The 55,915-nt window shown below is 61.2% G+C and carries 55 protein-coding genes and 1 pseudogene (2 of these 56 cut by a window edge); 24 read left to right on the top strand and 32 right to left on the bottom strand.

What is annotated here, in order from left to right; genetic code table 11:
- Both NR164_RS19625 and NR164_RS19620 read right to left on the bottom strand, forming a co-directional pair.
- Positions 1-1,956 carry the 5' portion of a DEAD/DEAH box helicase gene (locus tag NR164_RS19625; protein WP_256823139.1) on the bottom strand. Its footprint begins 228 nt before the window's first position, so 1,956 of the gene's 2,184 nt are visible here — the first part of the coding sequence; the start codon lies at positions 1,954-1,956; its stop codon lies off the left edge, out of view.
- Positions 1,953-3,569 (bottom strand): dsDNA nuclease domain-containing protein, encoded by a 1,617-nt coding sequence (locus NR164_RS19620; RefSeq protein ID WP_090202306.1) that lies wholly within the window; start codon positions 3,567-3,569, stop codon positions 1,953-1,955. Before NR164_RS19620 ends, NR164_RS19625 begins: the two co-directional genes overlap by 4 nt.
- 175 nt (positions 3,570-3,744) lie before the next feature.
- Between NR164_RS19620 and NR164_RS19615 the strand changes: the two genes are divergently transcribed.
- Positions 3,745-5,178 (top strand): alpha/beta hydrolase, encoded by a 1,434-nt coding sequence (locus tag NR164_RS19615; RefSeq protein ID WP_256823138.1) that lies wholly within the window; start codon positions 3,745-3,747, stop codon positions 5,176-5,178.
- A gap of 135 nt (positions 5,179-5,313) precedes the next feature.
- Here the strand turns inward: NR164_RS19615 and NR164_RS19610 are convergent, their stop codons facing one another.
- Both NR164_RS19610 and NR164_RS19605 read right to left on the bottom strand, forming a co-directional pair.
- On the bottom strand, positions 5,314-6,453 hold the full coding sequence (locus NR164_RS19610) for a hypothetical protein (protein ID WP_256823137.1): 1,140 nt from the start codon (positions 6,451-6,453) through the stop codon (positions 5,314-5,316).
- Between the two features lie 401 nt (positions 6,454-6,854).
- Positions 6,855-7,235 (bottom strand): annotated as a pseudogene (locus tag NR164_RS19605) (DEAD/DEAH box helicase); the annotation flags it as partial.
- 183 nt (positions 7,236-7,418) lie between these two features.
- Between NR164_RS19605 and NR164_RS19600 the strand changes: the two are divergent.
- Together NR164_RS19600 and NR164_RS19595 are read left to right on the top strand one after the other, a co-directional pair.
- A complete protein-coding gene (locus NR164_RS19600) occupies positions 7,419-7,838 on the top strand; it encodes a hypothetical protein (RefSeq protein WP_017848313.1) in 420 nt (139 codons plus the stop codon).
- 15 nt (positions 7,839-7,853) lie between these two features.
- The gene (locus tag NR164_RS19595) at positions 7,854-8,747 is read left to right on the top strand and encodes a cation diffusion facilitator family transporter (RefSeq protein ID WP_017848314.1); all 894 of its coding nucleotides are present in this window, start codon (positions 7,854-7,856) and stop codon (positions 8,745-8,747) included.
- Here the strand turns inward: NR164_RS19595 and NR164_RS19590 are convergent.
- Positions 8,744-9,805 (bottom strand): DUF6515 family protein, encoded by a 1,062-nt coding sequence (locus tag NR164_RS19590; RefSeq protein WP_108525535.1) that lies wholly within the window; start codon positions 9,803-9,805, stop codon positions 8,744-8,746. The genes NR164_RS19595 and NR164_RS19590 overlap by 4 nt on opposite strands.
- A gap of 415 nt (positions 9,806-10,220) precedes the next feature.
- Here NR164_RS19590 and NR164_RS19585 point away from each other — a divergent pair, with 415 nt between their 5' ends.
- On the top strand, positions 10,221-10,700 hold the full coding sequence (locus NR164_RS19585; protein ID WP_003194418.1) for an Lrp/AsnC family transcriptional regulator: 480 nt from the start codon (positions 10,221-10,223) through the stop codon (positions 10,698-10,700).
- Positions 10,701-10,865: 165 nt separating this feature from the next.
- Complete coding sequence (locus tag NR164_RS19580; protein WP_026140189.1) at positions 10,866-11,075, top strand: DUF2788 domain-containing protein; 210 nt, start codon at positions 10,866-10,868, stop codon at positions 11,073-11,075.
- Here NR164_RS19580 and NR164_RS19575 read toward each other — a convergent pair.
- From NR164_RS19575 to NR164_RS19560, 4 genes are all read right to left on the bottom strand, one after another.
- Positions 11,070-11,705, bottom strand: a complete 636-nt coding sequence (locus NR164_RS19575; protein WP_104904386.1) for a pseudouridine synthase — start codon at positions 11,703-11,705, stop codon at positions 11,070-11,072. The two genes, NR164_RS19580 and NR164_RS19575, sit on opposite strands and share 6 nt — an antisense overlap.
- A 71-nt stretch (positions 11,706-11,776) precedes the next feature.
- Complete coding sequence (gene amn, locus NR164_RS19570) at positions 11,777-13,249, bottom strand: AMP nucleosidase (RefSeq protein WP_164886999.1); 1,473 nt, start codon at positions 13,247-13,249, stop codon at positions 11,777-11,779.
- A gap of 155 nt (positions 13,250-13,404) precedes the next feature.
- On the bottom strand, positions 13,405-15,057 hold the full coding sequence (locus tag NR164_RS19565; RefSeq protein WP_169883824.1) for an acyl-CoA dehydrogenase family protein: 1,653 nt from the start codon (positions 15,055-15,057) through the stop codon (positions 13,405-13,407).
- 69 nt (positions 15,058-15,126) lie between these two features.
- The gene (locus NR164_RS19560; RefSeq protein ID WP_256823136.1) at positions 15,127-17,520 is read right to left on the bottom strand and encodes a hybrid sensor histidine kinase/response regulator; all 2,394 of its coding nucleotides are present in this window, start codon (positions 17,518-17,520) and stop codon (positions 15,127-15,129) included.
- Between the two features lie 288 nt (positions 17,521-17,808).
- On the opposite strand from NR164_RS19560, the gene NR164_RS19555 reads away from it, so the two are divergent.
- The 4 genes from NR164_RS19555 to NR164_RS19540 all read left to right on the top strand — a co-directional run bounded on the left by NR164_RS19555 (position 17,809) and on the right by NR164_RS19540 (position 21,328).
- Positions 17,809-18,606 carry a hydroxymethylpyrimidine/phosphomethylpyrimidine kinase gene (locus tag NR164_RS19555; RefSeq protein WP_026140190.1) on the top strand — a complete coding sequence of 266 codons (798 nt, stop codon included), beginning with the start codon at positions 17,809-17,811 and terminating at the stop codon, positions 18,604-18,606.
- Positions 18,607-18,624: 18 nt separating this feature from the next.
- Positions 18,625-19,254: a thiamine phosphate synthase gene (gene thiE / locus NR164_RS19550; RefSeq protein ID WP_017848322.1), complete on the top strand. Its 630-nt coding sequence runs from the start codon at positions 18,625-18,627 to the stop codon at positions 19,252-19,254.
- Positions 19,255-19,265: 11 nt separating this feature from the next.
- The gene (gene hemL, locus NR164_RS19545; RefSeq protein ID WP_046381936.1) at positions 19,266-20,549 is read left to right on the top strand and encodes a glutamate-1-semialdehyde 2,1-aminomutase; all 1,284 of its coding nucleotides are present in this window, start codon (positions 19,266-19,268) and stop codon (positions 20,547-20,549) included.
- A 224-nt stretch (positions 20,550-20,773) separates the two neighbouring features.
- A complete protein-coding gene (locus tag NR164_RS19540) occupies positions 20,774-21,328 on the top strand; it encodes a tetratricopeptide repeat protein (protein WP_017848324.1) in 555 nt (184 codons plus the stop codon).
- Positions 21,329-21,370: 42 nt separating this feature from the next.
- On the opposite strand, the gene NR164_RS19535 is transcribed toward NR164_RS19540, so the two are convergent.
- Complete coding sequence (locus tag NR164_RS19535) at positions 21,371-21,697, bottom strand: DUF1820 family protein (RefSeq protein WP_003194436.1); 327 nt, start codon at positions 21,695-21,697, stop codon at positions 21,371-21,373.
- A 131-nt stretch (positions 21,698-21,828) separates the two neighbouring features.
- On the opposite strand from NR164_RS19535, the gene miaB reads away from it, so the two are divergent.
- The 5 genes from miaB to lnt all read left to right on the top strand — a co-directional run bounded on the left by miaB (position 21,829) and on the right by lnt (position 27,205).
- Positions 21,829-23,154 (top strand): tRNA (N6-isopentenyl adenosine(37)-C2)-methylthiotransferase MiaB, encoded by a 1,326-nt coding sequence (gene miaB / locus NR164_RS19530; protein WP_256823135.1) that lies wholly within the window; start codon positions 21,829-21,831, stop codon positions 23,152-23,154.
- A 184-nt stretch (positions 23,155-23,338) separates the two neighbouring features.
- A complete protein-coding gene (locus NR164_RS19525) occupies positions 23,339-24,340 on the top strand; it encodes a PhoH family protein (RefSeq protein ID WP_017848326.1) in 1,002 nt (333 codons plus the stop codon).
- Positions 24,333-24,791, top strand: a complete 459-nt coding sequence (ybeY, locus tag NR164_RS19520) for an rRNA maturation RNase YbeY (protein ID WP_079444779.1) — start codon at positions 24,333-24,335, stop codon at positions 24,789-24,791. Before NR164_RS19525 ends, ybeY begins: the two co-directional genes overlap by 8 nt.
- A gap of 42 nt (positions 24,792-24,833) precedes the next feature.
- On the top strand, positions 24,834-25,673 hold the full coding sequence (locus NR164_RS19515; protein ID WP_017848328.1) for an HlyC/CorC family transporter: 840 nt from the start codon (positions 24,834-24,836) through the stop codon (positions 25,671-25,673).
- Positions 25,674-25,681: 8 nt separating this feature from the next.
- On the top strand, positions 25,682-27,205 hold the full coding sequence (lnt, locus tag NR164_RS19510) for an apolipoprotein N-acyltransferase (RefSeq protein ID WP_017848329.1): 1,524 nt from the start codon (positions 25,682-25,684) through the stop codon (positions 27,203-27,205).
- 114 nt (positions 27,206-27,319) lie between these two features.
- On the opposite strand, the gene NR164_RS19505 is transcribed toward lnt, so the two are convergent.
- Both NR164_RS19505 and NR164_RS19500 read right to left on the bottom strand, forming a co-directional pair.
- Positions 27,320-28,081, bottom strand: coding sequence for a YdcF family protein (locus NR164_RS19505; RefSeq protein WP_046381935.1), 762 nt, complete (start codon positions 28,079-28,081; stop codon positions 27,320-27,322).
- Positions 28,082-28,188: 107 nt separating this feature from the next.
- Positions 28,189-28,506: a hypothetical protein gene (locus tag NR164_RS19500; RefSeq protein WP_046381934.1), complete on the bottom strand. Its 318-nt coding sequence runs from the start codon at positions 28,504-28,506 to the stop codon at positions 28,189-28,191.
- Between the two features lie 262 nt (positions 28,507-28,768).
- On the opposite strand from NR164_RS19500, the gene leuS reads away from it, so the two are divergent.
- From leuS to NR164_RS19475, 5 genes are all read left to right on the top strand, one after another.
- Positions 28,769-31,375 carry a leucine--tRNA ligase gene (gene leuS, locus NR164_RS19495; protein WP_046381933.1) on the top strand — a complete coding sequence of 869 codons (2,607 nt, stop codon included), beginning with the start codon at positions 28,769-28,771 and terminating at the stop codon, positions 31,373-31,375.
- An 89-nt stretch (positions 31,376-31,464) separates the two neighbouring features.
- Positions 31,465-32,070 carry an LPS assembly lipoprotein LptE gene (gene lptE, locus NR164_RS19490; protein ID WP_256823134.1) on the top strand — a complete coding sequence of 202 codons (606 nt, stop codon included), beginning with the start codon at positions 31,465-31,467 and terminating at the stop codon, positions 32,068-32,070.
- A gap of 39 nt (positions 32,071-32,109) precedes the next feature.
- The gene (gene holA / locus NR164_RS19485; RefSeq protein ID WP_046381932.1) at positions 32,110-33,147 is read left to right on the top strand and encodes a DNA polymerase III subunit delta; all 1,038 of its coding nucleotides are present in this window, start codon (positions 32,110-32,112) and stop codon (positions 33,145-33,147) included.
- 161 nt (positions 33,148-33,308) lie between these two features.
- Complete coding sequence (arfA, locus tag NR164_RS19480; RefSeq protein WP_003176285.1) at positions 33,309-33,473, top strand: alternative ribosome rescue factor ArfA; 165 nt, start codon at positions 33,309-33,311, stop codon at positions 33,471-33,473.
- 61 nt (positions 33,474-33,534) lie between these two features.
- Positions 33,535-34,860: a lytic murein transglycosylase gene (locus tag NR164_RS19475; protein WP_046381931.1), complete on the top strand. Its 1,326-nt coding sequence runs from the start codon at positions 33,535-33,537 to the stop codon at positions 34,858-34,860.
- Positions 34,861-34,989: 129 nt separating this feature from the next.
- Here the strand turns inward: NR164_RS19475 and NR164_RS19470 are convergent, their stop codons facing one another.
- The 13 genes from NR164_RS19470 to NR164_RS19410 form a co-directional block, all read right to left on the bottom strand.
- A complete protein-coding gene (locus NR164_RS19470; RefSeq protein ID WP_057005929.1) occupies positions 34,990-35,922 on the bottom strand; it encodes an LD-carboxypeptidase in 933 nt (310 codons plus the stop codon).
- A gap of 151 nt (positions 35,923-36,073) precedes the next feature.
- Positions 36,074-37,075, bottom strand: coding sequence for a lipoyl synthase (lipA, locus tag NR164_RS19465; RefSeq protein ID WP_162231495.1), 1,002 nt, complete (start codon positions 37,073-37,075; stop codon positions 36,074-36,076).
- A gap of 26 nt (positions 37,076-37,101) precedes the next feature.
- Positions 37,102-37,749 (bottom strand): lipoyl(octanoyl) transferase LipB, encoded by a 648-nt coding sequence (gene lipB, locus NR164_RS19460; protein ID WP_177032033.1) that lies wholly within the window; start codon positions 37,747-37,749, stop codon positions 37,102-37,104.
- Positions 37,749-38,024, bottom strand: a complete 276-nt coding sequence (locus NR164_RS19455) for a DUF493 domain-containing protein (RefSeq protein WP_017848340.1) — start codon at positions 38,022-38,024, stop codon at positions 37,749-37,751. The genes lipB and NR164_RS19455 overlap by 1 nt, the downstream gene beginning before the upstream one ends.
- Before the next feature lie 85 nt (positions 38,025-38,109).
- On the bottom strand, positions 38,110-39,267 hold the full coding sequence (locus tag NR164_RS19450) for a D-alanyl-D-alanine carboxypeptidase family protein (RefSeq protein WP_046381929.1): 1,158 nt from the start codon (positions 39,265-39,267) through the stop codon (positions 38,110-38,112).
- A 183-nt stretch (positions 39,268-39,450) separates the two neighbouring features.
- Positions 39,451-40,449 (bottom strand): septal ring lytic transglycosylase RlpA family protein, encoded by a 999-nt coding sequence (locus tag NR164_RS19445; protein WP_256823133.1) that lies wholly within the window; start codon positions 40,447-40,449, stop codon positions 39,451-39,453.
- Positions 40,449-41,459 (bottom strand): lytic murein transglycosylase B, encoded by a 1,011-nt coding sequence (mltB, locus tag NR164_RS19440; protein WP_046381928.1) that lies wholly within the window; start codon positions 41,457-41,459, stop codon positions 40,449-40,451. Before mltB ends, NR164_RS19445 begins: the two co-directional genes overlap by 1 nt.
- A gap of 17 nt (positions 41,460-41,476) precedes the next feature.
- Positions 41,477-42,580, bottom strand: coding sequence for a rod shape-determining protein RodA (gene rodA, locus NR164_RS19435; protein ID WP_017848344.1), 1,104 nt, complete (start codon positions 42,578-42,580; stop codon positions 41,477-41,479).
- 31 nt (positions 42,581-42,611) lie between these two features.
- A complete protein-coding gene (gene mrdA / locus NR164_RS19430) occupies positions 42,612-44,510 on the bottom strand; it encodes a penicillin-binding protein 2 (protein ID WP_046381927.1) in 1,899 nt (632 codons plus the stop codon).
- A gap of 15 nt (positions 44,511-44,525) precedes the next feature.
- Entirely contained in the window at positions 44,526-44,993 is a 468-nt protein-coding gene (rlmH, locus tag NR164_RS19425; RefSeq protein ID WP_003176297.1) for a 23S rRNA (pseudouridine(1915)-N(3))-methyltransferase RlmH, read from the bottom strand.
- A 9-nt stretch (positions 44,994-45,002) separates the two neighbouring features.
- Positions 45,003-45,497 carry a ribosome silencing factor gene (gene rsfS, locus NR164_RS19420; RefSeq protein WP_003176298.1) on the bottom strand — a complete coding sequence of 165 codons (495 nt, stop codon included), beginning with the start codon at positions 45,495-45,497 and terminating at the stop codon, positions 45,003-45,005.
- 69 nt (positions 45,498-45,566) lie between these two features.
- The gene (gene nadD, locus NR164_RS19415; RefSeq protein WP_017848346.1) at positions 45,567-46,211 is read right to left on the bottom strand and encodes a nicotinate-nucleotide adenylyltransferase; all 645 of its coding nucleotides are present in this window, start codon (positions 46,209-46,211) and stop codon (positions 45,567-45,569) included.
- Positions 46,211-47,476 carry a glutamate-5-semialdehyde dehydrogenase gene (locus tag NR164_RS19410; protein WP_256823132.1) on the bottom strand — a complete coding sequence of 422 codons (1,266 nt, stop codon included), beginning with the start codon at positions 47,474-47,476 and terminating at the stop codon, positions 46,211-46,213. Before NR164_RS19410 ends, nadD begins: the two co-directional genes overlap by 1 nt.
- Positions 47,477-47,650: 174 nt before the next feature.
- Between NR164_RS19410 and NR164_RS19405 the strand changes: the two genes are divergently transcribed.
- Positions 47,651-48,334, top strand: a complete 684-nt coding sequence (locus tag NR164_RS19405) for a DNA-3-methyladenine glycosylase (RefSeq protein WP_046381925.1) — start codon at positions 47,651-47,653, stop codon at positions 48,332-48,334.
- A gap of 25 nt (positions 48,335-48,359) precedes the next feature.
- Positions 48,360-49,676, top strand: coding sequence for a bifunctional DedA family/phosphatase PAP2 family protein (locus NR164_RS19400; RefSeq protein ID WP_256823131.1), 1,317 nt, complete (start codon positions 48,360-48,362; stop codon positions 49,674-49,676).
- Here NR164_RS19400 and NR164_RS19395 read toward each other — a convergent pair.
- The 4 genes from NR164_RS19395 to NR164_RS19380 all read right to left on the bottom strand — a co-directional run bounded on the left by NR164_RS19395 (position 49,670) and on the right by NR164_RS19380 (position 51,675).
- The gene (locus NR164_RS19395; RefSeq protein ID WP_026140195.1) at positions 49,670-49,885 is read right to left on the bottom strand and encodes a hypothetical protein; all 216 of its coding nucleotides are present in this window, start codon (positions 49,883-49,885) and stop codon (positions 49,670-49,672) included. The genes NR164_RS19400 and NR164_RS19395 overlap by 7 nt on opposite strands.
- A 102-nt stretch (positions 49,886-49,987) precedes the next feature.
- Positions 49,988-50,578, bottom strand: a complete 591-nt coding sequence (locus tag NR164_RS19390) for an LON peptidase substrate-binding domain-containing protein (RefSeq protein WP_017848351.1) — start codon at positions 50,576-50,578, stop codon at positions 49,988-49,990.
- Between the two features lie 21 nt (positions 50,579-50,599).
- Positions 50,600-51,316, bottom strand: coding sequence for an LrgB family protein (locus tag NR164_RS19385; RefSeq protein ID WP_017848352.1), 717 nt, complete (start codon positions 51,314-51,316; stop codon positions 50,600-50,602).
- Entirely contained in the window at positions 51,313-51,675 is a 363-nt protein-coding gene (locus tag NR164_RS19380; protein WP_017848353.1) for a CidA/LrgA family protein, read from the bottom strand. The genes NR164_RS19385 and NR164_RS19380 overlap by 4 nt, the downstream gene beginning before the upstream one ends.
- 159 nt (positions 51,676-51,834) lie before the next feature.
- Between NR164_RS19380 and NR164_RS19375 the strand changes: the two genes are divergently transcribed.
- The 3 genes from NR164_RS19375 to NR164_RS19365 all read left to right on the top strand — a co-directional run bounded on the left by NR164_RS19375 (position 51,835) and on the right by NR164_RS19365 (position 54,876).
- Positions 51,835-52,290 (top strand): MaoC family dehydratase, encoded by a 456-nt coding sequence (locus tag NR164_RS19375; protein WP_017848354.1) that lies wholly within the window; start codon positions 51,835-51,837, stop codon positions 52,288-52,290.
- Positions 52,291-52,485: 195 nt separating this feature from the next.
- On the top strand, positions 52,486-54,204 hold the full coding sequence (locus tag NR164_RS19370) for a C13 family peptidase (RefSeq protein WP_046381922.1): 1,719 nt from the start codon (positions 52,486-52,488) through the stop codon (positions 54,202-54,204).
- 30 nt (positions 54,205-54,234) lie between these two features.
- A complete protein-coding gene (locus NR164_RS19365) occupies positions 54,235-54,876 on the top strand; it encodes an oxidoreductase (protein WP_046381921.1) in 642 nt (213 codons plus the stop codon).
- A 58-nt stretch (positions 54,877-54,934) separates the two neighbouring features.
- Here NR164_RS19365 and NR164_RS19360 read toward each other — a convergent pair whose 3' ends face one another.
- The 3 genes in view from NR164_RS19360 to mpl are tightly spaced (each overlapping or abutting the next) and all read right to left on the bottom strand, a layout consistent with a single transcriptional unit that may run on beyond the window.
- Positions 54,935-55,219, bottom strand: coding sequence for a YceK/YidQ family lipoprotein (locus NR164_RS19360; RefSeq protein WP_017848357.1), 285 nt, complete (start codon positions 55,217-55,219; stop codon positions 54,935-54,937).
- Positions 55,212-55,841 (bottom strand): flavin prenyltransferase UbiX, encoded by a 630-nt coding sequence (gene ubiX, locus NR164_RS19355; protein ID WP_010206807.1) that lies wholly within the window; start codon positions 55,839-55,841, stop codon positions 55,212-55,214. Before ubiX ends, NR164_RS19360 begins: the two co-directional genes overlap by 8 nt.
- Positions 55,838-55,915, bottom strand: the 3' portion of a protein-coding gene (gene mpl, locus NR164_RS19350) for a UDP-N-acetylmuramate:L-alanyl-gamma-D-glutamyl-meso-diaminopimelate ligase (protein WP_017848358.1). 1,272 nt of this gene lie beyond the right edge of the window; 78 of the gene's 1,350 nt are visible here — the last part of the coding sequence; its start codon lies off the right edge, out of view; its stop codon occupies positions 55,838-55,840. Before mpl ends, ubiX begins: the two co-directional genes overlap by 4 nt.

Here is a 55,915-nt window from a genome sequence, read left to right as displayed (position 1 = left end):
GTGCGAGTAATCGACCTTGCTGTGGAAGCCACGCTTGAGCGCATGGTTTTTGACGACATCCTCCATAAGTGCGAGGAGCTTGGGCAAGGTAAACCCGTAAGTATTGGTGATGATCTTCAGGTCGTTGTTCAGTGCTTCGGAGAGTGTGCGCTTCGTCCCCTCGGTCACCCATTGCCGAGCGTATTCAATTTGGCTCTTCAGGTAATTCGAAAAACTGGTCGCGTTGACGTAGCCAGCCAGCTTGGCGATCAGAAGATCTGGCGGGTTGACGCTGACGCCGTTGCGGCTGAACGTATGAGGCACCAGCCTGGCAATGATTTTCGCGAATGTCTTGAGGAAATTGGTTGCTGGCCCCCAGTGGAACACGAGCGTAGCGAATTCCGTGTCGTCCATCATTTCGACCATGCTCTGCAGCTCTTCGAACTGCTCGAATCGGAAGTAGGAATGCTTTTTCACAAGGTCGAAGGAGACACGATCGCTAGCGAAGACCTCCTCGAAGCGATCTTGAGAAAGCTCAGACAGGTGATCCGGCTGAACGCTGGCGAGCAGATTAATCGGCGTCTCGACGTCCTGAGTACCAAGCGGAATTTCAACCTCCTGGTTGAGGTTGTCTTCCGGGATTTCCTCTAGGCAGTAAATCGTACCCACGAAATGCACGCCCATCCGCCCAGCGCGCCCTTTGATGTTGCCGTGGGTGAATTTGTCGATGCTGCGAGTGCCGTCACGGTTGTCGTAGATCACCACGTTCTTGGCAATGGTGTTTACGCCTTCGATGATGGTCGAGGTACAGATAAGAAAGCGCAGATTGCCAGCGTTGAACTGATCAGCGGTGTACTGCTGCAGCGCTCTGGGCAGTGCGCCGAAGTGCAAGCCGATACCGTTCTTCAATGCCACGGCGTAGTCCCACTCGGGATCGAATTCCTGGCTCACCCAATCGATATGTGGATTGCTGGTCAGGGTGCCATAGCCATACCGGATCAATTCACGCGCCACGGTGCCGGCGACCGTTGGCGACTTGCAGTAGATGATTGTCGCTTCGTCGCAGTGTTGGGCGATCGCTCCAAGCGCCTTGAGCTTGCTTCTTTGATCGTTGGGTTTGATGCCGAACGTATGGACGTCGAGTGCTACGGTGTTGAAGTCACTGGAGACGAAGGTATGTGGGTAGCCTAGGTTTTCCAGGCCGCGAATGCTGTTGATAAACGGCCCAGTGAGGTAGAACTGCTTGGAGACTTTAAGCAGTTTGCTCAACGCGATATTGAGCTCGATGACGCGCTCGTCCTTGTAGTCCGTTGTTCCGTTCTTGAGCTCCCGGAACGCCAGCTTGTAAAACTCATCGATTACGAATAGATCAATGTCGACGATGTCGTTTCGCTCATTCACGCGCTCCTGGGTGAGCACGTACACAGCCCGGTCGGAATGACATTCCTGCGAGCTGTGGTGAATGATCTGGTACCGCTCACCGAACCTGACCTGGAGTCGACGCCGTGTCTCGTCAGCAAGCGCCACGGTCGGCACCACCAGGACAAGCCGCTTCAGCTCACCTAGGCCCAGCAACGAGTCGACGATGGCACTCTTGCCCATGCTGGTAGGTGCGCTGAGCACCACATTGCGCCCTGCTTTGAGCAGATCAAAAATGTGGAACTGCATCGAGTGGAAAACAAAGCTGTCCGAGAAGGGGGTACGATACAGATCCAGCACCCTTAGCTCATCCGACGTCAGGTCGGAGAACTCCTTTTTCAGGTAAGGGAACAACCCAGACTTTCTCACCATATTTTTGAGCAAGGTGGTGTGCTCAGAGAAGCGTTCACGTGCATCGAGAGCTCGGACAATCAAGTCACGTCCCAGGTCATACGACACCGGGTTGGACAGCAGCTTATTGATCACAGCCAAGTATTTGAAAGACGAGAAGTCCTTGCTTTGAAGGCTGTGTTTCGCTTGCTCATATACCTGCGTCATACCACTTCCCTCACCTTGTCTTCGACCATCCTGACTAGCCGCTTGAGGCTTGGAGCGGGGTAAATGAAGATGTGGATGCCTAACTGCCCAAACGGCGAACCCTCTACAAGATCGGCGGCGAACTCTTCAAACAGAGCTGCCGTTTCCCGTTGTAGCTCGTCTTCATGCCCTGGGGTTTCAGGGTCGGTTACCAAGCAGGAGTCATAACCAACAAACAGTACGAACCTGAAGCGATCGAGGTGCGCGTCCAAAGGCCGACTGCCGTCCAGGATTTCGTCGATGTCATGTCGCAGCAGATACTCATCGTCCTTGACGTCCAGTATTTTGCTACGCGCCGAATCGAAGCATTCCTCGATGACCTCATAGAGCTCATTCCGGATTTCCGGCAACCGCACAGAGATGTCAGTTTCGGTCACCAGTTCGCTGAAGCCGATCCAAAGCTGATCACCTTCCGATGCACGACGAACAATGTGCACATTTTCGAGAATTCTCTCTTCCCCTGGGTTTTCAACGTGCAGCATGCAGGGTATTGGCTGGCTTTCGTGCTGTTGCCGAATGGTCGCGTGGAGCAGCACTCGACCCAGGAACTCTCGGACATCGTGAAGAGACTTGAAGACAGATGTACGCAGCCGCTCGCGTTTCTCCACGAGCGTGAGCTTGTGTATATCGGCAATCTCCCTGGGCCGGAGAAAGACCTCGTCGAGCCATCCGCACACGTTCTCGACAATATGTTTGTAGCGGTATTGGCTTAGAAAATATTCTTGGTGCAGTACCTGTGCTCGACGCTTGTCGCAGACCGAAGCCATCGGGGCTCTGAAGGGAGTGAGGATGTGAGGCAACTTACGTTTGACGTAGATTTTGCGGCCTGCCTTGGTCTGGTCATCCACCACCCGTTGGTTAAACCACTCAAAAAGGTCTGACCTGACATAGGACTTATCGTCAGCACTGTGGATACGGCGGGAACGCTCGCCCTTGCGGGTCACCGTATCGAGGATCAAACACCATATATCTTCAGCAGCAGCCTCAGAGCTGAGGGTCACCCCGTGCAGATCCTCGGACGACCTTCGAATGTTGGCTATCCCCAATAGCTCCAACTCGCGAATGGTGTGATACACCTCCCAGGTAGCCGCATCAACCCAATCAGCGACGGTAACGCCTGAGGCCGTCTGGTAGTCCTTGGTTCGCTCGTTGAGGTCGTCGATCAGCTCTTGCCTACCAGGCTTGCCATTCCGAGCCGAGGACTTGATCGTCAGATACTCCAGGGTCTTGTTGACCTTGTCTTCAGTGACGATCGAGTATCGCCGTGTCAGGTCTGGGTCTGGCTCGCATTGCATCGACTTGTGCAAGATCGAACTGCAAGGAATGGTTTTCTTGTCAGCGCCCTTCCCGTTTTTGACAATATCCGAAATGTTCCAACGGGTCTTCTCGGTACTTTTGACCTGTACAAAATCGACGTATCCGTCGGAGACGATATCGATATCGTCCGTGACCTCGCAGCGGACACTGCGGATGGTCTTGTCGCGGAGCATCCGGGTGACATGGAAAGCGGCAACGCAGTCCTGGAATAGGAAACCGTGCTTGGCGGCTACACCACCCGAATCATTAGAATCCATCTCGACGTCCGTGACATTTTGCCGAGAATCTAGGGGATTCTGCTGCCGGAGTCCATCAAATGATGGCACTTAGCTCTCAAGCAGCAGCGTAGCACCTCACCGCGTGGCAATAGCGTGCCTGTTGTCATGATGGCAAAGCGGCACTAGATTGAGCTTTTTTCAACAGAGCCCACATATGGAAATGCCTTTCCGGAGTCCGGACGACCTCAAGATCGCGCTCGCGATTCTCTACATCAACTTCGCCACCTATAACTCGCACAAGCGGATACTGAGTTCATCGCAGTTGCTCCTATGCTGGAGAAAGGCGCCGGCGGGTATGTTCATTGATGTCCTGCACGACAGGGTCACAGGCAGCAGGGCCAAGAAGGCCTTTACGCAGCTCATCCAACGAGCAGATGAGCTGAAGTTGCTGACGGACGTTGTGGAGGCTACACGGCTACTGAGCGATGGCTTCGCGTCGGCTTTATCTACGATCCGACAGCCGACCTTCAAGGCAGCGGTCAAGCGAATGATCAGCGTCCCTGAAGATATGGTGGAGTATGAAGAATGCATCGCCCAGCTAGAGGACAGCATTGGTGCATCGCTCGGCAGCGAACTCTACCCCATCCACTACAGCCGAGCTCCGGTCGATCAAAAATTCACGAAATACGCCGTCTACTTCGGAACGGATCGACTGTTGGAATCACCAAGGACTGTGAGGTTTGGCGGGTTCCGCAGTGATGACGTCGTGTCCTATGGCATCGCAGAGGTTTCCATCCCTCACATCCATAAGGAAGGCAAACTGGAACGGCCCGTGTTGTGGCCTTCTACCTCAAAGGGGAACCCCAACAAGCATATCGTCATCCACAACTCTGCTCTTTTTGAGCTGGAAGAGTGGTACGACAACGCCAAGACCTATCTCGCGAAGCTCAGCGAATCATCCACTAGCCGTGAAGGCTTGCTGTTCATCCACGGGTACAACGTGAGTTTCGACGCGGCAATGTGGCGGTCTGCCCAGCTGTGCCATGACCTCAAATTCCCAGGTCTAATGCTGTGTTTTTCGTGGGCATCACTGGGCAGCACGACTGGCTACCCTGCCGATGAGGCGACGGTAGACTGGTCAGCAGCCCATCTGAAGGAATATCTGACGAATGTTACAGAAAACCTGGGCCTGACGTCGTTGCACATTGTTGCCCACAGCATGGGTAATCGGGCGCTTCTCGCTGTACTGGAAAACTGGGAAAACAAGCCGGGCGCTACCCCGATCAGCCAGATCATCCTTGCTGCTCCTGACGTCGACGCTAAGCGCTTCAAGCAATTTGGACGGGTGTTCAACCTGTACGAGCAAGTAACGCTTTATGCGTCCCGCAACGATCGAGCGATCACTGCGTCTCAACTTGTGCACAGCAATCCAAGGGCGGGCGGCGCCAATCCACCTCTGGTCATGGATCACCTGTCGACTATCGATGTCTCCAGTGCTGGTAGGGACATGTTCGGCTTAGGCCACAGCTATGTAGCCGACGTGACGAAAGTGTTCCGGGATCTGTTCTACATTGTCCGGCATCGGCACAAACCTGACCAGCGCGCAGGTATCACGAAGAAAGATGAGGGTCACTGGGAGCTGAGCTAAGCCCATAAAATCATACCGAACATGGCGCAGGCCTATTCGCTCTCCGCTACCACTTGAAAGCCACCGCAAGGTGGCTTTTTTGTATCTGCTTGCCTTAGGGGGCATAAACCAAAGCTGGGTAAACCAAATCTTGACTTACTTAGAGTTGAAGCTAGTTTTGACTTGCTCCACGAATCCCAGCACGTGATCCTTTACTTCATCACGGAATATATCTGAGTAGTTTATTTGAGCAAATCCAGGTTCCACGCTGGCCGTGAATGCCTTATACAAAAAATACAAATCATTTTCGTATTTTTTGATAAAAGGTATAGTCATGGCGCCTTTCTCAGTCTTGTAATTTATCAGAAAGCAAAGGAAATGCCCCCTAAACCTCAACTCATCGACATCATCTTCAACCGTAGTCTCTTCATAGCGTGATACAGGCGCGATCGTGAATGTTCGATCATTAACAGGGACATATTCATCGAAGTCCTCGTCAAATTGCAATTCAACACTCCTGATTTTTAAGTCCTCCCCTTTATATTCGGACTTAATCAGACATTTTGGAAAGTCGACTTGCAACATCCCCTCAGCGTCAAGTTCTGCATCCGCAAAGGCATAAACGATATTAGATATCTTTTGAAACCGCCCATCATAAAATGCCACTACCTCGTAACCGCCTCCAAACAGACTCGCAATCGACTCCGACTTATACTTGTTCTCAAACTCACTCTTTAAATGGCTTGCAAATTGATCGAGAGCCATGCAGGTACCCTGCACCACAATATCTTCTTCAAGAACATCAAACGCATGTGGTAGGTAATTCTGATAATGCGCCTTTACATGACCCGCACCAGACCCACCAACCCAAAGCTCAAAATTTTCATTGCGATACCCGCAATCCGCATAAACATTAGATATGTGGATTTCATCCTCTTCAACACTTAGGGCGATAATTCTGATCTTTTCACTATCAATGGTATCTTCGTCAAATACTGCATCCGTAAAACGCTTCCCCGTCAATACGGGGTGCTCATCTACTAGCCTCTCGATAAGCCGTACAACCGCCTGAATCGATCGCACATCCCCGGCGAAAGCTACGGCGAAGTGATCGTTCACCACGAGAACTTTTTGACACAAACCAGCCACGGCGTGAGCACGCAATGCAGGGCTTCCGGCATCTGGCTTGAACGATGGAATCTGCGATGGACGCACCCTCTTATTTGAGCTGGTCAGCAGAATGTCAGCCTGAAGGAAACCACCTTCCTTCAACTTGTAGCCCGAAATCATCGTCATGTGCAGATCCTTATGCGCGTGTGAATGGCCAAGGTACAACGCCATCATAGTGACACCAAAGTCATTTCTGCGACTAAGAACTGCGAAATTGATCCATCACCTAGGACACCGTTTGGGTGTGCACCATGGGCCGAAGCTGTGGTGTCTGCTGATGAGTGTCTACACATACCAGTATGGGGTGGCGTTATTGAACTCGGGGTTGGTGTAAGACGTAATCGGATAATCCGGATTAGAGACCTTGGCACCTACCGGCGGTAGGATCGGGGATCTCACCTGGGTTGGTCAGGGAGGGACAAGCGATAACAAGGCTGGGGAGATGTCCTAGAGAGAGGTCAGTTGTGGCAGGAGAATGTCCTGTTCCTTGACAAGATTCCAGGGTATTTCAGTGAAAATGGCAAAACGTGGAATTCGTCGAAGATCAGCAGGCCCACGCCGTCCAGCGCCGGGTCGTCCTGCAGGCGGCGGGTGAGGATGCCTTCGGTGACCACTTCGATGCGCGTGTTGGGCCCCACTTTACTGTCGAGGCGGATGCGATAGCCGACGGTTTCACCGACCTTTTCCCCCAGCTCGCTGGCCAGGCGCTCGGCGGCGGCGCGCGCGGCCAGGCGTCGGGGTTCGAGCATCAGGATGGTCTGCCCGGCCAGCCAAGGCTCATTCAACAAGGCCAAGGGTACGCGGGTGGTTTTACCGGCGCCGGGCGGTGCTTCCAGCACGGCTTCATGGCGATTCGCCAAGGCGTCACGCAGGGCGGGTAAAACATCATCAATCGGCAACGAATTCATACTGGCTCCAAAGCAGAGCGGCGAGTATAACGGCGAACTGTCGGATACCGGTGGTGGTCTCCCGTAGGCGCGAGCCTGCTCGCGAAAAATCACAGAGCACCACGCACATTCAGGCAGCACGCGGTATCGTTAACGTCTTTCGCGAGCAAGCTCGCTCCTACAGTGACTGACAGGAGATTTTCCATGCGTATCGCTTCCCGTGTCATCGGCGGTGTCCTCGCCGTCACTCTGCTGAGCCAACTGACGGCCTGCGGTTCGATTTTCTATCCCGATCGCCGCGGCCAGATCGACGGCAAGATCGACCCGACGATTGCCGTGCTCGATGCCGTGGGCCTGCTGTTCTACGTGATCCCTGGCCTGATCGCCTTCGGCGTCGACTTCGCCACCGGCGCGATCTACTTCGAACCGGGCAAGACCGCACAAGTCGCCCCGGAGAAACTGCAGCAAGCCATCGGTGCCGACGGCAAGGTCGACACCGCCAAGCTGCAGACCATCATCCAGCAGGAAACCGGTCGCACGCTGCCGCTGGACGACCCGCGCATGATCCAGTTCAAGGGCAGCGTGCAACAACTGGCGGCCCTCGGCTTACAACCGTCCGCCTAAGGATCTGACCCGCTTATGACCAGCAGTCCCGAACACGCCCGGCTCTTGCGCCTGGCCACCCGCGCGTCGGTGGGCGTCGCCTCTGTGCTGATTGTGACCAAGGCCATCGCCTGGTGGCTCAGCGGCTCGGTGAGCATGCTCGCCGGGTTGACCGATTCGCTACTCGATGGTGTCACCTCGCTGCTCAATCTGCTGGCGGTGCATTACGCCCTGCGCCCGGCCGATGACGATCACCGTTACGGGCATGGCAAGGCCGAGTCGCTGGCCGGGATGGCGCAGGCGCTGTTTATCGCCGGCAGTGCGGTGCTGATTGCGTTGCAGGCATTCGAACGGATCAAGCATCCCGAGCCGGTGGGCGCGCCGTGGCTGAGCATTGGCGTGATTATCTTGTCCCTGGCGCTGACCGTGGCCCTGCTGGTCCTGCAACACCACGTGGTGCGGGAAACCGGCTCAAGCGCCGTGCGCGCCGACTCGCTGCACTACCGCTCGGACCTGCTGCTCAATGGCAGTATCTTGATTGCGCTGATCCTGGCCGGTTTCGGCTTCCATCAGATCGACGCCTGGTTTGGCCTGGGCATCGCGGCCTACATTCTGTGGAGCGCGATCCAGATCGCCCGGGAAAGCTTTGCCGTGCTGATGGACGAAGAACTGCCGCCGGACGTCAGCCAGCACATGCTGGAATTGGCGCGTGGTGTACCCGGCGTGCTGGGCGCACACGACTTGCGCACGCGGATTTCCGGCAACCACTGGTTTGTGCAGTTGCACCTGGAATTGCCGGGGGAATTGACGTTGTCTGTCGCCCACGGCATCAGCGACCAGGCCGCCGATGCCATTCACAAAGCCTACCCGCGGGCCGAAGTGCTGGTACACGCCGACCCGTTGGATGTGGTGAGTGGCGCCCAGGCCTAGTACTGCACCTGATAGCCGCGACTGCTCAGGCAGTTGCCCTGGGCCTGGCGGTAGGCTTGCACCACTGCCGGGGCCGGAGCGTAGGTGACCGCTTGCGGGTCAAAGCCACTTTGCTGCACGGCCCAGCGATAACAGTCGTAACCATCCTGCTGCACCTGCGCCGGTGACTGGCCGTTGGCGGGATAGGCCACCACGTCATAACCGTTACCCTGGGGCGCTGGCTGCGGTGCCGGTACGGCGGTCGGCGGTTCCACCACCACGTACTGCTGGGTACTGTTTTCGTAGGTGTAATAGGCACCCGCCGCGAGGAAAAACAGCGCACCGCCCACCCACACTTCGCGCGCGTAGTCCGGCAAGTAATGCACGCGGATGCCATACGGCGGCGCCACCACTACATAGCGCGGGCCTTGCGGGCGATACCAGTAGCCGCCGGAGAAGAAATAATCCTGGCCACGGTAAGGCACGCGGTAATTACGCTCGGGAAAACGATCCACCATATACCCTGGGCGATACTGCGGACCGGGGCCCCAGCCGTTGCCGTGCCCATCGGGGCGACCTGGCCAGCGATTATCACCGGGACGCTCATTGTGGTAACCGCCGTCGTTGCCTGGACGTGAACCGGGGCCACCGGCCTCCCAATGTTGATTGCCGTCGTTGCGGCGCGGGATATCGCGGTAGTAACCCTCACGCGGTTCCTGGGTCTGGCGCACCGTATCGGGCCGCCCCTGGATCGGCAGGCTGTTCGACGGTTGTGGCTGCGGTGCCGGGCGACCCGGCTCATTGCCCTGGGGCCGGCCTTGCCCCTGACCGCCGCCGTTCGGGCCGCCGCGATCAAAATGCGGGTTCTCCGGGCGTGGCTGATTGTTCTCAGGCCGAGGCGGCGCGATCTGCGGGCGCGGCTGATTATTCTCGGGCCGCCCGCCACCTTCAGGGCCGCGTTCATGCTGCCCGCCGCCCTGCGGCCGCTCGGGTGAATTATCGCGCTCGTCCGCTGTTACCTGCGCGCTGACGCTGACCACCAACAAACCAACACCTGCCATTCGCCAGATGCGCTTCATGCTCTTCCTCACTGCGGTTTAGGGCTTATCAATGAGACTGGAAAAGCCTCGCCCGGTTCTGGAACAGGTTATCAGTCACGAGAACTATTTTCTTAAGGCAAAAAGAAAGGGGCAGCCCGTCGGCCGCCCCTTGAGAACTTCGTCCTGGCTCAACGCTTATGACGTTGGCTCACCTCACGCCGTCTTGTGGACAGTGTGCAGCCTGGAGGCCGGCTCAACCCTGCTGGGGTGGCGGCCGCAGCGGGCCTGATTGGGCGAGCTGCAGTGGACTATGTCCAGGCGGTGATTCTGTTGGTAATCATAGGCGCAGCGCCCCGGCAGATGATTGCGAAGATTGCGTCAATAAACAGTGCTTGCGCAATTTTTAACCCTTAAGGGATAATTCACCGCAATAGTTACGACAAAGGCCAGCCCCATGAGCAAACTTGACCGATACGACCTGAGTATTTTGGCGGAATTGCAGCGCGACGCGAGGATCTCCAACCAGGAGTTGGCCGAGCGTATCGGGCTGTCGCCGTCGCCCTGCTCGCGCCGGGTCAAGCAATTGGAGGACGACGGCTACATCGCCCGCCAGGTCGCGCTGCTCGACCGCAAGATGCTCGGCCTGAGCCTCACCGCCTACGTGCTGATCGGCATGGACCGCCACACCCCCGAGCGCTTCGAGAACTTCGAAGCCGCCATCCGCACCCTGCCGCAGGTGCTGGAATGCAGCCTGGTGACCGGGATGGATGCCGACTATCAGTTGAAAGTGGTGGTGCCGGACATGGATCACTACCAGAAGCTGCTGCTGGGCCACCTCACTCGGATCGAAGGCGTGACCAGCGTGCGCTCGAGCTTTGTGCTGAACCAGGTATTGAACAGCACCGAGCTGCCGCTGACCCACCTGCGTACTTGAGATCGGTGACGGTCAAAGGTGGGAGTGGGCTTGCTCCCTCCCACATTCAGCCTGTGTTTCAACCGTGAAGTCTGCCTGCGACGCACCGACGCAGGTCAATGCCCAGCCCGAGCACTGCCGTATACTTCCCGCCTGCCCTGTCGGAAAAATTACCGAATGAACTCGATTGACCCCGCACTATTCGAAGAATGGATGATGACCGGCCTGGTCACGATTCTGATCATTTTCATGGGCTTCATCGTCTGGGACCTGGCGAAAAAATCCAAGGCCGGGCGTTTTGGCTCGTTCATTCTGTTTTTCGTGCTGGGCCTGGGCGTGGCCGCGTTCGTCATCAAGAGCGTGGTGATCGGCCTGATCGAGTCCGGCGCCTTATAAGCGCGCCGGCACGGCCTTCCATTGGCCCTGCTCCAGGCCGTCGATGGACCAATCGCCAATCCGCACGCGCACCAGGCGCAAGGTGGGCAACCCCACCGCCGCGGTCATGCGCCGCACCTGGCGGTTTCGCCCCTCACGAATCACCAACTCCAGCCAGTGGGTCGGCACGCTTTTGCGAAAACGCACCGGCGGGTTGCGTGGCCATAACTCAGGCTCGTCCAGTTGCCGGGCTTCGGCGGGCAAGGTCATGCCGTCGTTGAGCTCCACCCCGTCGCGCAGGCGTTGCAGTTGTTCTTCGGTGGGTTCGCCTTCCACCTGCACCCAGTAGGTTTTCGCCAGCTTGTGCTTGGGGTCGGCAATCCGCGCCTGCAATTGACCGTCGTTGGTCAACAGCAGCAGGCCTTCGCTGTCACGGTCCAGGCGGCCCGCCGGGTAGATGCCGGGGATGTCGATAAAATCCTTGAGGGTCGCCCGCCCGCCTTCGTCGCTGAACTGGGTCAGCACGTCGAACGGTTTATTGAACAGGATCAGCTTCGGCTCGGCCGGTGGCGCCTTGGCGACGCGACGGGTTGCGGAATACGGGGCTTTCACGCCAGGGCGACGCGAATCGGGACGGCTGGGACGGGACATGGCGAAAGAACATCTAACGGTCAGGACCGACAATGCTAGTGGCCTGACCGCTAAATGACCATCCCAACCGCTTAGCGGAACGGCGGCTCGTCGAAGCTGCGCAGTTTGCGCGAGTGCAGCGAGTTGAGCTCGGTGCGCAACAGGTCGACCGCCTCGATGCCGATCTTCAAGTGCTGGCTGACCGCCCGCTCATAGAACGCGTTGGCCGAGCCCGGCAGCTTGATCTCACTGTGCAACGGCTTGTCCGAGACACACAGCAACGTGCCGTAAGGCACGCGCAAACGGTAGCCTTGGGCGGCGATGGTGCCGCTCTCCATGTCCACCGCGACGGCGCGGGACAGGTTGATCAGCGGCCGTTCCTGGGCCCAGCGCAGTTCCCAGTTGCGGTCGTCGTAGGTCAGCACGGTGCCGGTGCGCAGGCGCTTTTTCAGCTCTTCGCCTTTTTCGCCGGTGACGTTGGCCGCCGCTTGCTGCAAGGCCATCTGCACTTCGGCCAGGGCCGGGATCGGGATGTTCGGCGGCACTACGCGGTCGAGAATGCCGTCACGGCGCATATAGGCGTGAGCCAGGACATAGTCGCCGATGGTCTGGGATTGGCGCAGGCCGCCGCAGTGGCCGATCATCAGCCAGCAATGCGGACGCAGCACGGCTAGGTGGTCGGTGATGTTCTTGGCGTTGGACGGGCCGACACCGATGTTGACCAGCGTCACCCCGTGGCCGTCAGTGGCCTGCAGGTGGTAGGCCGGCATCTGGTAACGGTGCCAGACCACGCCTGCGGCAATGGCGGACGCTTCGCCGTGGTCCATGCTCTTGTCGATGATCACGTTGCCCGGCAACACCATGCGGATAAAACGCGGGTCGCTGCGCAGTTGCTCCAGGCCATGCAGGATGAACTGGTCGACATAACGGTGGTAGTTGGTCAGCAGGATCCACGGCTGTACATGGCGCCAATCGCTGCCGGTGTAATGCACCAGGCGGCGCAGGGAAAAGTCCACGCGGGCCGCATCGAACAGGGCCAGGGGCAGCGGGTCGGTGTTTTCCCAGTCGTACAGGCCGTCGGCGATGCCATCGGTGGCGGCCGACAGGTCGGTGCTGGGAAACACCCGCGCCAGGGTCGCGGCGGTCACGCCGGAGCCGGCCAGTTCGTCGCCCTGCTCGACCACATACGGGTAAGGAATATTCTGCTGGCTGACGCCGACTTCCACCGTCACGGTGAAATCGTGCATCAGCGGCACCAATTGCTCCAGCAGGTATTTACGGAATGCCGACGGATGGGTGACGGTGACGCTGTAAGTCCCCGGCAGTTGGACCTTGGCATACGCCCGGGTGGTTTGTGGGACTTCGCCATGGCACTGGTAAGTCAGGCGCAGCTCCGGGTAACGAAACATCGCGCGTTGTTCGGCGTCGGGCTCGACGCGGTCCTTGAGGTATTGCTTGAGGGCCTGATTGAGCGCGCCGGTAGCACGCTCATGCAGAGCCGCCAGCCGGTCCACGGCTTCTTCGGCGGTTTGAACGACAACAAAAGCTTCGGTCACGGTAAGCATCCTGTGTGCTGACTTGCAGACCTTTATCTTGCCTGTATCCCTGTCAGACGCAAACTTTGAATTGGCATGCCTACTCAAGAAGAGCTCAGTCCCTGTGGGAGGCTGGCACACCGCGATCGCAGGCAAGCCAGCTCCCACATGTTGACCGCGTGTATTCAAAGGGCCTGTGGCGTGGACCGCGCGACAATCGCCTCAACATCCACACCGCGTGGCAAGGTGCCATACACGCGTCCCGACGACTGGCCCAAACGGCTGGCGATAAACCCATCGCTGACCGCCGCGTTCCCGGCCTCCAGCAACAACTTGGCCTGCAACGCTACGGCAATGTCCTCAGTTAGCTGCCGCGCGCGGTACTGGATATCCTGGGTGTCCATGAACGCCGATTTCAGTTGCTCGACATGCCGCGCCAACTGCCTGTCGCCATGCCCGTCGCCCAGTTCGACGAACAGCGCTTCCAGCACGCCCGGTTCTTTGGACAAGGCGCGCAGCACGTCCAGGCACTGCACATTGCCGGAACCTTCCCACGTCGAATTCACCGGTGCCTCACGATACAAGCGCGGCAGGATACTGTCCTCCACATAACCGGCACCGCCCATGCACTCGGCGGCTTCGTTGATCATCGCCGGCGCGCGCTTGCAGATCCAATACTTACCCACCGCCGTCACCAGCCGGGAGAACTTGGCTTCCTGCTCATCGCCCAAATGATCGAGGGCGCGGCCCATGCGCAGGCTCAAGGCCAGCGAGGCCTCGCTTTCCAGCGCCAGGTCGGCCAGCACGTTTTGCATCAGCGGCTGCTCGCTGAGTACGCGACCGCCGACCGAACGATGGGCGCAATGATGGCTGGCCTGGGTCAGCGCCTGGCGCATCAAGGCGCTGGAGCCGACCATGCAATCGAAGCGGGTCATGGCGACCATCTCGATGATGGTCGGCACGCCACGGCCTTCTTCGCCGACCATCCAGGCCAGGGCGCCGCGGAACTCGACTTCGCTGGACGCGTTGGAGCAATTGCCGAGTTTGTTTTTCAGACGCTGGATATAGAACTGGTTGCGCGTGTCGTCCGGACGGTGCCGAGGCAGTAGGAAGCAGGTGAGGCCCTTGTCGGTCTGGGCCAGGGTGAGGAACGCATCGCACATCGGCGCCGAGCAGAACCACTTGTGCCCCACCAGTTCATAGGCTTGGCCGGGACCGCCCGCGCCCACGGGGTAAGCACGGGTGGTGTTGGCGCGCACGTCGGTGCCGCCCTGTTTCTCGGTCATCGCCATGCCGATGGTGGCACCGGCCTTGTGGGCGATGCCGACGTTGCGCGGGTCGTAGTCGGTGCTGAGGATTTTCGGCAGCCAGGTCTGCGCCAGATCCGGTTGCAGGCGCAGGGCCGGGACGCAGGCGAAGGTCATGGTCAACGGGCAGCCGGTGCCGGCCTCGGCCTGGCTGTGCAGGTACGTCAGGGCAGCACGGGCCACATGGGCGCCGGATTGTGGATGAGCCCACGGCAGCGACGGCAGGCCATGCTCGACGGCGGTGTGCATCAGCTCATGGTAGGCCGGGTGAAACTCCACCAGGTCGACACGGTGACCATAGCGGTCATGGCTGCTGAACTGCGGCTTGTTCTGGTTCGCCAGGAACCCGGCCGCCATCAGCGGCCCACCGGCCAACGCGCCATAGGCATCGAAGCGCGGTGCTGCCCAGCCGGCGTCGAAGCGGCGCGACCAGTCTTGCAGCGGCACGTCGATGCGGTACAGGTTGATGCCGTCCAGGGAGGGCGGCTGGTTGGTGACGTCGTGGGTTTCGGCGAACTGGTGCAGGTTCATGACGGGCCTCCTGGAAAAAAGGCCACCTGGAGTTGCGGCCCGAATTTCAGTTAAGCACCGTCATCTCGCTTAAAAAAGTGGCATACGCGCCGAATGTCCGGCGCTTTCGCCCTCTGACGGACACAGCAGCCGACGTTCCAGCAGCGCTTGCAGCGCGTCGAAACGTACCGGCTTGACCAGGCGCTCGGTGATGCCGATGCCATGGCAGCGCTCGCGTTCGGACACATTCAACGTGGTGCTCAGGGCGATCACCGGTAACTCGCCGCAGCCGGGCAACGCGCGAATCTGACAGCACAACGAGAAACCGCCTTCCGGTATATCCAGCAACACTGCGTCGAAGGTTTCCCCCTGCAACGCCGCCAACGCCGCCGGCCCGCTGTCGACGGTTTTCACCCGATAACCGAGCTTGAGCAACATGCCGCGCACCACCAACTGGCCGACGCTGTTGTCGTCTACCAGCAACACCGCACACTGCGCAGGCGTGCGTGCGTGCGCGGGGCTTGCCGGGCGTGGCTCGGGCTGCAGCGGGGTGACCGCCAGTTCCAGCTGAAAACGACTGCCCTTGCGCGGTTCGGAATGATGGGTGAGACGCCCGCCGAGTAATTCGATCAGTTGCCGGCAGATTGCCAGACCAATCCCCAGGCCGCCGTATTCGCGGGTCGTCGAGCCATCGAGCTGGAAGAAACGCTGGTACAGGGTGGCCTCGTCGAGGAACGCAAAGCCGATGCCCGTGTCGGTGACGATAAAACTCAGGCGCACTGCACCATCGCTCAGGGGCACGCCGACCACCCGCAGACGCACGACGCCTTCGTGGGTGAACTTGAAGGCGTTGTCCAACAGGCAATCCAGGCACTGGCTGAGTTTGTCGGCATCGCCGCGCAGGCGATCGGGCAAGTCGTCGGCGACATCGATGGAAAAGGCCAGGCCTTTGCTCTGGGCGCTGGCGCTGAACTGCTGGCGCAAGGTGTCGAGCACGCCGCGCAGGCTGAACACCTTGGGCTGGGCACTCAGGCGCCCGGCCTGCAACTCGGTGAGGGTGAGGATGCCATTGACCATCCGCATCATGTCCCGCGCCGAGCCGGCGGCGGTTTGCTGGTAGTTCGCCAGGTCGTCGTCCAGGGGCACGGTCTGCATCAACTCCAGGGAGCCGATCACCCCATTCATCGGCGTGCGCAGTTCGTGGGTCAGGGTGGCGAGGAATTCGTCCTTGAGCCGGTTACTGCGGGCCAACTGCTGGTTGAGCACTTCGAGCTTCTGGCTCGCATCGTAGAGGATCTGCGCCTGTTGCTCGCGCATGGCGTTGATGCGGTCCGCCAGGGCCAGGGACAACAGCGCCACTTCGATCGCCGAGCCGATCTGGCTGGCGTACATGGTGAGGAACACATTCGGCAGGTAACCCAGCACCATCAAGGTGTTGACCACGCCGCCCAGCAGGAACGCCGACCAGGCGATGATGAAATAACGCGCCACCCGCTGGCCGCAGTACCAGGCCTTGATGGCGGCGACGAAGATAGTCACGGTGAACACCAGCGCCAGGCCGGTGGCCAGGCGCAGCGCGAGGGCGTAGCTGGTCATCAGTGAGAGCAGCATCACCACCGCGCCACAGGCCACCAGCGCCAGCAACAGGCGATTGATCCAGCGGCTGTGCTGGGCGGTGTGCAGGAAGCTGCGGGCGAACAAGCTGCCGAACAACGCCGCCGAGCCGATCATGAACGGCGTCGCGGCATTCGCCCACCAGGGGTTGTTCGGCCAGAAATACTCCACCGCCGCACCGTTCACCGACAGCTGGTACAGACCGAACGAGGCGATATAGAAGATGTAATAAAGGTAGCTGGTGTCGCGCACGCTGAGGTAGATGAACAGGTTGTACACCAGCATCCCCAGCAACACGCCATAGATCAGGCCCAATACATATAGGCGCAGCGGTTGTTGTTCCAGGTAGGCAGTGCTGGACCACAGCGTCAGCGGCGCCTGGATCGAACCTTCGCTTTGCAGGCGCAGGTAGACGGTCTTGGTTTCGCCCGGCGTGAAGTCGACCTTGAACAGGTAGTTGTTCTGGCGAATCTCGCGGCTGGAGAACGCCAAGGCGTCCCCGGTGCGACCGGCCAGGCGATAGTTGCCGGTGCTGTCGGGCAAGTACAGGTCAAGGTGGTCGAGGGGCGGATAGGCCAACTCCAGCAGCCAGGTGCGCTGGGTTTCAGGCGGCTTGGGCTGGTAACGCAGGTTGACCTTGAGCCAGAACACCGAGCGCGAATAGCCGGCGTTGAGGGTGTCTTTGTCGTGGGGCTTGAACTGTGTGGTGGCGGCGGGAGCGCTCACATCAGCAATGGTCAGGGTGTTGGTCGGGTCTTCGAGCACTTGCATGGCCCGGCCCAGCGGCAGGCTTCGAGTGTCTTGGGTGAACTCAATGGCGTCGGCGAGCAGCGGTAGCCCGCACAATAATAAAATCAGCAAATAACGCATAGAGCCCCAGCGTGACCTGTCCGGTCATGTCAAAAAGCCCCCCATTCCTTTTGAGAAGACGTATACCGGCGATACAGTAAGTTGTTTCGAATCACTTTAGCATAGCCGCTAAAGGCCATTAGACACCATTGATATAATTTTTCTAAAGGCTCTAGAACAAGGCTTTCAGCGGACTTCACAACTAAAATCCGATACTAGCAAACAGCCATAACTGCCCATGGATCCGGGCAAAATTCAGCCATCGCCAGACGGCCACGCCAAAAGCGTTTGGTGGTAAGCTCGCGCACCATGAATATCTACAGCTCTCGCCCCGTTGTCCTCTGTCTCTCCGGCCATGATCCCAGTGGTGGCGCCGGCTTGCAGGCAGATATCGAAGCCCTGCTCGCCCAGGGTTGCCATGCGGCCCCGGCCGTTACCGCGCTGACGGTGCAGAACACCGTCAACGTCAGTGATTTCCGCGTGCTCGACCGCGAGTGGGTGCTGGCCCAGGCCAACGCCGTGCTCAGCGATTCGCCAGTGGCGGCGGTCAAGCTGGGCATGCTCGGCTCCACCGCGATGGTCGACACCGTGGTCGAACTGCTGCAGGCGCACCCGCACCTGCCGGTGGTGTGCGACCCCGTGCTGCGCGCCGGCGGCGGCGGCAGCCTGGGCAAGGACGAAGTCGGCTACGCCATGCGCGAGCGGCTGTTGCCGTTGTCGCTGATCGCCACGCCCAACCTGCCTGAAGCACGCATCCTTGCCGAACTGCCTGAGGGCACGGCCGACGAATGCGCGGAAAAGCTGTTGCCGTTTATCAAGCACCTGCTGATTACCGGCGGCCATGGCGATGAGCACCAAGTCCACAACCGCCTGTACAGCCGCGACGGCACGCGCCAGACCTTTACCTGCCAGCGCCTGCCCGGCAGCTATCACGGTTCGGGGTGTACGCTGGCCAGCGCGCTGGCGGGCCGGATCGCCCAGGGTGAAGGCCTGGTCAGCGCCGTGCAATCGGCCCTCAACTACACTTGGCGCACCCTGCGTGACGCCGAACAACTCGGCCAGGGCCAGTTCGTGCCTCGCCGACTGCCGCTGGATTTCTGCTCGTAACACCAAGAGGCCTGCCCGATGAAACTACGTGGCCTTTATGCCATTACCGACAGCCAATTATTGGCCGGCAAATTCCTCGCCTACGTCGAAGCGGCGCTGGATGGCGGCGTGACCCTGCTGCAGTACCGTGACAAAAGCAGCGACGAGGCCCGGCGCCTGCGTGAAGCGGAAAAACTCCGCGAATTGTGCTCGCGCTACAAGACCCAACTGATCATCAACGATGACGCCGAACTGGCCGCGCGCCTGGGCGTCGGCGTTCACCTGGGCCAGACCGATGGTCCCCTGACCACGGCCCGTGCGTTGCTGGGCTCCAAGGCGATCATCGGCGCCACCTGCCACAGCCAGATCGAACTGGCCGAACAGGCCGCGAAAGAAGGCGCCAGCTACGTCGCCTTCGGCCGCTTCTTCAACTCCAGCACCAAGCCCGGCGCCCCCGCCGCCAGCCTCGAAATGCTGGCCCAGGCCCGCGCGCGCCTGCAGTTGCCGATCTGCGTGATCGGCGGCGTCACCCTGGAGAATGCCGAACCGCTGGTGGCCCACGGGGCCGACTTGCTCGCCGTGGTACACGGCCTGTTTGGTGCCGACAGCACCCAGGAAGTCACGCGCCGCGCCCGCGCTTTCAACGATCTTCTTAAATCTTCAGTTTAGAGAGCCCGATCATGTCCCGTTCCGAAACCCTGTTTGCCGATGCCCAGAAACACATCCCCGGCGGTGTGAACTCCCCCGTGCGTGCATTCAAGAGCGTCGGCGGCACGCCGCTGTTCTTCAAGCATGCCGAAGGCGCCTACGTCACCGACGAAGACGACAAGCGCTATGTGGACTACGTCGGATCCTGGGGCCCGATGATCCTCGGCCACAGCCACCCGGACGTACTCGACGCCGTGCGCCAGCAGCTGCAACACGGCCTGTCCTACGGCGCCCCGACCTCGATGGAAACCGAGATGGCCGACCTGGTCTGCTCGATCGTGCCGTCGATGGAGATGGTGCGGATGGTCAGCTCCGGCACCGAAGCCACCATGAGCGCGATTCGCCTGGCCCGCGGTTTCACCGGCCGCGACAGCATCATCAAGTTCGAAGGCTGCTACCACGGTCACTCCGACAGCCTGCTGGTCAAGGCCGGGTCCGGCGCGCTGACCCAGGGCGTGCCAAGCTCGGCCGGTGTGCCGGCAGACTTCGCCAAACACACCCTGACCCTGCCGTTCAACAACATCGCCGCCGTCGAGCAGATGCTCAATGAAGTGGGCCAGGAGGTGGCGTGCATCATCGTCGAGCCGGTCGCTGGCAACATGAACTGCGTACCGCCGGCCCCGGGCTTCCTCGAAGGCCTGCGCGCGCAGTGCGACAAGCATGGCGTGGTGCTGATTTTCGACGAAGTGATGACCGGCTTCCGCGTGGCCCTCGGTGGCGCCCAGGCGCATTACGGCGTAACGCCGGACCTGAGCACCTTCGGCAAGATCATCGGTGGCGGCATGCCGGTGGGCTGCTTCGGCGGCAAGCGCGAAATCATGCAATACATCGCGCCGCTGGGCCCGGTGTACCAGGCGGGCACCCTGTCCGGTAACCCGCTGGCCATGGCCGCCGGCCTGACCACCCTGCGCCTGATCAGCCGCCCGGGCTTCCATGCCGAGCTGACCGACTACACCTCCCGCCTGCTCGACGGCCTGCAACAGCGCGCCGATGCCGCCGGCATTCCGTTTGTCACCACGCAAGCAGGCGGCATGTTCGGCCTGTATTTCAGCGGCGCCGACGATATCGTCACCTTTGAGGACGTGATGGGCAGCGACGCCGGCCTGTTCAAGCGCTTCTTCCACCTGATGCTGGACGGCGGCGTTTACCTGGCACCGAGCGCCTTTGAAGCCGGCTTCACCTCGATCGCCCATGGCGACGCCGAGTTGAAACTGACCCTGGATGCTGCCGAGCGCGCCTTCGCCGCCCTGAAATAACCGGCACAGCATTCTGACGTCGCCCCCGGCGGCGTCAGATTTGCTACTTTGCTTACAGACTTTTCCTGGTTTTCTCGAGAAATCACCTGCAATCCGGCAGATAACTTGCCCAACCGGCAGAAAAACGAGTAAAGACTTTGTAAGCAGAGGTCTGCTTATTTCATAATGCGCGCTTATTGGACCCCCGAGGGTCCGCGTGCCCCGTCAGAGGTAAGTCGATTCCCATGAAACGCACCGGCCGCACCCTGGTCCTGGGCTGCCTGTTGCTCCTTCAGCCGCTGCTGGCACATGCACAAGCAGGCGGCAACTCGTTGTTAATCCCAGCGATGGGTCGTTGCACCCTCAATACCCAGCCAGACAGCCAGGCCGAGGCCCTGAGCGCGTGCCAGAAACAGGCCGACGGCGGGGATGCGCAGGCGCAATACGAGTTGGGCGAGTACTACCACGACGGCAAGAACCCCGCGCGCGACCTCAACAAAGCGTTGAACTACTTCGAAAAAGCCTCGCTGCAGGGCCACGCCCAGGCGCAATTCCAGCTGGGCACCATGTTCTTCAAAGGCGAAGGGGTGCCGGCCAATAACGTCCAGGCGTATATCGTGCTGAAAATGGCCGCGGTCAACGGCGCCGAAGACGCACTGGACACCGCCGACGAAGTTGCCGAACACATGCAGCGCGATGAGCTGGAACTGGCGACCCAGGTGCTGGGCCAGATCTTCCGCAATTATCTGCAGGAACTGCAGAGCGCGGATGGGCGCTCGCCGTTCTCGCCCCTGCCCTGATCGACCGGTGACGAGGGAGCCAGCGCCCTCGCTACAAACGCCCTACTTCTCAGGCATCGGCATCGGAAACGGCATGACATTGCTCGTGCCACGCGCTTCGCTGATCTTCGGCGTGCCCAGGCGCTCGACTTCATCGATACGCACGATCGAATGCATCGGCACAAAACTGCGCACCACGCCTTCGAACTGGGCCTTGAGTTTTTCCTCGCCCGGGTCGACGACCAGTTGTGTGCGCTCGCCAAAGACGAACTCTTCCACTTCCAGGAAGCCCCACAGATCACTTTGATAGATCTGCTTGGCGTACATTTCGAACACCTGGCCCTGGTTGAGGAAAATCACCTTATAGATTGGAGCTTCACGTTTGGTCATGGTGGGCGGGGAACACATCGGGGATATAAAAGAGGGCGCGAACTATAGCATGGCACCCGATGCACAGTGCTAGGAACCGATGGACATGACCCCTATAATGCGCGGTTCTTTACCACCAGTTGACGATTCCCATGGCCAAGAAGCTCTACATTGAAACCCACGGCTGCCAGATGAACGAGTACGACAGCTCGCGCATGGTCGATCTGCTGGGTGAACATCAGGCCCTGGAAGTCACCGCCCGCACCGAAGATGCCGACGTGATCCTGCTCAATACTTGCTCGATCCGCGAACGGGCACAGGACCGCGTGTATTCGCAGTTGGGCCGCTGGCGTGAATTGAAACTGGCCAACCCGGAGATGGTGATTGCCGTCGGCGGCTGCGTCGCTAGCCAGGAAGGCGCAGCCATCCGCGACCGCGCGCCCTACGTGGACGTGGTCTTCGGCCCGCAAACCTTGCACCGCCTGCCGGAAATGATCGACGCCGCACGCCTCACCAAGCTGCCTCAGGTCGACGTCTCGTTCCCGGAAATCGAAAAATTCGACCATCTGCCCGAGCCGCGCATCGATGGGCCGAGCGCCTACGTGTCGGTGATGGAAGGTTGCAGCAAGTACTGCACCTTCTGCGTGGTGCCCTACACCCGTGGTGAAGAAGTCAGCCGGCCGTTTGACGATGTAATGTCAGAAATCATCCACCTGGCCGAAAACGGCGTGCGTGAAGTGACCCTGCTGGGCCAGAACGTCAACGGCTATCGCGGCCAGACCCACGACGGGCGCCTGGCCGACCTCGCGGAGCTGATCCGGGTTGTCGCCGCGGTGGATGGCATCGAGCGCATTCGCTACACCACCTCGCACCCGCTGGAGTTCTCCGACAGCCTGATCCAGGCCCACGCCGAAGTGCCGGAGCTGGTCAAGCACCTGCACTTGCCGGTGCAATCGGGTTCGGACCGCATCCTGTCGGCGATGAAACGCAACCACACCGCCCTGGAATACAAATCCAAACTGCGCAAATTACGCGCGGCAGTGCCGGGCATCTGCATCAGTTCGGACTTTATCGTCGGCTTCCCCGGCGAGACCGAGAAAGACTTCCAGCAGACCATGAAGCTGATTGAAGACGTCGGTTTCGACTTTTCCTACTCGTTTGTCTACAGCCAGCGCCCCGGCACGCCTGCCGCCGACCTGCTGGACGAGACCCCGGAAGAGCTGAAAAAAGAGCGCCTGAACGCCCTGCAACATCGCCTGAACCAGCAGGGGTTCGAGATCAGTCGACAAATGGTCGGGTCCACCCAGCGCATCCTGGTCACCGACTACTCGAAAAAAGACCCGGGCGAACTGCAAGGGCGCACCGAGAACAACCGCATCGTCAACTTCCGTTGCGACAACCCGACCCTGATCGGCCAGTTCGCCGATGTCCACATCGATGCGGCGCAACCGCACTCGTTGCGCGGCTCTCTGGTGTAATAAATGTGCGAGGGGGCTTGCCCCCGATTGCGGTACATCAGCAGCACATGAGCTGCCTGACACTCCGCTATCGGGGGCAAGCCCCCTCCCACACTGGATCGGGTTGGATAAGTGCTTTCGCACACTGGCGCGTGGCGTTATCCTCTCTTTCACCTCAACAGCCAAAGGGCGGCTAAAAGCGACCTTGAACGCACCCATCGAACCCCATCGTTTTCTCCTCGAGCCGTTTGAGGCTCGCCGTTTCGCCAATTTGTGCGGACAGTTCGACGAGCACCTGCGCCTGATCGAACAACGCCTGAGCATCGAGATCCGCAACCGCGGCAATCAATTCGAGCTGATTGGTGAACCCCAGCACACCACGTCTGCAGAAAACCTGCTCCGCCGCCTCTACCGCGAAACCAAGGGTAGTGAGCTGTCGCCGGAAACGGTCCACCTGTACCTGCAGGAATCGGCCGTGGAAGACCTGGCCAACAACCCGGTGGCCGAAGCCAGCGTGGCCTTGCGCACCAAAAAGGGCATGATTCGCCCACGCGGCTTGAATCAGCAGCGCTACGTCAAAGAAATCCTCGGTAACGATATCAACTTCGGCATCGGCCCCGCCGGTACCGGCAAGACCTACCTGGCCGTGGCCTGTGCCGTCGACGCCCTGGAGCGCGAGCAAGTGCGCCGCATCCTGCTGGTGCGCCCGGCGGTCGAGGCCGGCGAAAAGCTCGGCTTCCTGCCCGGCGACCTGGCACAGAAAATCGACCCGTACCTGCGCCCGCTCTACGACGCACTCTACGAGATGCTCGGCTTTGAATACGTGGCCAAGCTCATCGAGCGCCAGGTGATCGAGATCGCCCCGCTGGCCTACATGCGCGGCCGGACGTTGAACAACAGCTTCATCATTCTCGACGAAAGCCAGAACACCACCGTCGAACAGATGAAAATGTTCCTCACCCGTATCGGTTTCGGCTCCACCGCCGTGATCACCGGCGACGTCACCCAGGTCGACCTGCCCAAGGGCACCAAGTCGGGCCTGGCCCAGGTGATCGAGGTGCTCAAAGACGTGCCGGGGATCAGCTTCACGCACTTCATGCCCAAGGACGTCGTCCGCCACCCGCTGGTCCAGCGCATTGTCGAAGCCTACGAGCGCTTCGAGCACCGCGACGACGCCCCGGCCAAGGACACCCGCCGCGATGCTTGAGCTTGACCTGCAACTGGCAACCGACGCGCACGCCCCCAGTGAAGAGCAGTTCCGTCAATGGTGCGCCCTGGCCCTGCGCCAGCGCACCGCCGACTCGGAGCTGACCATCCGCCTGGTGGACGAACCCGAAGGCCGCGAACTGAATCACACCTGGCGCCAGAAGGATTACGCGACCAACGTGCTGTCCTTCCCCGCCGACGTACCCGACGAACTGCTGGATATCCCGTTGCTGGGCGACCTGGTGATCTGCGTCGAAGTCGTCGAGCGTGAGGCGCAGGAACAAGGCAAGGCCCTTGAAGCCCATTGGGCTCATCTGGTCATCCACGGCTGCTTGCATCTGTTGGGTTACGACCATATAGACGATGACGAAGCCGAAGAAATGGAAGCACTGGAACGATCGTTGCTTGCAGAATTGGGTCACCCTGATCCGTATGCAGATGACGAAAACTGATCAACACTCAACTGAAACATCAAAGGATTTAGAGTAATCGCTATGAGCGAAGACCGATCGAGCAACGGGCAAAAGTCATGGCTGGGTAAACTGACCCAGGCTTTTGCCCACGAGCCGAAAAACCGCCAGGAGCTGCTGGAGCTGCTGCGCGAGGCCCATCAGAACAAGTTGCTGGACAGCGAAGCGCTGGCCATCGTCGAAGGCGCCATCCAGGTGGCTGACCTGCAAGTTCGGGACATCATGGTCCCGCGTTCGCAGATGATCAGCATCAAGGCGCCCCAGACCCCACGGGAATTCCTCCCGGCCGTGATCGACTCGGCGCACTCGCGCTACCCGGTGATCGGCGAAAGCCATGACGACGTCATGGGTGTCCTGTTGGCCAAGGACTTGCTGCCGCTGATCCTCAAGGAGAACGGCGACAGCTTCAACATCAAGGACCTGCTGCGTCCGGCCACCTTCGTCCCCGAATCCAAGCGCCTGAATGTGCTGCTGCGCGAGTTTCGCGCCAACCACAACCACATGGCCATCGTGATTGACGAATACGGCGGCGTCGCCGGCCTGGTGACCATCGAAGACGTGCTGGAACAGATCGTCGGCGATATCGAAGACGAGCACGACGTCGAAGAAGACAGCTACATCAAGCCGCTGCCGAGCGGTGATTTCCTGATCAAGGCGTTGACGCCGATCGAGAACTTCAACGAGTTCTTCGACAGCGAATTTTCCGACGACGAGTTCGACACCGTCGGCGGCCTGGTGATGAGTGCGTTCGGGCACCTGCCCAAGCGTAACGAGACCACCGAGATCGGCGCTTATCGCTTCCGCATCCTGAATGCCGATAGCCGCCGGATTCATCTGATTCGCCTGACACCTATTGCCCGTTAAGGACTGACATGCGCCGTTTCATCGCACCCGGCTGGCCCGGCAACTTGTTGGCCGTGGTGGCTGGCGCCATCACCACCCTGGCGCTGGCGCCATTCGATCTGTGGCCGCTTGCGCTGGTCGCGGCCGGATTGTTCTATATCGGGCTGCGCGAGCTGTCCCCACGCCAGGCCCTCGGCCGTGGCTGGTGTTTCGGTTTCGGCCTGTTTGGCGCCGGCACCAGCTGGATCTACTACAGTATCCACCACTTCGGCGGCGCGTCGGTGTTGCTGGCTGGCTTGCTGATGCTGGCGTTCACCGCCGCCATTGCCTTGTTCTTCGCCCTGCCCGCCTGGTTGTGGGCGCGCTGGCTGCGGCGCAATGAAGCGCCACTGGCCGATGCCCTGACGTTTGCGGCGCTGTGGGTCGGCCAGGAAGCGTTCCGGGGCTGGTTCCTGACCGGTTTTCCCTGGTTGTACTCCGGTTACAGCCAACTTGACGGCCCCCTCACCGGCCTCGCGCCGCTGGGTGGGATGTGGCTGATTTCCTTCGCCCTGGCCCTGACCGCCGCCCTGCTGTGCAACCTGCCGCGCCTGCTGGCGACCCAGCGCAACGCCTTCATCGGCGCTGGCCTGTTGCTGCTGGTGGCGCCCTGGGCCATCGGCCTGGCCCTCAAGCATCACGCCTGGACCTCACCGTCCGGCGACCCGCTGAGCGTGGCGGCGATCCAGGGTAACGTCGAACAAAGCATGAAGTGGGACCCCGAGCAGCTCAATGCACAACTGGCGCTGTACCGCGACATGAGCTTCAGCTCCAAGCGGGTCGACCTGCTGATATGGCCGGAAACGGCCGTGCCGGTGCTCAAGGAGTCCGTCGAGGGCTACCTCGGGATGATGGGCAAGTTCGCCGCCGAACGGCACACCGCGCTGATTACCGGCGTGCCGATTCGCCAGGAAGTGCATCACCAGAAGCGCTACTACAACGGCATCACCGTCGTGGGCGAAGGTGACGGCACCTACCTCAAACAGAAGCTGGTGCCCTTCGGCGAGTACGTGCCGCTGCAGGACATGCTGCGCGGCTTGATTGCCTTCTTCGACCTGCCCATGTCGGACTTCGCCCGCGGCCCGTCCGACCAGGCGATGCTACAGGCCAAGGGCTATCAGATTGCACCGTTCATTTGCTATGAAGTGGTCTACCCGGAATTCGCCGCCAGCCTCTCGGCCCAGAGCGACTTGCTGCTGACCATCAGCAACGACACCTGGTTCGGCACCTCCATCGGTCCCTTGCAGCACCTGCAAATGGCGCAGATGCGTGCGCTGGAAGCCGGCCGCTGGATGATCCGCGCCACCAACAACGGCGTGACCGGGCTGATCAACCCGTATGGGCAGATCACCGCGCAGATCCCGCAGTTCGAGCGCGGCATCCTCTATGGCGAAGTGGTGCCGATGCACAACCTCACGCCGTACCTGCAATGGCGTTCGTGGCCGCTGATCGTGGTGTGCCTGGTGTTGTTTGGTTGGGCGCTGCTGGCCGGCCGAATGTCCAAAACCGTCTAACAGAATCAAATGTGGGAGGGGGCTTGCCCCCGATAGCAGTGTGTCAGTCAGTAGATTTGATACTGATACACCGCAATCGGGGGCAAGCCCCCTCCCACATTTTGATTTGCGGTGCTATCGGTAGAACAACCGATACCCCACCTGCCCCACCGCCTCATTGAGCAACTGCCCGCTCTGCCACACCGACTTGAACTCCGGCATCCAGCCACCCAGCGGCCGCGCGTTATCCTCGCCGAGGAAGCCGACCGGCGCCGGCACCACGCTGAAACCGGCTTTTTCAAAGCTCCAGACCGCACGCGGCATATGCCAGGCCTGGGTCACCACCACGACGCGCTTGACCCCCTCGGGCAACAGAATCTCGGCACTCATCTGCGCATTTTCCCAGGTGGTGCGGCTGCGCTCTTCCTTCCAGCGCACCGCCACATCGAAGTCGTCCCGCATCGACACCGCCATCAACTCAGCTTCGCTGGGCGGTGTGCCGTAATGCAAACCGCCGCTGGTCAGCACCGGCAGCCCGGAGGCCTTGGCCAATCGCGCGGCGTAGCGCTGACGCTCCAGCCCGATGCCGGTCGGCTGGTCCGAACCCCAGGCCGGGTCGCCACGCTCGCGCCCCGAACCCAGCACCACAATGGCATCGGCGCGTCGGGCCAGGCTCGACCAGTCCTCCCGGGCCAACGGCGGCGCCGTCTCCAGGGCGCGCGCGCCCCACTCCACCATGATCGGCAGGCTCATCAGCCACATCCCGCCCAGGCCGAGGGCAAAGCAGCAGCCGGCCAGGCGCGGGCGGCTGCGGCGAAACCACCAGGCAAGGGCCAGCAACAGCAAGAGAATGCCGGGCGGCAACAGCAGTTGTTTGATGAAATAACGAATAGGCATCGAGCATCTCCATAGATGCCCGAAGCCTAAGGTGTAACGGGGTTTAGCGACAATCTTTACAAGAACGAAGCAGAGTCAGCGATGATCAGGAAACTAAGGGGCATGTATTACTTGAACCGCACGGACCGATGTTTTTCCGGACCGCGAGCGGCTGACACATCCTTGAGCCACACCACCTTGGCCGACCGCACGGGCTCGTTGGGCGGCGTGCTCGCCACGCCGGTAAAAGCCGAACGTTCGTTCCTTGCCAGGTAAGCCTTGATCAGTTCCAGCTCCGCGTGGCTCAAGCCTCGCAGTTCCAACTCGACGGGCTGCTCATCACGCAATCGACCCGCCGTACTTGCTGCATCCAATGCACGACCCAAACGGTCGATGAGTCCTTGGTACACATCCGGTTTAGATAACATTCGCTGCGATTCCACCATCCCCTCACCTCATTGAAGATAAGACTCACTCCCCAATAAACAGCGTAGCCCCCATGGCTGCGCCTGCCCGGCGCCGCGACAGACGGCCTCGACCGCGCAATCAGGGTTTCCCTCGATAGAGTGGGGTCATGTATGCTACGGCGCTTCCTGTAACTCCACTTCCCGCAGGGTTTGGGCACGGACGCGGCGCTTTATGGTGTCGGCCAGCTCGGACAATGCACCGAAGAGGATTAGGCCACCCCTATTCAGTTCAAAAGTAGCCATGCACGAACAATATCAGCCCCGTGAAATAGAAAATGCCGCCCAAACCTTCTGGGACGAGCAAAAGTCCTTTGAAGTCAGTGAACAGCCGGGCAAGGAGACGTTCTATTGCCTATCGATGTTCCCTTACCCCAGCGGCAAGCTACACATGGGGCACGTGCGTAACTACACCATCGGCGACGTGATTTCCCGTTACCAGCGCATGCAAGGCAAGAATGTCCTGCAACCCATGGGTTGGGACGCCTTCGGCATGCCGGCGGAAAACGCCGCGATGAAGAACAACGTAGCGCCCGCCAAGTGGACCTACGAAAACATCGCCTACATGAAGACCCAGCTGCGCAGCCTGGGCCTGGCGGTGGACTGGTCCCGCGAAGTGACCACCTGCAAGCCGGACTACTATCGCTGGGAACAATGGCTGTTCACCCGCCTGTTCGAAAAAGGCGTGATCTACCGCAAGAACGGTACCGTGAACTGGGACCCGGTCGACCAGACCGTGCTCGCCAACGAGCAGGTGATCGACGGTCGCGGCTGGCGTTCCGGCGCGCTGATCGAAAAACGCGAAATCCCGATGTACTACTTCAAGATCACCGCCTACGCGGATGAACTCTTGTCGAGCCTCGACGACCTGCCGGGCTGGCCTGAACAGGTCAAGACCATGCAACGCAACTGGATCGGCAAGTCCAAGGGCATGGAAGTGCAGTTCCCGTACAACGTCGATTCGATCGGCGAAGCGGGCACCCTCAAAGTCTTCACCACCCGTCCGGACACCCTGATGGGCGCGACTTACGTCGCCGTGGCCGCGGAACACCCGCTGGCCAGCCAGGCCGCGCAGAACAACCCTGAGCTGCAGGCGTTCATCGCCGAATGCAAAGGCGGCAGCGTGGCGGAAGCCGACGTCGCCACCCAGGAGAAAAAAGGCCTGCCGACCGGGCTGTTCGTCGAGCACCCGCTGACCGGCGAAAAATTGCCGGTATGGGTCGCCAACTACGTGCTGATGCACTACGGCGATGGCGCAGTAATGGCTGTGCCGGCCCACGACGAACGCGATTTCGAATTCGCCACCCAGTACAACCTGCCGATCAAATCCGTGGTACGCACCAGCTCGGGCGACACCAACCCGGCCCCGTGGCAAGACGCCTACGGTGAGCACGGTGAACTGATCAACTCCGGCGAGTTCGACGGCCTGGACTTCGCCGGCGCCTTCGACGCCATCGAAGTCGCGCTGATCAAGAAAAACCTCGGTGCCTCGCGCACCCAGTTCCGCCTGCGCGACTGGGGCATCAGCCGCCAGCGTTACTGGGGCTGCCCGATCCCGATCATCCACTGCGAAACCTGCGGTGACGTGCCGGTGCCGGAAGACCAGTTGCCGGTGGTCCTGCCGGAAGACGTGGTGCCGGACGGCGCCGGTTCGCCTTTGGCGCGCATGCCTGAGTTCTACGAGTGCAGCTGCCCGAAATGCGGCCAGCCAGCCAAGCGCGAAACCGACACCATGGACACTTTCGTCGAGTCCTCGTGGTACTACGCCCGTTATGCCTCGCCGCACTACGAGGGTGGCCTGGTCGAGAAATCGGCGGCCGACCACTGGTTGCCGGTGGATCAGTACATCGGCGGTATCGAACACGCCATTCTTCACCTGCTGTACGCGCGCTTCTTCCACAAGCTGATGCGCGACGAAGGCCTGGTCAGCTCCAACGAGCCGTTCAAGAACCTGCTGACCCAGGGCATGGTGATCGCCGAGACGTATTACCGTCGCGAAGCCAATGGCAGCTACACCTGGTTCAACCCGGCGGATGTCGAGCTCGAGCGCGACAGCAAAGCCAAGGTCATCAGCGCCAAGCTGATCGCCGACGGCCTGCCGGTGGAAATCGGTGGCACCGAGAAGATGGCCAAGTCGAAGAACAACGGCGTCGACCCACAGTCGATGATCGACCAGTTCGGCGCCGACACCTGCCGCCTGTTCATGATGTTCGCCTCGCCGCCGGACATGAGCGCCGAATGGTCCGACTCCGGCGTCGAAGGTTCGCACCGTTTCCTCAAGCGCGTCTGGCGCCTGGCCCATGCCCATGTCAGCCAGGGCCTGCCGGGCAAGCTGGATGTGGCCGCCTTGAGCGACGAGCAGAAAGCCATTCGCCGCAGCACCCACCTGGCCATCAAGCAAGCCAGCCAGGATGTGGGCCAGAACCACAAGTTCAACACCGCCATCGCCCAGGTGATGACACTGATGAACGTGCTGGAAAAAGCCCCGCAAGCCACCGAACAGGAGCGTGCGCTGGTTCACGAAGGCCTCGAGACGGTCACCTTGCTGCTGGCCCCGATCACGCCGCACATCAGCCACGAACTGTGGCACCGCCTGGGCCACAGCGAAGCCGTCATTGACGCCCGCTGGCCGGTGCAGGATGACAGCGCGCTGGTCCAGGACACGCTGCAGTTGGTGATCCAGGTCAACGGCAAACTGCGCGGCCAGATCGACATGCCGGCCAGCGCCAGCCGCGAAGACGTCGAAGCGGCCGCGCGCTGCAACGAGAACGTACTGCGCTTTACCGAAGGCCTGACGATCCGCAAAGTGATCGTCGTGCCGGGTAAACTGGTCAATATCGTCGCCAGCTAAATCGGATCGGGCGCAGGGCTTGAGCGCTGCGCCGAACTAAACCTTCAGGGCCTCGATAAGGCCCGCATGGTTTCAAGGGGAGCAATAAAATGATCAAACGCAATTTGCTGGTGATGGGCCTTGCTGTGCTGCTGAGCGCTTGCGGCTTCCAGCTGCGCGGTACCGGCACCAATGAACTGACCATCAAGGAATTGGACGTCAGCGCCCGCAACGCCTACGGCGAAACCGTTGTGCAACTGCGCGACACCCTGAAAAACAGTGGCGTACACGTCTACACCGGCGCGACCTACAAGCTGTTCCTGGCCGACGAGAAAGAAACCCAGCGTAACCTCAGCTACGCCAGCGCCGGCCGTGCGTCCGATATCGAGCTGAACACCTCGTTGACGTTTGAAATGCAGGGCCGCGACCATCTGCCGTTGATGGGTGACAAGATCGAAGTGCAAAAGGTCGTGAGCCACGATGGCAACAACCTGGTGGGCTCGGACTCGGAAATGACCCAGGTGCGCAAAGAAATGCGTCGTGAGCTGGTCCAACGCGTGATGCTGCGCCTGCAACAGCTGACGCCGGAAAAACTGGAACTGCTGCAACAGACCGCCGACAACAAGGCCAAGGCTGACGCCGACGCCCTGAAAGCCGCGCAAGAGTACGAAAACAACACGCCGAAACAATCGCCTGTTGAAGTCCCTGTAGACTAAGCCAGACGGGGCGCCCCAGGCGCCCCGTTCATCGCGCCTATGAAACTCGCCCCCGCCCAACTCGCCAAACACCTGCAAGGTGCTCTCGCGCCTGTCTATATCGTCAGCGGCGATGACCCGTTGCTGTGCCAGGAAGCGGCAGACGCCATTCGCACCGCCGCGCGCCAGCAAGGCTTCGACGAACGCCAGGTGTTCAGCGCCGACGCCAGTTTCGACTGGGGCACGCTGCTGCAAGCCGGCGCGAGCATGTCGCTGTTTGCCGAAAAACGCCTGCTGGAACTGCGCCTGCCGTCGGGCAAGCCCGGCGACAAGGGCGCGGCGGCCTTCATCGAGTACTGTTCGCGGCCTGCCGAAGACACGGTGTTGCTGATCAGCCTGCCCAAGCTCGACGGCAGCGCGCAGAAAACCAAGTGGGGCAAAGCGCTGGTGGAAGGGGCACAGACCCAGTTCATCCAGATCTGGCCGGTGGACAGCAATCAGTTGCCGCAGTGGATTCGTCAGCGCCTGTCCCAATCGGGGCTGTCGGCCACGCAGGACGCCGTGGAACTGATCGCCGCCCGGGTCGAAGGTAACCTGCTTGCCGCCGCCCAAGAGATCGAAAAGCTCAAGCTGATGGCCGAAGACGGGCAGATCACCGTCGAAACCGTGCAAGGCGCGGTGGCTGACAGCGCGCGTTTTGACGTGTTCGGGCTGGTGGACGCCATCCTCAACGGCGAGCCTGCGCACGCCCTGCGCATGCTCGAAGGGTTGCGCGGTGAAGGCGTGGAACCGCCGGTGATTCTCTGGGCGCTGGCTCGCGAGTTGCGGGTACTGGCCAATATTGCGCTGCAATACAGCCAGGGCACGCCGTTGGACAAATGCTTCAGCCAAGCCAGACCGCCGGTCTGGGACAAGCGCAAACCGCTGATGAGCAAAGCCCTGCAGCGGCACTCGGCGCAACGCTGGGCGCAACTGTTGCTCGAAGCCCAGCGCATCGATGCACAAATCAAGGGCCAGGCAGCGGGTTCGCCGTGGATGAGCCTGAGCCGTTTGTCACTGCTGATGTCTGGCCAGCGCCTGACATTACCTGCCGAATAACCCCCCCTCTTAAAAACACCGCAAAACCAATGCGGGATGGGGCAAGCCCCCTCCCACATGTTGGCTGCATTTGTATTTCAAAAAACTTGTCGGGCTTTACAGCGGCCAGACTTCGGCAGATGATTTGCACCGCTGCATCCCACCTGAAGAGAGTAACGACCATGAGCAAAAAGCCATCTAAGCATGGCCCCAACAAGGCCAAATCCATCATCGCCCAGCCACTGTTCCGCAGCCGTCAGGAACGCGCCGGCAAGGGCAAAGGCAGCTACCGCCGCGAAGCCTTCCAGTCTAATAGCTGGGAGGCTTCTTACTTTCTGGCCGCCTGAAGGCAAGCGCCCCTCCGGCATGATAAGGTCAGCACTTGATTTGTAATCCCTGGACCTGTGCATGCCCTCTAGTCTTTCCCGTCGTTGGCACCTTCGCCAATTGATCGCTGCCTCCAGCCTCATTCTGCTTGTCGCCTGCGCGGAAAAACCTACCGCCGCAGATGCTCAACCCTTGCCGACACTGTCGACCGCACCGGTCGTAGCGCCCGCTGTCGTGGCCCCGCTGGCTGTGGATAACCTGGACATCCAGCCCACCCAGACCTTTGCCGAATGGCAGGCCGGTTTCCGTGCGCAAGCCTTGAAGGCCGGCATTACCCCGGCCGTGTTTGATATCGCCTTCGCCAACGTCACCCCGGACATGGCGGTGATCCGCGCCGACCGCAGCCAACCGGAATTTTCCCGCCCGGTGTGGGAATACCTCGACGGCGCCCTGTCGCCAGTACGCGTGCGTAATGGCCAGGCACTATTGGTCAAGTACGCCGACATCCTGCAAAGCATCGAGCAACGTTATGGCGTCGACCGCCAGGCGTTGGTCTCGGTGTGGGGCATGGAAAGTAACTTCGGTCAGTTCCAGGGCAATAACTCGGTGATCCGTTCCCTCGCGACCCTGGCCTACGAAGGCCGGCGCCCGGCCTTTGCCCAGGCGCAATTGCTTGCGGCGCTGCAAATCATCCAGCACGGCGATATCCAGGCCGACCAGATGCGCGGTTCGTGGGCCGGCGCCATGGGCCAGACCCAGTTCATCCCGACCACCTACAACACCCACGCCGTGGACTTCGACGGCGACGGTCGCCGCGATATCTGGAACAGCCCGGCCGACGCCCTCGCCTCCACCGCGCATTACCTGCAAAGCTCCGGCTGGCAGAAAGGCCAGCCGTGGGGTTTCGAAGTCAAACAATTACCGGCCAACTTCGATTACACCCTGGCCGACGGTGGCGTGCGCAAGACCGTCGCCGACTGGCTGAAGCTGGGCATCCAGCTGCCACCGGGAGCGAGCATGCCGCCTAACGTCGACCAACTCTCCGCCGCCCTGCTGCTGCCAGCGGGTTACCGCGGCCCGGCGTTCCTGGTGCTGGATAACTTCCGCGCAATCCTCAAGTACAACAACTCGTCGTCCTACGCACTGGCCGTGGGCCTGCTGTCGGAACGGTTCGGCGGAAGTGGTGTGATTCGTGGCGATTGGCCGAAAGATGAACTGCCGCTGAGTCGTTCCCAGCGCATTGACCTGCAGACCGTACTCAGCAGCAATGGCTATGACGCGGGCAACCCGGACGGGATTATCGGCGCCAACACGCGCAAGGCGATCCGTGCGGCGCAACAGTCACTGGGCTGGCCGGCGGATGGTTATCCGACGGTGAAGTTGCTGGAGTCGTTGCAGAACCGTTAGATCGGCTTATGGCGACTACCGCTATCGGGGGCAAGCCCCCTCCCACATTTTGACCGCGTACATCCTTTGAAATGCGGTCAAAATGTGGGAGGGAGCTTGCTCCCGATAGCGGTTTAGCAGACGACAGATTCAGCGGTTGAACACCACATCCTGTTCCAACACCACCCGCTGCTCCCCCGCATCCAACCGCACACGCGCGCCCATCGGCAGCGTCACGTTCGGATCGCAATGCCCACTGCGCCAGCCAGACAGCACCGGAATGCACAGCGGTTCGAAGGTCTGCTTCAGCAGCCGCTCCAGCGCGGTGCTATCCACCCCCGCCACGTCCCCCACCAACACACCCGCTACCTGAGCCAGCTTGCCGGTCAGGCGCAGATGCGTCAGCAAGCGGTCGATGCGGTAGATCGGCTCGTTGACGTCTTCGATAAACAGGATGATGCCCTCGGCATCGATTTCGTAGGACGTCCCCATCATGGCCGCGATCATCGACAGGTTGCCGCCGAGCAAGCGCCCACAGGCGATACCGGGCTCGATCGTGGTCAATGGGTAGGCCACCGGGTGCGCCAGCACGCTGCCTGCACCCACCTGGCCACGCAGCATGTTGAACAACGACGACTCGGTGGGTGGCTGCTTGTCGCCGAGCAGGTCGGCATTCAGCATCGGGCCGTGGAAGGTCACAAAACCGGCATAGCGGTTGATTGCCAGGTGCAACGCAGTGATATCACTGTAACCCACGAAAGGCTTGGGGTTGGCGCGTAGCAGGTCGAAGTCCAGGCGGTCCAGCAGGCGGGGCGTCCCGTAGCCGCCGCGCAGGCAGAAGATCGCATCGATATCAGGGTTGGCGAAGGCGGCGTGCAGGTCGCGCAAGCGCACGTCATCGCTGCCGGCCAGGTAGCCGTCGCGTTCATATACTCCGGGGAAGATGCGTAGCTCATAGCCACGGGCGCGCATCCATTGCCCGGCTTTTTCCACGTCCAGCGCGGCAGGGCCGGCGGGTGCGATCAGGCCGATGGTGGCTTCAGAACGCAATGCAGGTACGGCGGCGGCTAGTCGACTGGTCATCCCTGATTCTCCCTATATGACGCGGAACGAAATGTGGGAGAGGGCTTGCCCCCGATAGCGCTGAATCAGCCAGTACCTGTAGCGACTGACACACTGCCATCGGGGGCAAGCCCCCTCCCACATTGGATCTGCGGTGTTGCGCAGATCTGTATTACGAAATCAGGCTAGCCTTGACCAGCTTGGCCTGCTCATCGGCGTGGTACGAGGAACGTACCAGCGGGCCCGACGCGACGTTCTTGAAGCCCATCTTGTAACCTTCCTCGGCGAACCAGGCGAAGGTGTCCGGGTGAACGAAACGCTGTACCGGCAAGTGGCTGCGCGATGGTTGCAGGTATTGGCCGAGGGTCAGCATGTCGATGTCGTGCTCGCGCATGCGCTGCATGACTTCGATCACTTCCTCGTCGGTTTCGCCCAGGCCGAGCATCAGGCCGGATTTGGTCGGGATGTGCGGCATCATCTGCTTGAATTTCTGCAGCAGGGTCAGCGACCACTGGTAGTCCGAACCTGGACGCGCCGCCTTGTACAGGCGTGGCACGGTTTCCAGGTTGTGGTTGAACACATCCGGCGGCTCGGCGGCGGTGATTTCCAGCGCGACGTCCATGCGGCCACGGTAGTCCGGCACCAGGGTTTCGAGCATCACGTCCGGCGACAGCTTGCGGATTTCGCGGATGCAGTCGGCAAAGTGCTGGGCACCGCCGTCACGCAGGTCGTCGCGGTCGACAGAAGTGATTACCACGTACTTGAGTTTCAGGTCGGCGATGGCGATGGCCAGGCTTTCCGGCTCGTTGACGTCCAGCGGCTTCGGCCGGCCGTGGCCGACGTCGCAGAACGGGCAACGACGGGTGCAGATGTCACCCATGATCATGAACGTGGCAGTGCCGCCGGAGAAGCATTCGCCCAGGTTCGGGCAGGACGCTTCTTCGCACACGCTGTGCAGCTTGTGCTTGCGCAGCAACGCCTTGATACGGTCGACTTCCGGCGAAACCGGGATACGCACGCGAATCCAGTCAGGTTTTTTCGGCAGTTCGGTGGTCGGGATGATCTTGACCGGGATGCGTGCAACCTTCTCGGCGCCGCGCAGCTTGACGCCGGCTTCCACCTTGGCACGCGGGGCCTGGGCCGGACGTTCGGTGACGTCCAGCGTCGGGATCATGGTTTGCACTGCATCAGTAGTCATAATCAGTCGATTCCGCCCGTAAGGGTCGTCTGCTCAGCATAGTCGAGGTGTTTGACGAGCTGCGCACGCAGCCGGGCACTTACCTCGGCAAATTTAATCGGTGTGGCGTGGTCGCTCAACTGGGTCATCGCCAACCCGGCATAACCGCACGGGTTGATGCGCCGGAACGGCGCCAGGTCCATGTCCACGTTCAACGCCAGACCATGAAACGAACAACCGTGGCGAATGCGCAGCCCCAGGGAAGCGATTTTCGCACCATCCACATACACACCGGGTGCATCGGGCTTGGCCACGGCGCTCACGCCGTAACTGGCCAACAGCTCGATCAGGCAAGCCTCCATACGGCTCACCAGGTCGCGCACGCCAAACCCCAGCTTGCGCACATCCAGCAGCAGATATGCCACCAGTTGACCGGGCCCATGGTAAGTCACTTGACCCCCTCGGTCGACCTGCACCACCGGAATATCACCCGGAAGTAGCAGATGCTCGGCCTTGCCGGCCTGGCCCTGGGTGAACACCGGCGGGTGTTCCACCAGCCAGATCTCATCGGGTGCCGAGGTGCCGCGCTCGTTGGTGAAGCGCTGCATCGCATGCCAGACGGGCTCGTAGTCCATCCGGCCGAGCTCGCGAAAGCCCAGGACCTGCGGCATCACAGCACCATATGTACGAAGCCAGTGGCCCGCAGTTCGCTGTTGATGTCGTAAAGCTGGTCTTGACCGGTCGCAACGATGTGCAACTGGATCGTGGTGTACTTACCGTTGGTGCTCGAACGCTCATCCACACGGTTGTCGTTGATCGTCGCGTGTTTACGCACGATGTCGAGAATCTTGTCCTTGTTGCCCACACCGGTATCGCTGATCACCTTGACGGGATAATCCGTCACCGGGAATTCGATCTTTGGCGCCTTTACTTCTTTATCGGTCATGGCGTAACGGCCTCGTAAGCGTAAGCCGTGGCGACGGGCAAAGCCCCGCGTCGGATCAACACGGGGCTTTGCAGGTGCACACTTATCAGTTGAACAAGCTGTAGAAGAACAGGCGGATGCTATCCCACACGCGGCGGAAGATACCACCCTCGTCGACGGCATCCAGGGCGATCAGGTCGGCACTGTGTACCACTTTATCGTCCAGCTTCACTTCGACCTTGCCGATCACGTCGCCCTTGGCGATTGGTGCAACCAGGTGCGGGTTCATGGTCATGCTGGCCGCGAGCTTTTTCAGCTGGCCTTTAGGCATGGTCAGGGTCAGGTCTTCAGCCAGGCCGGCCTTGACTTGCGAGGTTGCGCCTTTCCATACCGGCGCGGTCGCCAGTTCAGCACCCTTCTGATAGAAGGTCTGGGTTTCGAAGAAGCGGAAACCGTAGGTCAGCAGTTTTTGCGTCTCGGCCGCACGGGCCTGCTCGCTGTTGGTGCCGAAGACCACGGCGATCAGGCGCTGGCCATCACGCACGGCGGACGACACCATGCAGTAGCCGGCTTCTTCGGTGTGGCCGGTTTTCAGACCGTCGACGGTCTTGTCGCGCCACAGCAACAGGTTGCGGTTAGGCTGTTTGATGTTGTTCCAGAAGAATTCCTTCTGGGAGTAGATCGCGTAGTGGACCGGGTCGACACGAATGATCGCGCGCGCCAGGATCGCCATGTCGTGAGCCGACGAGTAGTGCTCTGGGTTCGGCAGACCGGTCGGGTTCATGAAGTGACTGTTGGTCATGCCCAGGTCGGCCACGGTTTTGTTCATCATGTCGGCGAACGCGTCTTCGCTGCCAGCGATGTGCTCGGACAGGGCGACGCTGGCGTCGTTACCGGACTGGATGATGATGCCGTGCAGCAGGTCGCTGACCGTCACCTGCGAGCCGACCTTGATGAACATCCGCGAACCACCGGTGCGCCAGGCGTTTTCGCTGACGGTCACCGGGTCGTTTTCGCCGATCTGGCCGCGACGGATTTCCAGGGTCGCGATATAGGCTGTCATCAGCTTGGTCAAGCTGGCGGGCGGCAGGCGCTGGTCACCGTTGTTTTCCACCAGCACGTTGCCACTGGCGGCATCCATGAGGACCCAGGCCTTGGCGGCCAGTTGCGGTGAAGCCGGCACCATTTCAACCGCCCAGGCGGCCGGGGTGATGATCAGCGAGATAAGCAGGCACGTGCGTTTGGCTAAGGTGATGATGTTCATCCGTCTCTCGAAATTACGTATGGAAACTTGCCCTCGCGGGCAAAACTTATTCAGACAGCCCGTTACCGGTCTGTCGCGTGTTCGGTTGCCTGCTCACCCCTTGCCCCTGGGTTTTATTGTTCAACGAGCCAACAACCAGGGCCCAGGCCCGCGCACGGACCTGAACCATCAATCCTTTACGGTTTATTCGGCGCTGACCACGCTGGGTTGCCCCAGGTTGGCCAGGCGCACGCTGTTCTGCACTTGCGCGACCTCGCTCGGCGAACCGATCGGGCCCATACGCACACGGTGCAGGGTCTGTTGATTACGCACGATGGAACTGATGAAGACCGGCGCATTGACCATACTGCTCAGCTTGGACCTTAACAGCTCTGCCGCATCCGGGTTGGCGAAAGCGCCCACCTGCAGGTATTGCCCACCGGCAGCCGAAGCACCCGGTGCGGCGCGAGGCACCACGACCGTGTCGGGCGCGTGCTGTTGCGCGGGTGGCGTCCACTGCTCGATCTTGCCGGCCGAGGCTGTGACTTGCGGTTGCGCGGCTTGCGGCTCGTTGAGCATCAACGGCGCCGGTTTGCCACGCTGGGCCCAGTATTGCGCGGGGTCGATCCCTTCGACCTTGACCCGCGCGGTGCCGGTTTCGGCATAACCGAGTTTCTTCGCGGCGGCGTAGGACAAGTCGATGATCCGGTCCGAATAGAACGGCCCGCGATCGTTGACCCGCAGGATCACCGTGCGGTTGTTGTCCAGGTTGGTCACGCGCACATAGCTGGGCAGCGGCAGGGTCTTGTGGGCCGCGCTCATGCCGTACAGGTCGTAGACCTCGCCATTGGCGGTGTTCTGGCCATGGAACTTGGTCCCGTACCACGACGCCGTGCCCGACTGCACGTAGGTCTTGGAGTCCTGCAGCGGAAAGTAGCTCTTGCCCAGCACGGTATAGGGGTTGGCCTTGTACGGGCCGGTGTGCAGGGTCGGCGTGGCATCCGGGATTTTCGACACGTCGACGTCCCACCACGGCGCACCGTCTTTATGCGCGCGGTTGATGTCCAGCCCCGGCTGGGAACGAATAGCGGTGCCGCCGGACTTTTGCGTCGGCGCGCGACTGGTGGAGCAACTGACAACCAGCAAGGACAACGCGGCAAACGCCACCAGCTTGAGCGGTTTTTTCAACGGCGATGCCCGCATTACTTGTTGCCCCGTGCTTGGACCAGCATGTCAGACAGTTGATGCACGGCCATGGCGTACATCACACTGCGGTTATAACGCGTGATTGCGTAGAAATTCTTCAGGCCCATCCAGTATTCAGGGCCGTTTTCGCCTTCCAGGCGGAAAGCCGTGACCGGCATATCATCGCGCAGCGCATCATGACTTGACCAGCCCAGCGCCCGCAACTCCCCGACCGTCTTGGCCGGCTCGATGCCCTGGGTCAGGCCTTCATCGGCGCGCTCGCCGCTCACGTCGGCACGGCTGACGACCGGTTCGCCGCTCACCCAGCCATGGCGCTTGAAGTAGCTGGCCACGCTGCCGATGGCATCGTCCGGGTTGCTCCAGATATTGATATGGCCGTCGCCGTCAAAATCCACCGCGTAGGCGCGAAAACTGCTCGGCATGAACTGCGGCAAGCCCATCGCACCGGCGTAGGAGCCTTTGAGGGTCAGCGGGTCGACCTGCTCTTCGCGGGCCAGCAGCAGGAATTCACGCAGTTCCTTACGGAAGAATTCAGCGCGGGGCGGGTAATCGAAGCTCAAGGTCGACAAGGCATCGATCACCCGGTAACTGCCGGTGTTGCGCCCGTAGAAGGTTTCAATGCCAATGATCGCGACAATCACCTGGGCAGGCACGCCGTATTCCTGCTCGGCGCGGGCCAGCGCGGCTTCGTGCTGGCGCCAGAAGTCCACGCCCCGGGCCACGCGGGCGTCGGTCAGGAACATCGGGCGATAGTCCTTCCACTGCTTCACGCGCTCGGCCGGGCGGGAGATGGCATCGAGGATCGCCTGCTTGCGCTGGGCCTCGCGGAACACGCCCATCAGCTGTTCACCGGCGAAGCCATAGTCACGGGTCATCTCACCGACGAATTCGGCGACCTGAGGTGAGCCATCGTAGTCACCGGCCTGCGCTTCGTGCATGGCGCCCAGCAGCCCGATCAGGCTCATCCAGGACGCATGCCGAGTCGCCCAGCCGCGCAATACTTGCATTGACATCTTCACCTTATTCAAACCTGTGCGATCCATTTGCGATGCGTGTGAATCGACATCAAAACCCCAAACGCTGACATCAATGTCACCAGCGAAGTTCCGCCGTAGCTAATGAACGGCAACGGCACCCCAACCACCGGCAAGAGGCCACTGACCATACCGATGTTGACGAAAACGTAAACAAAAAAAGTCATGGTCAACGAGCCCGCCAGCAATTTGCCGAACAACGTCTGCGCCTGCGCGGTGATCACCAGGCCACGCCCAATCAACAGTAAATAGATCAGCAGCAACGCGCAAATGCCCACCAGGCCGAACTCTTCGCCCATCACCGCAATAATGAAGTCGGTGTGGCTCTCGGGCAAAAAGTCCAGGTGCGACTGGGTGCCCATCAACCAACCCTTGCCAAAGACACCGCCGGAACCGATGGCCGCCTTCGACTGGATGATGTTCCAGCCGGTGCCCAGCGGGTCGCTCTCCGGGTCGAGGAACGTGAGAATCCGCTGCTTCTGGTAGTCATGCATAAAGAAGAACCACATGGCCACGGCCACCGGCACGGCAGCGGCGAGCACGCTGAGAATCCAGCGCCAGCGCAAGCCACCCATGAACAGCACGAACGCACCGCCCGCCAGGATCAGCAGCGATGTACCGAGATCCGGCTGGCGCACGATGAGGATGAACGGCACGCCGATCAGGATCAGGCTGATCCCCACATGCTTGAGTTGCGGCGGCAAGGTGCGCTTGGACAGGTACCAGGCGATGGTCGCCGGCATCAGGATCTTCATGAATTCCGACGGCTGGAAGCGAATCACCCCCGGAATGTTGATCCAGCGGGTCGCGCCCATGGCGTTGTGGCCCATCACGTCCACCACCACCAGCAACAACACGCCGGCGACGTACCCCAGCGGCACCCAGCGCGCCATGAAACGCGGCTCCAGCTGGGCAATCACCACCATCGACAACAAGCCCAGGCCGAACGACGACGCTTGCTTGATCAGCAGGTCCCAGTTCTTGCCGCTGGCCGAATACAGCACGAACAGACTGCCGGCGGCCAGGGTCAGCAGCAGAATCAACAACGGGCCATCAATGTGCATGCGCTGCAGCAATGTCGCGCGGCGACGCATCACATCCTCACTGGAGAGGATGCGGTCAAAATTACTCTTCACTGGCCGTAACCTCGGTGCTTGAAGGGGGGCCGCCATATTCGGGCTTGAGCTTGCCGTCGTCGGTCAACAGCCAGGCATCCATCACTTGACGGACCACCGGCGCGGCGACGCCCGAACCGGACTCGCCGTTCTCGACCATCACGGCGACCACGATCTTCGGGTCGTCCGCCGGAGCGAAGCCGACAAACAGGGCGTGGTCGCGGTGGCGCTCCTGGACTTTGGAACGATCATATTTTTCGCCTTGCTTGATCGCGACCACCTGGGCCGTACCGCTCTTGCCGGCAATGCGATATTGCGCGCCGATCGCCGCCTTGCGCGCCGTGCCCCGGGCGCCGTGCATCACCTGCTGCATGCCGTGGTTGACCTTGGTCCAGTCCGACGGGTCACGCAGCACAATGTCCGGGATCGGGTTTTCATCCACCGGCTTTTCGCCTTCGATGGTGCGGGCCAGGTGCGGACGGTTCCAGATGCCTTTGTTGGCCACCAACGCCGTGGCCTGGGCCAGTTGCAGCGGTGTCGCCTGCATATAGCCCTGGCCGATGCCGAGGATCAGAGTCTCGCCGGGGAACCACGCCTGGCGGCGGGTGGCACGCTTCCATTCGCGCGACGGCATCAGGCCTGGGGATTCTTCGAACATGTCCAGGGAGACTTTCTGACCCAACCCGAACTTGCCCATGTAGGCCGACAGGCGATCGATCCCCAGCTTGTGGGCCAGGTCGTAAAAATAGGTGTCGTTGGACCGCATGATCGCGGTGTCCAGGTCGACATAGCCGTCACCGGTGCGGTTCCAGTTACGGTATTTGTGATCGTAATTAGGCAGCATGTAGTAGCCGGGGTCGAACACGCGACTCGACGCCGTGACCACGCCCGCGTCCAGGCCGGCAATCGCTACCGCCGGCTTGATCGTCGAACCCGGCGGATACAGGCCGCGCAACACCCGGTTGAACAGCGGCCGGTCGATGGAATCGCGCAGCTCGGCGTAGGCCTTGAAGCTGATCCCGGTCACGAACAGGTTGGGGTCGAAACTGGGCTGGCTGACCATGGCCAGGACTTCGCCGGTACTCGGGTCCAGCGCCACCACCGCGCCACGGCGCCCGCCCAGGGCCATCTCGGCCGCTTCCTGCAACTTGATGTCCAGGCTCAGCACAATGTCCTTGCCCGGCACCGGATCGGTACGCTTGAGCACCCGCAACACGCGGCCGCGGGCGTTGGTCTCGACCTCTTCGTAACCCACCTGGCCGTGCAGCTCGGGCTCGTAGAAACGCTCGATGCCGGTCTTGCCGATATGGTGGGTGCCGCTGTAATTGACCGGATCGAGGCTTTTCAGCTCTTTCTCGTTGATCCGCCCCATATAACCGACGGAGTGCGCGAAGTGCGGCCCTTGCGGGTAATGCCGCACCAACTGCGCCACCACTTCCACGCCCGGCAGGCGGAACTGGTTCACCGCGATCCGGGCGATCTGCTCTTCGGTCAGCTCGAACAGGATCGGCACCGGCTCGAACGGCCGACGCCCCTGTTTCATGCGCTTTTCGAAGATCGCCCGGTCTTCCGGGGTCAGTTGCAGCACGTCGACGATCACATCGAGGACCTGCTGCCAGTCGCCGGAGCGTTCGCGGGTCATGCTCAGGCTGAAGCTGGGCCGGTTATCCGCGACCACCACGCCGTTGCGGTCGAAAATCAGGCCACGGGTCGGCGGAATCGGCTGCACATGCACCCGGTTGTTTTCCGACAGAGTGGAGTGATAGTCGTACTGGATCACCTGCAGGAAATACAGGCGCGCGATCAACACCCCGATCAACGTCACCACCATGATCGCGCCAAAAACCACGCGCGAGCGCACCAGACGTGCGTCTTTCTCGTGGTCCTTGATGCGGATCGGCTGAGTCATCGGGAGGGGCGCAGACTATTTGTGGTAAGGGTGCCCGGACAGAACTGTCCAGGCGCGATACAGCTGTTCACCGATCAGGATCCTTACCAACGGGTGCGGCAACGTCAGCGCCGACAGCGACCAGCGTTGGTCCGCCCGCGCGCAGACTTCCGGCGCCAGCCCCTCGGGGCCGCCGACCATGAAGTTGACGGTGCGCGAGTCCAGGCGCCAGCGATCCAGTTCCACCGCCAATTGCTCGGTGCTCCAGGGCTTGCCGTGGACTTCGAGGGTGACGATGCGCTCGTTGGGACCGACCTTGGCCAGCATGGCTTCGCCTTCCTGACGGATAAAGCGCGCCACGTCGGCGTTCTTGCCCCGGGTATTGAGCGGAATTTCCACCAGCTCAAGCGACAGCTCGGCGGGCAGACGCTTGGCATATTCATGCCAGCCTTCTTCCACCCACTTGGGCATGCGTGAACCGACAGCGATCAGACGCAGGCGCACAGCCGTTCCTTATTCCTGGTCTTTGTTGAGCTTGTCGAAGTGCGCGTGGCCCACTTCCGGGCTGTGGTGCTTGCCATCAGCCGCACGGCTCTGTTCGGCGCCTTTCCACAGACGCTCCAGGTCGTAGAACTGACGGGCGTTGGAGGTCATCATGTGAACGATCACGTCGTCCATGTCCAGCAGCACCCAGTCGCTGTCGCCCTTGCCTTCTTCACCCAGCGGCTTCACGCCCTGCGCTTTGACGGCTTCGCGCACTTTGTCGAGCATCGCGCCGATCTGGCGGTTGGAGGTACCGGTGGCGATGATCATGAAGTCGGTGATGCTCTGCTTGTCGCGCACGTCCAGCACCTGGATGTCCTGGGCTTTGACGTCTTCCAGGGCCGCCACGGCGACTTTCACCAGTTCTTCGCCAGCCAGTTCCGGGCCAACGTGGGCTTCAACCGGCAGTGGCGCGCTCTTGAAGGTGCCTTTGCGCTTAACTTTGCTTACGTCTTTGTTCGTCATATAAAACTCGTTTTGCTCGTATGTTCGGGCGCTCGCTGCACGACTGTTCGTGCGTTCAAGCGCGCCTTTTCAGTTCGACGCACGGTAAAGCCCGTGCGCATCGATGTAGGCCAGGACCGCGTCAGGCACCAGGAAACGTACCGACTTCCCGCTGGCCAGCAGTTGACGGATCTGGGTGGCGGACACCGCAAGCGGGGTCTGCCAGACGAATGCAATATTCCCGTTCGGCCCGGTCAGGGCCAAGGGGTCACTTACCGACCGCGCGGCCAGCAGGTTGCGCAAGGCATCCGGCGGTTCGCTGTCGGCATCCGGGCGTTGCAAAACCAGGATGTGGCAATGCTGGAGGAGTTCCTCCCAGCGATGCCAAGAGGGCAGGCCGCAAAATGCGTCCCAGCCCAAAAGCAGAAACAACTGGTCGTCCGCGGCCAACTCGGCACGCATCAGTTCCAGGGTGTCGACAGTGTAGGACGGTTTATCGCGCTTGAGCTCGCGGTCGTCCACCACCAGCGGCGGTATGCCAGCTACGGCAAGGCGCACCATTTCCAGGCGCTGCTGCGCTGACACCTGCGGCGTATCGCGGTGCGGCGGCCGGGCATTGGGGGTCAGGCGCAATTCATCCAGCGCGAGGGCATCCGCGACTTCCAGGGCACTGCGCAAATGGCCGATATGCACGGGGTCAAAGGTGCCGCCGAGCAACCCGATGCGTTTACCCATCAAGCGCGCACATGCCCGTCGCCGAACACTACGTACTTCTCGCTGGTCAGGCCTTCCAGGCCAACCGGGCCACGTGCGTGGAGCTTGTCGGTGGAGATACCGATCTCCGCGCCCAGGCCATACTCGAAGCCGTCGGCAAAACGCGTCGAGGCGTTGACCATCACCGAAGCGGAGTCCACTTCGGTGAGGAAACGCCGGGCATCGCTGAAATGCTCGGTAACAATGGCATCGGTGTGCTTGGAGCCGTATTTGTTGATGTGCTCGATGGCCTGATCCAGGTCGTCGACGATGCGGATCGACAGGATCGGCGCCGTGTACTCGGTGTACCAGTCTTGCTCGGTGGCTTCGATCACGTCCGCGCCGAGCAGCGCACGGGTGCGCTCGCAACCGCGCAGCTCAACGCCCTTGTCGCGGTAGATGGCAGCCAGCGGCGGCAGCACGCGATCGGCAATGCCGGCGTGTACCAGCAGGGTTTCCATGGTGTTGCACGGCGCGTAACGGTGGGTCTTGGCGTTGTCGGCGATGCGGATCGCCTTGTCGATGTCAGCGGCAATGTCGATGTAAACGTGGCAGACGCCGTCCAGGTGCTTGATCACTGGCACCTTGGCATCACGGCTGACGCGTTCGATCAGGCTCTTGCCACCGCGCGGCACGATCACGTCGACGAATTCCGGCATGGTGATCAGCGCGCCGACGGCGGCGCGGTCGGTGGTTTCCACCACTTGCACCACTTCGGCCGGCAATTCGGCTACGGCCAGGCCCTGCTGGATGCAGGTGGCAATCGCACGGTTGGAGTGGATCGCCTCGGAACCGCCGCGCAGGATGGTGGCGTTGCCAGACTTGAGGCACAGGCTCGCGGCGTCGATGGTCACGTTCGGGCGCGACTCATAGATGATGCCGATCACGCCCAGGGGCACGCGCATCTTGCCGACCTGAATGCCGGACGGCAGGTAACGCATATCGCGGATTTCACCGATGGGGTCAGGCAGCTTGGCCACCTGACGCAGGCCTTCGATCATGTCGTCGATACGCGCCGGGGTCAGCGCCAGGCGGTCGAGCAACGCCGGTTCCAGGCCATTGGCGCGGCCGTTGGCCAGGTCCAGTTCGTTGGCGGCGGTCAACTCGGAGCGCGAAGCATCCAGAGCATCGGCGGCGGCCAGCAAGGCACGGTTTTTCTGCGCGGTGCTCGCACGGGCGATCAACCGCGAGGCCTGACGGGCAGCGCGACCCAGGCGGGTCATGTAGTCAAGAACGGACTCAGTCATGGTCAGGGAGTCTTGGCAAAGAGGAAAGCGGCAGATTATAGCTGTGACGCCGCCCGACTGACAGCGGTGAGGGGCGGATGGTCGAAATGAACTGTAAAAACCTGGGGTTCAGCCGTAATTAAGGTAGGAGTTGTTATTATTCCGTCACATTTAGCCGTATTAACCCTGAAGGCCATGTCGAGTTTCACCCCCCAACTCCCCGCCAGCGCCCTGCCCGACCGCTTCTTCGACCGCGATGCACAACTGCTTGCGCGGGAATTGCTCGGCAAAATCATTCGTCATCGGGTCGGCGATCTCTGGCTTTCGGCGCGGATTATTGAAACCGAAGCGTATTACGTGGCCGAAAAAGGCAGCCATGCCTCACTGGGCTACACAGAAAAGCGTAAGGCTTTGTTTCTGGATGGCGGTCATATCTATATGTACTACGCCCGTGGCGGCGATTCGCTGAACTTCAGCGCCCAGGGCCCGGGCAATGCAGTATTGATCAAATCCGCCTATCCCTGGGTCGATGAGACCTCCGGCCCGGCCAGTTTGGCGCAGATGCTGCTGAACAACCCGGACGCCAATGGCAGGCCGCGCGCCTCGCAGAAGCTCTGCGCCGGCCAGACCTTATTGTGCAAGGCGCTGGGCCTGAAAGTGCCGATGTGGGATGCCAAGCGCTTCGACCAGGAGCGGCTCTATGTAGAAGACGTCGGCCAGGTGCCGACGCACATTATCCAGACCACCCGCCTGGGCATTCCCGGCGGCCGGGACGAACACTTGATGTACCGCTTCGTCGATGCAGGCTATGCGCCTTATTGCACGCGGAACCCGCTGCGCCGGGGCCAGGTCGAAGGCCGCGACTATTTTTTGATTTGAAACGGTGACGAGGGAGTGAAGAAACATGGGCCAATGGCTCGATAGTATCACCGGCTGGCTGACCCTGAACCCCCAATGGCTGGCGGCCGCGGTATTTATCGTGGCGTGCGTGGAATGCCTGGCCATTGCCGGCTTGATCGTGCCCGGCACCGTGCTGCTGTTCGCCATTGCCGTGCTGGCCGGCAACGGTGCGCTGTCGTTGAGTGAAACCCTGCTGCTGGGTTTTCTCGGCGGCCTGGTGGGCGATGGGGTGTCCTACTTCCTTGGACGCCATTTCCACCAGAACATCCGGCGCCTGCCCGGCCTGCGGCATCACCCTGAATGGATGAACGGCGCCGAGACCTACTTCCACAAGTACGGCATCGCCAGCCTGCTGGTCGGACGTTTCATCGGCCCGTTGCGCCCCATGCTGCCGATGGTGGCTGGCATGTGCGACATGCCGTTCCCACGCTTTGCCCTGGTCAGCATTCTCGCGGCGGCCGGTTGGACAGTCGCGTACCTGCTGCCGGGCTGGGCGACCGGCGCGGCTTTCCGCCTGCCATTGCCGGCGGGGTTCTGGCCCGAGGCGGGAATTGTCGCGGCATGCCTGGCGGTGTTGCTGGGGCTGAGCTTGAACAGCAGCCTGCGCGGCCATCGCCGCGCCACAGGGTGGATAGGTTGCGCCAGCCTGACCCTGTTGATCGCCCTGTTTATCGGCTACCCGCACCTCAACGACTTCGACCAGGGGCTGAGCGCCCTGGTGCAGGAGCATCGCAGCGCCTGGCTGGACGAGACCATGGTGAGGCTCACCCAACTGGGCGAGTTCAAGAATATGTTTGTCGCCAGCGCCCTGTTCACCGGCCTGTTGTTACTCGCACGCCAATGGCGCCACGCGCTGTTTGTCGGCATCACGCTGGGCATGGCCGCAGTGATCAATACCGCCACCAAGCTGTTTTTTGCCCGCGGTCGCCCGGAAATCCTCACCGACCCACTGAGCAGCTTCAGCATGCCCAGCGGCCACTCCTCCGGCGCATTCGCGTTTTTCCTGGCGTTAGCCGTATTGGCCGGGCGCGGGCAGCCCACGCGCCTGCGCCTGACCTGGCTGCTGCTGGGCTGCATCCCTGCGGCATTCATCGCGTTGTCGCGGGTTTACTTGGGCGTCCACTGGCCCACCGACATCCTCGCCGGAATGTTGCTGGCGATGAGCGTGTGTGCATTGAGCCTGGGCGCAATCCAATACCGCAGCCCGCTGCCGCCGATGTCGCAGAAAGCCTGGTGGCTGGTATTGCCTGCCCTGGTGGCGGTGCTCGGTTTCATCGCCTTCAGCGACACCTCGCAGGCCCTGTTCAAGTATGCCTACTGACCCTTGGCCGGGCCGATCCAATCGATTGGCGCGGTTCGGCGCTCAACGCAACGTTCGCGCCGCTCCAGCAGCATTTCATCGGCAATTTCTGCGGCACGCTCGGCGATGTATTCCGGGCCGCGCTGTGCATCCTGCGCGAGCAGTTGTGAGGTAATGCTGACAAAAAAAGCGTCCCAGGCCGCCTGCTCCGATTGCGCTAGCCGAATCATGTTCATCCCCTGATCAGTGGTTGTGTGATCGGAAACTATTTCAGCCCGCGCGATGGGAGCAACGCAGAAATGTCTGAAAGCAGCACCAGACAATTCTGAAGATCAGGTGAACAGTTCACCTTGCAGTTCATCCAGCAGCCTCTGGATCGCATCCAGCCGTTGTTGCGGATCGTCGAGCTGCAGCAGGTCGATCTTGTCGGCCTCGGTGAACGGCAGCAAATACGCCAATTGATTGCCCAGGGCCTGCTGGCCGTCGGCATCGGCGCCCATGTCCAGCGAGGCCACCATCGGGTGTTCGGCCAGGGCCTGGAGCAAGGCCTGCAGGTCGGCGTCCGCCTCTTCCAGCGCGTGGTCCGGCCGCTCTTCCAGCCATTGCACCTCGGCCACCAGCAACTGGTCCTTCTGCACCTCGGCATCGCGGACACGGAAGCGCCGCCCGCCCTCGACGCGAATGCCCAGCAGGCCGTTATCCTGCTGCTTGAAGTCGCGAATCAGCGCTTCACAGCCGATCAGCGCGTAGCCATCCGGGGCCGCGCCCACCTCTTTGCCGTCGAAGATGCACACCACGCCGAAACTTTCGCCCTTTTTCATGCAGCGGCTGATCATGTCCAGGTAGCGCGCCTCGAACAATTGCAGATCGAGGGTGCAGCCAGGGAACAGCACGGTGTTGAGCGGGAACAGCGCCAGACTCATAAAGGTTTCCTTAACCCTGGTTCAAACAATCACCGACACGGCCAGCGGCAGGAACACCGCCGTCGCCACGCCCATCAGACTCATGGCCAGCGCCGCAAAGGCGCCGCACTCTTCGCTTTCCTGCAGGGCCACCGACGTGCCGACGGCGTGAGCGGTCATGCCCAGCGCCATACCGCGCGCCTCGGGGCTGTGGACGCCCAGGCGCGACAAGTACGCCGGGCCGATCATCGCCCCGATCACGCCGGTGATCAGCACGAACACCGCGGCCAACGCGGCCACGCCGCCGATCTGCTCGGCCACCAGCATGGCAATCGGCGAGGTCACCGACTTGGGTGCCATGGTCATCAACATCCTGTGTTCGGCACCGAACCACCAGCCCAGCAACACACACAGGCCGGTGGCCAACACACCACCTATCACCAGCGTAGTAAAAATCGGCCAGAACAATTGACGAATCCGGCGCAGGTTCAGATAGAGCGGCACCGCCAGGGCCACGGTCGCCGGGCCCAGCAGGATGCTCATGATCTCGGTGCTCTTGCGGTACTCGGCGTAGCTCAGGCCACAGGTGAGCAGCACGCCGATCACCAGCAGCATGGACACCAGCACCGGCTGCAGGAAGATCCAGCGGGTTTTCTCGAAGCCCGCGAGCACCAGTTGATAGGCGCCGAGGGTGATGCCGATGCCGAACAGCGGATGATGAATCACCGCCGCCCACGCGCCTTGCCAGTCGAAGGTCATGATTGCTCCTCCTGCTGCGCCTGGCGCTTGACCAGTTTTTGCATCAGCACGCCGACGAACCCCATGGCGATCACCAGCGACAACACCAAGGCGCCGACGATGGCCCAGAAGTCTGCGGCGATGTCCTTGGCATACACCATCACCCCGACCGCCGGCGGCACCAGCAGCAAGGGCAAGTAACGCAGCAGGCTGCTGGCCGCCAGGCTCAGCGGCTCGCCGACTTCGCCGCGCCACACCAGGTAACCCAGCATCAGCAGCAGACCGATGATCGGCCCCGGCAACACCGGCAGCAGCAAATGGTTGATCGCCGTGCCGATCAATTGAAACAGCACCAGCCATGTCAGACCGCGTAATAGCATCCGTCCTTCCCCCCTCAAGACCGACCCGCATTATAAGCATGCCCGCGCTATGCTCCGGCATTCGCCATAAGCATGGTGGGTTGACCGGGCTGGTTGCCCATGATGATCTAACATGGTTCTCGCACATCAATAAAAACCGATGAACCAAGGAGAGACGCAATGCCCTATGTACCCGTAGCGCAGCTCAAAGATTATGTCGGCAAGGAACTGGGACGTTCCGACTGGCTCACCATCGACCAGGCCCGCATCAACCTGTTCGCAGAAGCCACTGGCGACCATCAGTTCATCCACGTCGACCCGGTCAAGGCCGCGCAAACCCCGTTCGGCAGCACCATCGCCCACGGTTTCCTGTCGCTGTCGCTGATGCCCAAGTTGATGGAAGACATCCTGATCATGCCCGAAGGCCTGAAAATGGCGGTCAACTATGGCTTGGACAGCGTGCGCTTTATCCAGCCGGTGAAGGTCAACTCCAAGGTCCGCCTGAACGTGACCCTCACCGACGTCACCGAGAAAAAACCCGGCCAATGGCTGTTCAAGGCCACCGCCACCCTGGAAATCGAAGGCCAGGAGAAACCCGCTTACATTGCCGAGTCGCTGTCGCTCTGCTTCGTATAACCGCCTCCTTCCTCCCTGTAGGAGCTGGCTTGCCAGCGAAAAGCCCCCAGACGCCACATTCCCCCTGAATGCTCGCGTTTTCGTTGACCACCTTCGCCGGCAAGCCGGCTCCTACAGGTCATCATTCCCCAACAGACCACTAGGTATGGCTCCTTCGCTGCGGCATACTCGGCGCTCAATTATCCGGATCCCGCTATGCGCCCACTCGCTCCCCTTGCCCTTGTCCTGTTGCTCACCGCTTGCGGAGACGGCGAATCGCTGTTGCCGCCCGATGCGCGCCTGCCCGACGGCGGCCGTTACCGGGGTGATGTGGTCAATGGCTTGCTGCAAGGCCAGGGCCGCGTGGACTACCCCAACGGCAGTTGGTACGCCGGCCAGTTCGACAAAGGCCAGTGGCACGGCCAGGGCGAATGGCATGGCAGCAACGGCGAAGTCTATAAAGGCCAGTTCCAGCAAGGCCTGTTTGACGGCCAGGGCAGCCTGACCACTGCGGGCAGCCACTACGTCGGTGGCTTCAAGCAAGGCCGGCGCAACGGCGAAGGCACCCTCAAAGAGGGGCAAATGACCTATCGCGGCGAATTCAAGGACGACCAGTATTCCGGCCTCGGGCGCCTGGAGCTGGCTGACGGCAGCCAATACCAGGGCCAGTTCGCCCACGGCAAGCCCAACGGCGAAGGCCAGCGCAACGACGACAGCGGCAACCAGTTCAGCGGCCACTTCGTCGATGGCCAGTTGGAAGGCAACGGCACCTTCAACAGCGCTGACGGCGACATCTACGTCGGCCAGTTCAAACAGAACCAATTGAACGGCAAGGGTCGCTACGAAAACGCCGACGGCGACGTGTGGATCGGCCAGTTCAAGGAAGGCGCCCTCAGCGGCAAGGGCGAGTTGATCGGCATCGATGGCAGCCACTACATTGGCCAGTTCAGCGATTGGCGCTTCAGCGGCGAAGGCCGCCTGAACCTCACCGACGGCAGCTTCTATATCGGCGGTTTCGACAGCGACAACTACCAGGGCCGCGGCACCCTGGTGCTCGCCGACGGCACCGTGCAAGCCGGCACCTGGGTCAACGGCATGCGCGTGCGCGACGCCGACGGCAAGCTGTTGCCCGACCCGTTGGAAATCGGCGTGCTGGCCCAGGGCCGCCTGCTCGATGCTGCCCTCGCCGCCGTGCCTCCTTCGACCCCCGCCGTGGAACTGTACACCCTGGTACTCGCGGGCGACGGCAAACAGAGCGTGTTCCTGCGCGAAGCCGATTACGTCAGCAATATGCTCGCCAGCCGCTTCGGTGCGCGCGGGCAGATTCGCCTGGTCAACCACCGCGACCATATCGCCGACCGCCCGCTGGCTACCCGCGAAAGCCTGCGCCGTGCGGTGCAGACCCTGGCCGAACGCAGCGGGCCGGAGGACCTGGTGTTTATCTACCTGACCAGCCACGGCACCCACGAAAGCGAACTGGTGCTCGACCAGCCGCGCATGGAGCTGGCCGACCTGCCGGCCGATGAGCTCGCCGCAGTACTCACGCCGCTGAAGAACCGCGACAAGGTCGTGGTGATTTCCGCGTGCTACTCCGGCGGTTTCATTCCCGCGCTGAAAGACGAGCACACCTTGATCATGACCGCTTCCCGCGCCGACCGCGTGTCGTTTGGCTGCTCCGAGGAAGCCGACTTCACCTACTTCGGCGATGCCCTTTTCGCCCAAGCCTTCAACCAGACCGACGACTTGCAGCAAGCCTTCAAGCTGGCGCAACTGCACGTGACCGAACGCGAACAGGCGGACAACTTCGAAGCCTCCGAACCGCAGATCTGGGCCCCCAAAGGCGTGATCGCCCATTGGCAACTATTACGCAAGCAGCAAGCACGAAAGGCGCTCGAAAGCGTCTCAATGAATAGCAAGGAAGCTAAAGGCAACTAAGCTGTAACGTGTAACAAAGGGGGAAACACCATGTACCTGACGCCTCAGCATATCTTGCTCGCAGGAGCCTCTGGCCTGACCGGCGAACACCTGCTCGATCGCCTGCTCAACGAACCCACCGTGACCCGTGTGCTGGCGCCCAGCCGCAAGCCGTTGGCCGAACATCCACGCCTGGAAAACCCAGTGGGCGACCCGGCGGTGGTCCTGCCGCAACTGCGTGGCCAGGTCGATATCGCCTTCTGCTGCCTGGGCACCACGATCAAGCAAGCCGGCTCCGAGGAAGCCTTTCGCGCGATCGACCTGGACCTGGTCGTGGCCTTTGCCAAGCGCGCACGGGAAATGGGCGCGCGGCACCTGATTGTCATCAGCGCGATTGGCGCCGACCCGAAATCCTCGATCTTCTACAACCGGATCAAAGGGCAAATGGAAGACGCCTTGAAAGCCCAGGGTTGGCCGCAACTGACCATCGTGCGGCCTTCGCTGTTGCTGGGGGAGCGCCTCGAACCGCGCCTGGCCGAGCAATTGGCCGGGCCGTTGTCACGGCTGATTCCAGGCAAGTACCACGGCATCGAAGTGTGCGAACTGGCACGCGCCATGTGGCGCCTGGCGCTGGAAGAGCAAGATGGTGTGCGTGTGGTCGAATCGGATGAGTTGCGCAAGCTGGGTAAATAAACCCGCCAACCGAGCTGCCAGCTCAACATGTGGGTTCAGATGGGGCCTGAGCGCGGAGTCACAGCCCTCCCGTGGCGTTGAACCCTACCCCCAACACCGTCAACACCGACAGCGGCAACAGCAGGGTATCGAGCAACGCGCTGGCTGGCAGGTCGACGCCGGGATAGCTCGGCGCCTCGGCGCCAAAACGGTCCATCGCGCAACAGCCGCCGTTCATCGCATACAGGTCCAGCCGCGTGCCGGCGTACACCACCGGCGCGCCGGGCTTCGCCGCATCCAGCGTGCGCGCGGTGGCGCAGCCCGCCAGTTGCAACGCCAGTAACACCAACAGCGCCTTATTCATCGCTGCTCAAATGGTGCTCACCCCAACGCGGGAGCATGTCCTGGGGAATGTTCAGCAGGTTGAGAATCCGCGCCACCACAAAATCCACCAGGTCATCGATGGTCTGCGGCTGGTGATAGAAACCAGGCGACGCCGGCAAGATGGTCACGCCCATGTTCGACAACTTGAGCATGTGCTCCAGGTGAATGCTCGAATACGGCGCCTCACGCGGCACCAAAATCAGCTGGCGCCGCTCTTTCAACGTCACATCGGCGGCCCGTTCGATCAAATTGTTGCAGGCGCCCGTGGCAATCGCCGACAACGTACCGGTGGAACACGGCACCACCACCATCGCCGCCGGCGCGCCGGAGCCGGAGGCCACCGGCGACATCCAATCCTCTTTACCGTAGACCTTGATCTGCCCCGCCGCCGCACCGGTGTACTCGGTGAGGAACGCCTGCATCATCTGCACCTTGGGCGGCAGCGCGACATCGGTCTCGGTGGCCATCACCAGTTGCGCGGCCTTGGAGATCAGGAAATGAACTTCACGCTCCTCGCGCACCAGGCAGTCGAGCAGGCGCAAGCCATAGGGCGCGCCGGATGCGCCGGTCATCGCCAGCGTCACGCGCTCGGGCCCGCTCATTTCAGGGCCTCGGCCAATTTGCCGTGCAGGCCGCCGAAGCCGCCGTTGCTCATGACCACCACGTGGGTGCCGGG

This window comes from Pseudomonas sp. Pse79 (assembly GCF_024519615.1).
Taxonomy (GTDB): Bacteria; Pseudomonadota; Gammaproteobacteria; order Pseudomonadales; family Pseudomonadaceae; genus Aquipseudomonas; species Aquipseudomonas veronii.
The sequence above is the reverse complement of the archived record's forward strand: the minus strand, read 5'-3'. Positions and strand labels throughout refer to the sequence as shown.

Excerpts from the sequence above, each read along its gene's own strand:
- lptE (WP_256823134.1), top strand. The coding sequence starts at position 31,465 with ATGATCAAACGCAATTTGCTGGTGATGGGCCTTGCTGTGCTGCTGAGC.
- NR164_RS19365 (WP_046381921.1), top strand. The coding sequence starts at position 54,235 with ATGTACCTGACGCCTCAGCATATCTTGCTCGCAGGAGCCTCTGGCCTG.
- NR164_RS19395 (WP_026140195.1), bottom strand. The coding sequence starts at position 49,885 with ATGATTCGGCTAGCGCAATCGGAGCAGGCGGCCTGGGACGCTTTTTTT.
- NR164_RS19540 (WP_017848324.1), top strand. The coding sequence starts at position 20,774 with ATGAAACGCACCGGCCGCACCCTGGTCCTGGGCTGCCTGTTGCTCCTT.
- NR164_RS19505 (WP_046381935.1), bottom strand. The coding sequence starts at position 28,081 with ATGCCTATTCGTTATTTCATCAAACAACTGCTGTTGCCGCCCGGCATT.
- NR164_RS19410 (WP_256823132.1), bottom strand. The coding sequence starts at position 47,476 with ATGACTGAGTCCGTTCTTGACTACATGACCCGCCTGGGTCGCGCTGCC.
- NR164_RS19455 (WP_017848340.1), bottom strand. The coding sequence starts at position 38,024 with ATGACCGATAAAGAAGTAAAGGCGCCAAAGATCGAATTCCCGGTGACG.
- amn (WP_164886999.1), bottom strand. The coding sequence starts at position 13,249 with ATGCTTACCGTGACCGAAGCTTTTGTTGTCGTTCAAACCGCCGAAGAA.
- NR164_RS19380 (WP_017848353.1), bottom strand. The coding sequence starts at position 51,675 with ATGCTATTACGCGGTCTGACATGGCTGGTGCTGTTTCAATTGATCGGC.
- ubiX (WP_010206807.1), bottom strand. The coding sequence starts at position 55,841 with ATGAGCGGGCCCGAGCGCGTGACGCTGGCGATGACCGGCGCATCCGGC.
- nadD (WP_017848346.1), bottom strand. The coding sequence starts at position 46,211 with ATGGGTAAACGCATCGGGTTGCTCGGCGGCACCTTTGACCCCGTGCAT.
- leuS (WP_046381933.1), top strand. The coding sequence starts at position 28,769 with ATGCACGAACAATATCAGCCCCGTGAAATAGAAAATGCCGCCCAAACC.
- NR164_RS19565 (WP_169883824.1), bottom strand. The coding sequence starts at position 15,057 with ATGAACCTGCACCAGTTCGCCGAAACCCACGACGTCACCAACCAGCCG.
- NR164_RS19445 (WP_256823133.1), bottom strand. The coding sequence starts at position 40,449 with ATGCGGGCATCGCCGTTGAAAAAACCGCTCAAGCTGGTGGCGTTTGCC.
- lnt (WP_017848329.1), top strand. The coding sequence starts at position 25,682 with ATGCGCCGTTTCATCGCACCCGGCTGGCCCGGCAACTTGTTGGCCGTG.
- NR164_RS19405 (WP_046381925.1), top strand. The coding sequence starts at position 47,651 with ATGTCGAGTTTCACCCCCCAACTCCCCGCCAGCGCCCTGCCCGACCGC.
- NR164_RS19390 (WP_017848351.1), bottom strand. The coding sequence starts at position 50,578 with ATGAGTCTGGCGCTGTTCCCGCTCAACACCGTGCTGTTCCCTGGCTGC.
- holA (WP_046381932.1), top strand. The coding sequence starts at position 32,110 with ATGAAACTCGCCCCCGCCCAACTCGCCAAACACCTGCAAGGTGCTCTC.
- NR164_RS19375 (WP_017848354.1), top strand. The coding sequence starts at position 51,835 with ATGCCCTATGTACCCGTAGCGCAGCTCAAAGATTATGTCGGCAAGGAA.
- NR164_RS19560 (WP_256823136.1), bottom strand. The coding sequence starts at position 17,520 with ATGCGTTATTTGCTGATTTTATTATTGTGCGGGCTACCGCTGCTCGCC.
- NR164_RS19400 (WP_256823131.1), top strand. The coding sequence starts at position 48,360 with ATGGGCCAATGGCTCGATAGTATCACCGGCTGGCTGACCCTGAACCCC.
- NR164_RS19385 (WP_017848352.1), bottom strand. The coding sequence starts at position 51,316 with ATGACCTTCGACTGGCAAGGCGCGTGGGCGGCGGTGATTCATCATCCG.
- rodA (WP_017848344.1), bottom strand. The coding sequence starts at position 42,580 with ATGCGTCGCCGCGCGACATTGCTGCAGCGCATGCACATTGATGGCCCG.
- NR164_RS19475 (WP_046381931.1), top strand. The coding sequence starts at position 33,535 with ATGCCCTCTAGTCTTTCCCGTCGTTGGCACCTTCGCCAATTGATCGCT.
- NR164_RS19585 (WP_003194418.1), top strand. The coding sequence starts at position 10,221 with ATGAGCAAACTTGACCGATACGACCTGAGTATTTTGGCGGAATTGCAG.
- NR164_RS19615 (WP_256823138.1), top strand. The coding sequence starts at position 3,745 with ATGGAAATGCCTTTCCGGAGTCCGGACGACCTCAAGATCGCGCTCGCG.
- NR164_RS19515 (WP_017848328.1), top strand. The coding sequence starts at position 24,834 with ATGAGCGAAGACCGATCGAGCAACGGGCAAAAGTCATGGCTGGGTAAA.
- NR164_RS19575 (WP_104904386.1), bottom strand. The coding sequence starts at position 11,705 with ATGTCCCGTCCCAGCCGTCCCGATTCGCGTCGCCCTGGCGTGAAAGCC.
- NR164_RS19620 (WP_090202306.1), bottom strand. The coding sequence starts at position 3,569 with ATGGATTCTAATGATTCGGGTGGTGTAGCCGCCAAGCACGGTTTCCTA.
- arfA (WP_003176285.1), top strand. The coding sequence starts at position 33,309 with ATGAGCAAAAAGCCATCTAAGCATGGCCCCAACAAGGCCAAATCCATC.
- NR164_RS19370 (WP_046381922.1), top strand. The coding sequence starts at position 52,486 with ATGCGCCCACTCGCTCCCCTTGCCCTTGTCCTGTTGCTCACCGCTTGC.
- ybeY (WP_079444779.1), top strand. The coding sequence starts at position 24,333 with ATGCTTGAGCTTGACCTGCAACTGGCAACCGACGCGCACGCCCCCAGT.
- NR164_RS19470 (WP_057005929.1), bottom strand. The coding sequence starts at position 35,922 with ATGACCAGTCGACTAGCCGCCGCCGTACCTGCATTGCGTTCTGAAGCC.
- NR164_RS19600 (WP_017848313.1), top strand. The coding sequence starts at position 7,419 with ATGCGTATCGCTTCCCGTGTCATCGGCGGTGTCCTCGCCGTCACTCTG.
- lipA (WP_162231495.1), bottom strand. The coding sequence starts at position 37,075 with ATGATCCCGACGCTGGACGTCACCGAACGTCCGGCCCAGGCCCCGCGT.
- rsfS (WP_003176298.1), bottom strand. The coding sequence starts at position 45,497 with ATGACGAACAAAGACGTAAGCAAAGTTAAGCGCAAAGGCACCTTCAAG.
- NR164_RS19610 (WP_256823137.1), bottom strand. The coding sequence starts at position 6,453 with ATGACGATGATTTCGGGCTACAAGTTGAAGGAAGGTGGTTTCCTTCAG.
- hemL (WP_046381936.1), top strand. The coding sequence starts at position 19,266 with ATGTCCCGTTCCGAAACCCTGTTTGCCGATGCCCAGAAACACATCCCC.
- NR164_RS19595 (WP_017848314.1), top strand. The coding sequence starts at position 7,854 with ATGACCAGCAGTCCCGAACACGCCCGGCTCTTGCGCCTGGCCACCCGC.
- mrdA (WP_046381927.1), bottom strand. The coding sequence starts at position 44,510 with ATGACTCAGCCGATCCGCATCAAGGACCACGAGAAAGACGCACGTCTG.
- lipB (WP_177032033.1), bottom strand. The coding sequence starts at position 37,749 with ATGCCGCAGGTCCTGGGCTTTCGCGAGCTCGGCCGGATGGACTACGAG.
- NR164_RS19590 (WP_108525535.1), bottom strand. The coding sequence starts at position 9,805 with ATGAAGCGCATCTGGCGAATGGCAGGTGTTGGTTTGTTGGTGGTCAGC.
- mltB (WP_046381928.1), bottom strand. The coding sequence starts at position 41,459 with ATGCAAGTATTGCGCGGCTGGGCGACTCGGCATGCGTCCTGGATGAGC.
- miaB (WP_256823135.1), top strand. The coding sequence starts at position 21,829 with ATGGCCAAGAAGCTCTACATTGAAACCCACGGCTGCCAGATGAACGAG.
- NR164_RS19500 (WP_046381934.1), bottom strand. The coding sequence starts at position 28,506 with ATGGTGGAATCGCAGCGAATGTTATCTAAACCGGATGTGTACCAAGGA.
- NR164_RS19450 (WP_046381929.1), bottom strand. The coding sequence starts at position 39,267 with ATGAACATCATCACCTTAGCCAAACGCACGTGCCTGCTTATCTCGCTG.
- NR164_RS19555 (WP_026140190.1), top strand. The coding sequence starts at position 17,809 with ATGAATATCTACAGCTCTCGCCCCGTTGTCCTCTGTCTCTCCGGCCAT.
- thiE (WP_017848322.1), top strand. The coding sequence starts at position 18,625 with ATGAAACTACGTGGCCTTTATGCCATTACCGACAGCCAATTATTGGCC.
- NR164_RS19360 (WP_017848357.1), bottom strand. The coding sequence starts at position 55,219 with ATGAATAAGGCGCTGTTGGTGTTACTGGCGTTGCAACTGGCGGGCTGC.
- NR164_RS19535 (WP_003194436.1), bottom strand. The coding sequence starts at position 21,697 with ATGACCAAACGTGAAGCTCCAATCTATAAGGTGATTTTCCTCAACCAG.